Below are 44,698 nucleotides of genomic sequence, written 5' to 3' on the forward strand. Positions count from 1 at the left end.
AGCACGCCGTCGACAGCGTCAAGCGCCTTGATGCCCTGCTCGTCCTGCAGCTCCTCGGCGTCTATGAACTTGAGGTTAACCTTCGTCTTCGTCGGATAGCCTCCGTGCATGAGCGCCTCGTTGAGGCTCTTGTAGGAGTCGGTGAGATTGACGTATTTTCCGACGATCCCGATGGTGACGTCCGATTCGGGGTTCTTGATGGCGTCGAGCAGGGTGTTCCATGCGGTGAGGTCGGGCGCCTTGGTCCAGATGTTCAGCAGCTCCACTATCTTCTCGTCGAGCCCCTCGCGGTGGAACATGAGGGGCACGTCGTAGATGTGGTCCGCGTCGCGAGCCGCGAAGACGCACTCGACGGGGAGGTTGCAGAAGAGCGAGATCTTGGAGCGAAGCTCCTTGGAGAGCGGCTGCTCGGTCCGGCAGAGCAGTATGTCGGGCTGGATGCCGATCTCGCGCAGCTTCTGAACGCTGTGCTGGGTGGGCTTGGTCTTGAGCTCCCCGGAGGCGGAGAGGTACGGTATGAGAGTCAGATGTATGTAGAGGACGTTCTCGCGGCCGGCGTCGAACTTGAACTGCCTGATCGCCTCGAGGAAGGGCAGGCTCTCGATGTCCCCGACCGTGCCGCCGATCTCGACGAGGACGAGGTCCACGCCCGCGGAGACCTTCATGATGGAGGCCTTTATCTCGTCGGTGATGTGCGGGATGACCTGGATGGTGCGGCCGAGGTAGTCGCCCCGGCGCTCCTTCTGGATGACCGAGTCGTAGATCTTGCCGGTCGTGAAGTTGTTGACCTTGGCCATCCTGGCCCTGGTGAACCGCTCATAGTGACCGAGGTCGAGGTCGGTCTCGGCGCCGTCGTCGGTCACGAACACCTCGCCGTGCTGGAACGGGCTCATGGTGCCAGGGTCGACGTTTATGTAGGGATCGAACTTCTGGAGGGTGATCGAGAGCCCCCTGCTCTCGAGTATTGCGCCGATCGACGACGATGCGATGCCCTTGCCAAGGCCTGAGACGACTCCGCCGGTGATGAATATGAATTTGGTCTTGGGAGCCATGTGATCGGTCCGTATCGCGAGGCAGTATATGGAGCGCATAATTGCCTGTCAACCAGAGAGCCGGAAAGTTGGGACGCGGGTGTGGACAACGCGAGGTTTCGACGTCCGGTCATCCACAGAGCTGATCGCCTGTGGATATAATTTGCACAAATAACAGTCGGGTGAAAAGGACCGGTCGGGACAAAAGAAACGGGGTGGCATGTGCCACCCCGTGAAAAGGTGCGAGGTTGAAGATCGTCGATCAGCGCTTCGAGTACTGCGGACGCTTGCGCGCCTTTCTGCGGCCCACCTTGCGGCGCTCCTTCTCGCGGGCGTCGCGAGTGAGAAGCCCCTCGACCTTGAGAGGCTTTCTCAGGTCCTGGTTCATGGCGATGAGGGCCCTGGCGATGCCGTGTCTTGTAGCCCCGGCCTGTCCCGCGATGCCGCCGCCGCACACGTTGACCACCGCATCGAACTTGCCGGCGGTGCCGGTGAGCTCGAAGGGCTTACCTACCGCCAGCTGCAGGGTGGGGCGGGGGAAGTAGTCGTTGACCGCCTTGCCGTTGACCGTGATGGTGCCCACGCCCGGCGCGAGCCTCACGCGGGCGATCGAGGTCTTGCGCTTTCCGGTCGCCTGGAACTCGGTGCGCTTCTTCGATCGGCCCTGCGTCTCCTGCGATGTCTCTTTCATAGAACCTTCTCCGCTCTGGTGTTCGTTACAGTTTGATTTCGGTCGGCGACTGGGCTGCGTGCGGGTGCTCCGAGCCGGGGTAGATCTTGAGCTTCTTGATGATGTGTTTCGAGAGCGTGTTCTTGGGGAGCATGCCCCAGACCGCATCGCGGAGCACCCTGTCGGGGTGCTTTTCGAGCTGTTGCCCGGCCGAGATGGACTTCATGCCGCCGAAATAGCCGGAGTGGCTGTAGTAGTTCTTGTCGTCGAGCTTGTTGCCGGTGAAGCGGAGCTTCGCGGCATTGAGCACCACCACGAAATCACCCGCGTCCACGTGAGGGGTGAAACTCGCGCGGTGTTTGCCGCGGAGTATGTCGGCGATCCGGCTGGCCGCGCGGCCGACCACCTTGTCCGTCACGTCCACGACCACCCAGCCGCGTTCGGCGGTCTGGGGAGTTTCCAATCTGGTCTTCTGGCTTTCCATAGTGGGCTCGCTATATAACTAGTTGAATTTAAAAAAGAAAACATGCCCCTGTCAAGGGGTGCGCAACTTATAGGAAAACCTCGTTCAAAGTCAAGAAAAAACCATTAAATCCGGGGATTAGGCGACCGGACTGAGCTCCCTGAGCCTCTTTATTATACCGGGCATGTGCGTAAGGACCGCGTCCACATCATCCTCTGTGTTGTAGCGGGACAGGGAGAACCGGATGGATCCGTGGGCCCGCTCGAACGGCACCCCCATCGCTATCATCACATGGGAGGGGTCGAGGCTGCCCGAGGCGCAGGCCGAGCCCGAGGAGGCGCAGATGTTGTGCTCGTTGAGGAGCAGGAGTATCGCCTCGCCCTCGACCGACTCGAAGCCGAGGTTGGTCGTGTTGGGAAGCCTGTGGCCCGTGTCGCCGTGTATGTGGACCCTCGGGATGGAATCGATGAGACCCTTCTCCAGCCTGTCGCGCAGGGCCGCCATCTGCCTGCAGTCCTCTTTCCAGTGAGCCATGGCGAGCTCGCAGGCCTTTCCAAGGCCGACGATGGACGCCGCATTCTCCGTGCCCGCCCTGCGGCCGCGCTCCTGATGTCCGCCGATGATCATGGGGGAGAACTTCGTCCCCCGGCGGATGTAGAGCGCGCCGATCCCCTTCGGGGCGTGTATCTTGTGACCGGACATCGAGAGGTATGCTACAGGAGTTTCCCTAAGGTCGCAGGGGAGCTTGCCGATCGTCTGCACGGCGTCTGTGTGCAGCACGACCCCCCGGTCCGAGCATATCGCCGCTATCTCCTCGATGGGGAAGACGACGCCGGTCTCGTTGTTCGCCCACATGACTGAGACCAGGGCGGTCTGGTCGTCTATGGAGTCCCTCAGAGCGTCGAGGTCGAGCCTCCCCTGGCTGTCGACGGGGAGATAGACCACGTCCATGCCGCGCCCCTCCAGGTGGCGGGCCAGGTTGAGCACCGCGGGGTGCTCGACCTTTGTCGTCACGATCCTCTTCTTGTCGGGCGCGGCCGCGAGCGCGGACATGATTGCGGCGTTGTCGCTCTCCGTGCCGCAGCTGGTGAAGACGATCTCGTCCGGCCCGGCCGCCCCCAATGTCAGGGCGACCTGCTCCCGGGCCCTCTCGATGTGGCGCCCCACCTGTCCGCCGAAGGTGTGCATGCTGGAGGGGTTGCCCCACATCTCCCTGAGAAAGGGGAGCATGGCGTCGATGACCTCAGGGGCCACGCGCGTGGTCGCGTTGTTGTCCAGATAGATTGCCTTCAAGCCCGCACCTCCTCGACCCTGATGGAGGGAGAGACCTCCCTCTGTATCTCCTTCTCGATGAACTGCCTCATCGTGTAGTTGGCGGAGGGGCAGTTCTCGCATGCCCCTTTGAGCCTCACGTAGACGACGTTCTGGTCCACGTCCAGCAGATCTATGTCGCCTCCGTCCTGCCTGAGCGCGGGCCTGATGCGCTCGCTGATGAGCTGCTCGATGATGTGTATTTTCTCGATGTTGGTGAGCGCGAGCCCCTTTGCCTTTTTCTCCTGCGCGACCTGCGCCGGGGTGGTCGGGGCGGTCTTACCGTTGCGGATCTCGTCGAGGATCTCCTGTATCCTCTCGTGGCAGAGGCCGCATCCGCCGCCGGCCTTGGTGTAATTTGTGACCTCCTCCACGGTGGTGAGGCGGTTCTCCCTGGCGACCTTCCTGATCTGCTCGTCGGTCACCCCGTAGCACTTGCATACCACCGTCCCCTCGAGGGTCCTGGTCTCCGCCCCCTCGCCGCGGTAGTTGGCGATCGCGGCCTCGAGGGCCTCGCGCCCCATGACGGAGCAGTGCATCTTCTCCTCGGGCAGCCCGCCGAGATACTCGGCTATGTCCCTGTTGGTGATCCTCTCCGCCTCCTCGAGCGTCTTTCCCCTGATGATCTCGGTGAGGGCGGAACTGGAGGCGATCGCCGAGGCGCAGCCGAAGGTCTTGAACCGGGCATCGACTATGCGGCCTTCGTCGTCGAGTTTGAAGCTGAGCCTCAGCATGTCTCCGCATGCGAGCGATCCGACCTCGCCCACGCCGTCGGGGTTTTCTATCTCGCCCACGTTGCGAGGGTGAATGAAATGTTCGATCACCTTCTCAGTGTAGTTCCACATGGGATCCACCTCCCTATATGAGCGGATCAAGCAGGGGGGAGATATCCTCCCCGCGCTCCGCCAGGCACCTGCTGCAGGTCTCCTTCTCCATCGGCTGCCCGCACCTGCTGCATCGGGCCAGCTGCTCGATCACGTCGTCTATCTGCTCCATGCACTGGCGAAGGCCTGCGATCTTTTCCTCGAACTCCCTGCGCCGAAGGAGCAGGGCGCCCCGCAGTTCGTCAAGGGATTCCCTGGAGGCGCTGCCGTTGCGCAGCCCCAGGAGCGCGCGGATTTCCTCCAGCGCCATGCCTATGTCCTTGAACCTGACGATGATCTTCATGAGCTGGAGGTCATGGTCGGAATAGACCCTGAATCCGCCCTCGCTTCTTGAGGGGGAGAGCAGCCCCAGCTCCTCGTAGTACCTGATGGTCCTGGAGGAGATGCCCAGCAACTGCGCAACCTCGCCAATATGATAAGTTGATTCCTTGCTATCCATAAGGCAAGCTTATCCAACCTTAACGTTAACGTCAACATTAAGATCACAAATGAGGATGCGCTTGTTTTAATTAATTATTAGATATTTAAAAGGGAAATATGAATTATTACTTAAACTTTTCGGGCATATTGAGGGAGATTTTGAGCGATCCTTGCGGAAAAAATGTCGATCATGGCCTGCGTATAGCTCAGCACGCTGGGGACATAGGCCTGGGTTTCCTTGAAGGGGGGTATCTTGTTGCCGTATTTCTCTACGTTTCCCTCTCCCGCATTATAGCCGGCAAGTGCGAGTTCCACATTCCCGTCGAAGCGGTCGAGGAGCCAGCGAAGGTACTTGGTACCGCCCTCGATGTTCTCCGCCGGGTCGAAGACGTTCTTCACGCCGAAGCGCCTGGCGGTGGCGGGCATCAGCTGCATGAGGCCCTTTGCGCCCGCATGCGAGACCGCTTTGTGGTTTGCGCCCGATTCCTGCAGGATGACGCCGCAGATGAGCTCGACCGGGACGTTGTTGCGCCTGGCTGCGCCCTCTATGAGAGGGGCGAGCTTCGAGAGGCGCTCGGCATGCTTGATCGTGATCCTGCTGGAGAGGGCCATGCGGGGGGGCGGCTGGTGCCTGCGCGCGCCCGAGAGTTTCTTCTGATGGCGCGGCGATTCGGTGAGGTGTTCCTGTTTGCTGCCCCTGTTCTCATCGCTCGACTGGGCGATCTTGTCCAGGCGCTTCTTGAAGGCTTCCGAGTCGTGGGCCTTCGCCTTGCCCTGTTCGACAAAGCGGCTGTATCGCTCCACAAGACCCTTTTCTTTGACCGGTATGCTCATCTTCCTTCCATGATCATTATAATGAACAGAGGCGCACGAAAATCCTCATGGATATTATCGGGTGCCCGACTACCTGAAGTTGCTTGAAACTGAATTAATCAATGAAAATAAACAGTTAGTCGCCCAGGGATTCATCCTCATCGCGTTCATCATCATCGCTCTCCTGCTCCGGTGCGGCTGGAGGTGTGACAGGCTCGCTCATCGCAGGGCCCGGCATGGCGGAAGGGCCCTCGTCCTGTTCGGCCTGTGCCTTCGGGGCCTCGGGGGCAGGGGGGGGAGTCGGGGGCTGGATGAGGGGCGCCTCCTCAGGGGGGGTGATGTAGAAGAAGCGCTGCTCCTTTATCTCGCGGCGGGCGTGCTTGTCGCGAAGGGTGATCGTCACCGTGTACCTTCCCGGGAGGGAGCGCTCGGGCAGGGCGATGTTGTTCTCGAACCGGATGAGGCCGCGCTTGGTCATCTTCTGCCGGAAGTCGTTGATGTTCTCCAGCTTGAGGCCGACGGTCCCGTCGGGGTATCTGATGTCCACGTCCTCCTGGATCCACACCTCGCCGTTCTTTACGCTCACGCCGCCCACGTCGAACACCATGAACAGGGTCTCGCCCGGCTGGAATATGGAGGGCTTGCGGATGGAGAGCGGATCGCCGGCGGCAAACTGGAAGTCCCGGATCCCCAGGTTGGCCTCGCGCATCTCCTCGACCGTGGAGGCCCTGCCCCTGACGTCGAAGTCCGGGAGGAAGTTCACCTCGAAGTCGCCGCTCAAGAGGTTCTGGCGGTTGTTCGCCCCTGCGTAGAGGAGCACAGCGGCGAGCAGGAGCGCGGCGCAGATCGATATGGCACCCCTCCACTCGCGCGACGCCTTGACGACCAGCGAGCCCGCGGCCGCATCGCCGGGCCTCTGCCTGCGGACGTTCATGAGGCCGGTCAAAAACCCCAGGGGGTTTAGGTCGAACGGCTTCCAGATGTTCCTCACCAGCGCGGTGGCCAGAGAGCTCGCGCTTCCGTCCTCGTGGCAGACCGAAAGCCCCATGATCCACTTGCCGGGCGATGTGTGGAGGAGCCACTCCGGCAGCACGAAATAGGCGAGCAGAAAGAGGGGGGCCATCACGGTGAGGAGCATGCTTCCGACCGGCATGCGCGGGGAGAGGAGCAGCGCGTAGCCCAGCGCCCAGCCGCAGAGGATAGCGAGGTCGATCACGAGCGCCACGGCACGGCGCGATACGCTGGATATGAGGTCGAGCGAGAGGGCGAACCTGCGCGGCGGCCTGTTCAGGGTGCGTATGACGAGCGTGTGCGCGGCCATGTCGCCGAGCCTCTTGTGCCAGTCGGTCCACTCCATGCACGCGACAGGGACGAGGATCGGCGCGAGCAGCATGTCGATCGGCCGCAGGAGGTTTCTTACGAGGGCGGAGCCGAAAGAGACGTGGCCGCCGTCCTGGCCCCTCACGTACAGGTGGCAGAGGAGCTTGCCCGGGCTCGCGCCCAGGGAGAACTCCGACAGGGTGAACCAGAGCAGGGCGATGAGGAGAAATATCCCGTGGAAGATCAGGCCCGGGACCCCCGCGGCGGGCACAGGGCCGGCGGCGGCCCCCATGACGACGGCTCGGTAGGCGACCATGAGGGGCCAGTAGAGGGCGTAGAGCAGCGAGCAGTCGATGAAGAAGGCGGCGAAGCGGTCCTTCAGCTCCGCGATGGTCGGGGCCTGGGAGTCGGCCTCCTCGCCCGATGCGGAGGCGGCGCGCCCGCCGCGGTCCATCGTGAACTCGTCGTCGAAATCGGTCGGGATCTCGCCCACGTCGATCAGATCGGTCTTGCCGAGCTCTCTCTCGTCGCTTGCCATCTTCTCCCCCTCACATCGTCTCAGCGGCTCCGAAGTGACGCTTTGCCGCGGCTATGTCGTCGGTGAATATTCCGTCCACCCCCATACCGGAGCAGAGATCGAACTCATGGGGCTCGTTCGCCGTCCATGCGTTGATCTCGAGGCCGGTCCTGCGCATCTTGGCGGCGAGTGACGGCCACAGCGCGCGGAGCGACGGATGCAGCGCCGTGATCCCCTCGAATTTAGCAAAAAGGCGCGTCGGGAAAAAGGGAAAAGGGGGCAGCGCGATCGTGAGGGCCCTGGGCAGCTTCGGATGCCTGCGCCTCAGCTCGTTCACTATCCGCCAGCACGAGGTGGCGACGAGCACCCTGCCGCGCATCCTGAACTCGCCGAGGAGGCCGCCTACGAGCTGCGCGACCGAAGCGGCGAACCCCGGCTGATACTTCAGGTCGATGACCGTGAGCACCTCGTGCGGGGCGATGAGCTCCAGGACCTCGGGGAGGGTGGGCATGGGGGTGCCGGCGAATTTCGTGCTGAATTGGCTGCCGGCGTCGAGATTCCGCACGGTCTCGAAGGGGGTGGCGTGCAGGTATCCCTCGAAGAGGGTGCGGAGGGACAGGTCGTCGTCGTGGGTGCAGACCGGGACCTTGTCCCGCGTGAGCTGGACGTCGAACTCGATGCCGTCGGCGCCGAGATCCAGGGCCCTCTTTATGGCGGGCAGGGTGTTCTCAGGGGCCTCGGCCCCGGCGCCCCGGTGCGCGATGAGCATGGGCCTCTTCTTCCGGGCCGAAACGTCCTCGAGGGTCATCCTCTCCATGCGGGGGGTATATCACATGACGGGTGGCGTGTCGATCAGCAGGCGTCCATGTTGCCTGATTCGTACTGGCATATCGCTATCGCGACCACCGCCGCGGTTTCGGCCCGAAGTATCTGCTGCCCGAGGCTCGCGATCGCGGCGCCGGAGCTGCGCGCGAGAGAGACCTCGTCATCCGTGAATCCGCCCTCCGGTCCTATGATCACGATGGGGCCATGGCCGGGAGAGGGCCCACCGCCCGAAAGGGCATGGCGCAGCGCGAGCCTCTCCTCGGACTCGTGGAAGAGAATGGCCCTGTCGAACGATCCGAGCGAGGCACACAGCTTCTCGAAGGTGATTGCGCTCTCGACCACGGGGAGGAAGGTCAGTCCCGACTGCTTCGCGGCCTCGGTCGCTATCCTCGAGAGGCGGGCGTGCCTGCGCGGGCCCGATCCTGCAGCTGCCCTCCGGACAGTTCGGGCCGAGTCAAACGGGATGACGCGGCTGCATCCGAGTTCCACCGCCTTCTCGACCGCCCACTCCATGCGCTCGGGCCGGATCGAGGCGATCGCGAGGACCGGTGCGGGGGCCGACTCCGTGCGCTGCAGCTCCTCGACCACCGCGACCGAGACGCACCCGCTGCCCGCGCCCTCGATGCGCGCTCGAAACGACCGGCCCCGGCCGTCGGAGAGGACGAGCTGGTCCCCGGGCCTGAGCCTCAGCGACTGCGTGATGTGCCTGGCGTCGGCACCTCGGATCTGCGTCCTCTCGCCGGCGACGAGTTTTCTGTCCAGGAAGAACTGCGGCATATCAGGCGTCCCTCCGGAAGATGACCGCGCTCCACTCGCCGTCTCGATCGGTCTCGTGGGCCGCGAACGCCCCCGCGTACGATGAGATTATCTCAGCCTCCTGGTCGGCCGTGATGCCTGAGAGTATGAGCACGCCGTTGTCTTCGACCCGGTCGACCATGGGGTCTCTGAGCTCGATGAGCGTCGAGAGAAGTATGTTCGCGACCACCGCGTCGTATCGGCCCTTTGCCATCTCGAGTCTGGGGAGGAGGGCGACGTCGCTGCAGCCGTTCTTGTCGAGATTCTCCCTGGCGACCGCGAGCGCGTCGGGATCGTTCTCCACTGCGCATATCCTTTCGGCGCCCATGAGCCTTCCGGCGATGGCCAGTATCCCGCTGCCGGTGCCCACGTCGAGGAGCGACCGGATCCCGCGCGCACGCGATGCGAGGGAGCGCGCGCACAGCCGGGTGGTCTCGTGCAGCCCGGTGCCGAACGCCATTCCGGGGTCGAGCTCTATCACCGAATCCCCGGCGCGCCGCTCGTATCGCTCCCAGCTGGGCACGACCACTATGCCATGGGCGATCTCGAAGGGGGCGAAGCGCTGCTTGAAGGCATCGCGGAGGTCGCCGATCCTCTCCCTGCGGCAGGTGACTTGGGCGTCGGCGAGGCCGGGAAAGGTTCTGAACGTTTCGCTCACCTCGTCTGCGAGCGGGGCCTCTTTCCTGCCTCGCGCATCGAAGTTGGCGACGAGCGTCACCGACGCGCTACCCGCGGCCGCGAGCTCCAGGATGGATCCGCAGCCGAGCCGGGCGAGTAGGAAAGAGGCCTCCTCGGCCCGGTCCCTCGGGACGGTCGCCTCGATGCGCAATGTGTCGTATTTTTTCATGATGTCGCCGGCCGGTCCTCCTGGGCGCTACCTGAGCGCGCTGAAGCCCTTGAGCCTCAGCTCCTGCAGCAGCTCCTTCGCCTCCGGATCGGCCCCTGCGCCGATGAGGACCTCCTTCAGCCTCTCGGCGTCCTTCCATGAACGGTCGAAGAGCAGGACCTTCGCCGTGGGGACGCTCTCGGAGCGCCACACGGTGATGAGCCGCTTCGCCCAGGGGGAGCCCAGGTTCTCCAGCGTCTTCGCCTCTATGGGCGTGAGCAGGGCGAACGCGTCGATCTCGCCCGAGGCGATCTTCTTGAGGCTCGAGAAGAGCTGAGTCGTGGATGAGACGGAGGCGTCGGCCGAAAGTTTCGGGAAGAGCCTCTCCCTCACGTAGCTCAGGGTGAGCGGCTCGCTCGAGAGGATCCTCGCGCCCGGCGGCAGCTCTCTCTTCGTCCCCACGAGCGCGTATCTCTCGCTGGGCTTGCCTTCGGGGAGCGGCAGCGTTGAGAGCATGACCGGCGGGTCGCCCATCTCGCCTCCGTACTGAGACAGCGCGGCGAAGCTCACGATCCCTATCGCAGGCTTGCCCTGGGCTATGTACTTCAGCCCCCCGTCCACGGTGTTGTAGTAGCGGCCGGTGATCGCCACGTCGCCCATCTTCTTCCCCACGTATGCGAGGAAGTCGTCCAGCACCGGCTGCGCCTCCTCGGTGCTTCCAGCCTCGCCCGGGTACCAGAAGACCATGGATGCGGCGCGCGCATGGGCGCCCGCTGCCGTGGAGCATATCATCGAGCAGAGCAGAAGGCCGATCGCCGCGCTTCTCTTCATCGGAAACCTCCCGGTCGTCTGTGAGGCCGCAGATTCTGTAGCCGCGGGGCGCGGATGTCAACCGGGTGGGCCAAGGGCCGCTCCGATAAATTTTGACGCTTTCCGCGATGTATGTTAACTGCGCAATTTAATTGAGCGTTATGCTCCGGAGAGGGATGGGGCTGCGGGGCGGCCCGCGACACGGAGGAGAAAGGTGATGGCGGAGCGAAGGTACGATCCGGCCGAGATAGAGGCGAAGTGGCAGGCGCGGTGGAGCGCCGACGGGGCGTTCAACGTGGAGCCGGGCGAGGGTTCGCGCAAGTACTACCTGCTCGAGATGCTGCCCTATCCCTCGGGGCGCCTGCACATGGGCCACGTGCGCAACTACGCGATAGGGGACGTGGCCGCCAGGTACAAGATGATGCAGGGCTGCAATGTGCTCCACCCGATAGGATGGGACGCCTTCGGCATGCCGGCCGAGAACGCGGCCATAAAGCACGGCGTCCATCCGGCGAAGTGGACTTACGAGAACATCGATTACATGAGGGGCCAGTTCAAGAGGCTCGGCTGCTCCTACGACTGGGACCGCGAGTTCGCGACCTGCGCTCCGGAGTATTACAGGTGGGAGCAGCTCATCTTCACGAAGATGTTCGAGAGGGGATGGGCCTACAAGAGGACCTCGAAGGTCAACTGGTGCCCCGCCTGCCGGACGGTTCTGGCGAACGAGCAGGCGGAGGGCGGGGTCTGCTGGCGCTGCGACTCCCAGGTGGAGCTGCGGTCCATGACCCAGTGGTATCTGAGGATAACGGACTACGCCGAGGAGCTCCTGCGCGACGTTGACGAAAAGCTCGCGGGCTGGCCCGAGCGCGTGCGGGTGATGCAGCGCGAGTGGATAGGAAAGAGCGAGGGCGCGAACATAGAGTTCGAGATGGAGGGGAGTAAAGGGCGCATCGCGATCTTCACGACCAGGCCCGACACCCTCTTCGGAGCCACATTCATGAGCCTCGCGTGGGAGCATCCCCTGGCCCTGGAGCTCGCCGACGCGTGCGGCAGGGGCGGCCAGGTTCGCAGCTTCATAGAGCGGAGCGCGAGGATCGACCACCAGGCGAGGCTGGCCGGCTCGTACGAGAAGGAGGGGGAGTTCACCGGCGCGCACTGCATCAATCCTCTCACAGGCAGGCGCATGCCGATCTACGTTGCGAACTTCGTGCTCATGGACTACGGCACCGGCGCCGTGATGGCGGTCCCTGCCCACGACCAGAGGGACTTCGAGTTCGCCAGGAAGTACAACCTCCCGATCAAGGTGGTGATACAGCCCGACGGCGCGCCCCTCGATCCGCGGACCATGGAGGGCGCATGGGAGGGCCCGGGCACGCTCGTGGAGTCGGGGCACTTCTCGGGCATGCCGTCCGCGGAGGGGGCGAGGGCGATCACCGCGCACCTTGCCGGGAAGGGCATGGGCGGCCCCACGGTCACATACCGGCTCAAGGACTGGTGCATATCGCGCCAGCGCTACTGGGGAGCGCCGATCCCCATCGTGCACTGCGAGGCCTGCGGCGACGTCGCGGTGCCGGAGGGGGAGCTGCCGGTGGAGCTACCCATGGACGTCGAGCTCACCGGCGAGGGCGGCTCCCCGCTCGCAAAGGTGGAATCGTTCGTGAACACCCTCTGCCCGAAGTGCGGCAAGGCGGCCAGGCGCGAGACCGACACCATGGACACCTTCGTCGAGTCGTCCTGGTACATGTTCCGCTACACCTGCCCCCATCACGCCGGGGCCCCCCTCGACCCGGAGATGGTCCGCTACTGGATGCCGGTGGACCAGTACATAGGGGGGATCGAGCACGCGGTCGGGCACCTCATCTACTGCCGCTACTTCACCAAGGTCATGCGCGACCTGGGGTTGGTCGATCTGGACGAGCCGGTAGCGAACCTCATGACCCAGGGCATGGTCTACAAGGACGGCGCGAAGATGAGCAAGTCGAAGGGCAACGTCGTCGACCCCGACGAGATGATAAAGAGGTACGGCGCCGACGCGGTGAGGCTCTTCATGCTCTTCGCCTCCCCGCCCGAGAAGGACCTGGAGTGGAGCGACCAGGGGATCGAGGGCGCGAGCCGCTTCGTGATGAGGCTCTGGAGGCTCGTCGACGGGTGGATAGAATCGGGGGCGAACGGCGCCCCGGGCGATGATGCGGAGCGCCAGCGCCACAGGACGATCAGGAAGGTCACCGAGGACATCGAGCGCTACCACTTCAACACCGCCATAGCGGCGCTCATGGAGTACGTGAACTTCCTCTACGGACGGAGGATCGAGAGCATCGGCAGGGAGTCGATCGAGACCCTCGTTCTGCTCATATCGCCGCTCATGCCGCACGTGGCCGAGGAGATGTGGTCCATGCTGGGGCATGGGGGCTGCGTGCTCAGGGAGCGCTGGCCGTCACACGACGAATCGAAGATCGCCAGCGACTCGGTCACTGTGATAGTCCAGGTCTCGGGAAGGCTCCGCGACAGGATAGAGGTGCCGGCGTCGGCGGCCGAGGAGGAGCTGAGAAAGGCGGCGCTGGCCAGCGAAAAGGTCAGGGCCGCTATGGGCGGGAAGGATCCGAGGAAGGTGATCGTGGTGCCGGGCAAGCTCGTCAACATCGTGCTCTAGGATATGCCGAGGATCGACGTCACAGAGCTGGACAAAGAGATAAGGCAGGGGAAGCTCAGGCCCGTGTATGTTGTCGTGGGCGAGGAGCCGTACCTGGCCCAGGCGGCGCTCGCCTCGATCAGGGAGGCGGCGGGCTCCGGCGGCGCGGAGGTGCACACCTTCGCTGCGCAGGAGGCCAGGCCGGACGAGGTGATCGGCCTGCTCCGCAACCTCTCCCTGCTCGGGTCGCGCCCGATGGTGGTCATACGCGACGGCGAGGCGCTGACCAAGGAGCGCAAGGCGTCGATGGCGGAGGCGCTGGCCGATTACATCGCGAGCCCCATCGATTCGTCCGTTCTCGTCATCACCGCGGAGAAGATGGACGGCCGCTCCAGACTCATGCAGCTCGCTGCGAAGAGCGGGGCGGTTGTCGAGTGCCGGCGCCTCTACGACGACAGGCTCCCCTCATGGATAGGCATGCAGGTGAAGAGGCGCGAGAGGCAGATATCCATCGAGGCTGCGAAGTTTCTGGCCGAGATGGTCGGAAACGACCTGGGGCAGATATCGGGCGCGATCGACCGGGTCATCCTCTACATAGGCAGCCGCAGGGCGATCGAGCTCGGCGACGTTGAGGAGGCGGTCGCCGAGACCCACCAGAGGGACGTCTTCGACCTCACCGACGCGGTTGGCCGCAGGCAGCTTGCGCGGGCCCTGTCGTTTCTGCACAACCTCATCCAAAACGGCCAGCCCCCGACGCTGATACTGCACATGCTGGCGCGCCACTTCAGGATGCTCGCGAAGGCCAGGGAGATATCGGGCAGGACCTCCGACCGCGCCGAGATGGCGCGCTACATCGGCGTCAACCCGTATTATCTGCAGGGCTACGTCGACCAGGCGAAAAACTTCTCCCGGAGCGAGCTGCGGGCAGCCTTCGCCATCCTCCACAGGTGCGACAGGGGGATAAAGTCGAGCAGGCTGCAGAAGGAGAGGGTGATCGAGAGAGCGGTGGTGGCGCTGACAGAAAAAAAGGGCGCCGCCCGATGAGCGGCGCCCCCTGCCTTCGCGATGTGTCGCGCTAGGCCCCCTGCGCGTTGACGTGCCGCGCGAGTCTCGAGACCAGCCTCGAGGCCTTGCGCCTGTGAATGACGCCCCTCTGCGCGCCCTTCATTATAATGGGTGAGGTCCTCTTGAGATCCTCGGGGGTCGCCCCGGCCCGGGCCGCCTTGAGGGCGGTGCGCATCTTGGAGAGGCGCGTTTTGTTGATCAGCCTTCGCTTCTCGTTCTGGCGCGCGCGCTTGATCGCCGACGCGTGCCTGCCCACTCCCAGCTTCTTCTTCAACTTGTCTATGGCCATCTTCTTCTCCCTTGTTGCAAATGAGGAGTGCCGCAGCTATCATGCCACCCTGTAGTTGTCAACCCCGCGTATTCGGGGCCCTTTTTTTCGGGAGGGGCCGGGAAAAGGCCATGCAGAGCGAACATGCAAACATCAGCCGCCGGGTGGGCACGGTCAGCTTCTTCACCTTCCTCTCGAGGATCCTGGGCCTCGTCCGGGACGCTGTCCTGGCCTGGGCCTTCGGCGCCACCAGGTTCGCAGACGCCTTCTACGTGGCCTTCAGGATACCGAACCTCCTCAGGCGGCTGGTGGCCGAGGGGGCGCTCACGGTCGCCTTCGTGCCCGTATACACGGAGAACCTCAGAATATCGAGGGCGGAGGGGAGGCGCGCGGCCTCGGTCGTGTTCACCTACCTCTCGATCTTCCTCGTCGCGCTCGCGATCTTCGGCGTGATCTTCGCTCCGCTCCTGGTGAAGATGATAGCCTGGGGCTTTGCGGACAATCCGGAGAAATTCGAGATCACGGTTTACCTCACCAGGCTCATGTTCCCCTACATCGTCCTCATCAGCCTCGTTGCCCTGGCGATGGGCATACTCAACTCGCTCAAGCACTTCGCGGCCCCGGCCGCATCGCCGGTCCTTCTCAACATCTTCATCATCATAGGCGCCCTTGTGCTCGAGAGGTACGCGAGGGTGCCGGCCGAGGGGGTGGCGATCGGCGTGCTGCTGGGCGGGGTCGCGCAGCTGGCGCTCCAGATCCCGGTCCTGGTCAGGGAGCGGATGCTCCCCAGGATAGAGTTCAACTGGAGGCACCCCGCCCTCAAGGGGCTGCTGGTGCTCATGATACCGTCGGCGTTCGGCGCCGCCGTCTATCAGTTCAACGTCGTCGTGGTCACGTTCCTGGCTTCCTTTTTGCCCGACGGCAGCGTCTCCTATCTCTGGTACGCCGACAGGGTCTCTGAATTCTCGCTGGGCATATTTTCCATCGCCGTGGCGACCGCCACGCTGCCGACCCTCTCCGAGCACGCGGCGAAGAAGGACATCGGTTCTTTCAAGTCGACTCTCGGCTACAGCCTGAGGCTCGCGTTTCTGATCGACATCCCGGCCGCGGTCGGGCTCTACGTGCTGGCGCTCCCGGTCATCAGCGTGCTCTTCCAGAGGGGGGAGTTCACCCCCGAGGCGGCGGTCGCCTCAGCCGGCGCCCTCTGCTTCTTCGCCATGAAGATACCGTTCGTCTCAGGCGTCCGCAACCTCGTGCCGGCGTTCTTCGCCCTCAAGGACGCCAGGACCCCTGTGGCGGTATCCGTGCTGGCGGTGGCGGTCAACGCGGCATTCGCGCTGCTGCTCATGAAGCATCTAGCGCACAGGGGCCTGGCCGCAGCGCTGGTGATCTCCTCCGCGGCGAACTTCTTCCTTCTGCTGTGGATGTTCAGGAGAAAGGTGGGGCTCATCGGGTGCAGCGCGATCCTCAAGTCGGTGGCGAGGACCGCGCTGGCCAGCGCCGTCATGGGGGCGGCGCTCTATGCGGCGCTCAACTTCATCGGCTTCGACCGCAGCCTTTCGATATGGGCCCGGGCGGGGATGCTGCTCGCCCTCATCTTCGGAGGCGCGGCGCTCTATCTTGCGATCATAAGGGCGATAAGCCCGGAGGAGTTCGCGGCGGTTGCGGCGCTGGTGCGCAGGCGGGCCGCCGGCGCTCTGCCCGCGGACCGGGTTCCCCCTTCCATGCCCTGACGGGCGGATCGACTATCCCTCTTTCTTCGCCAGCTCCCAGAGCCTGTCCCATTCCTCAGGCGAGAGCTCGCCGAGCTTCCTCCCGGTCTGCTCAATCTGCCGTTCGATCGAGTTGAACCGCTTCATGAAGCGCTGTGTCGCCCTGCGCAGGGCCCCCTCGGGGTCGATCTTGAGGAAGCGGCCGAGGTTGGCCAGCGTGAAAAGCAGATCGCCGTACTCGTGATCGATCTCGTCGGTCGCCCCCTGTTTCCGCGCCTCGTGGAGTTCCTGCGCCTCCTCCTCGACCTTTCCGAGTATCCCCTCGGCGTCGGACCAGTCGAAGCCGACCCGCGAGCTCTTCTCGCCGAGGCGGAAGGCCTTCAGCAGCGCGGGCAGGCTGTCGGGGACGCCCCCGAGCACCGATCTTTTCCCCTCCTGCTTCTTGAGCTGCTCCCACTGCGCAAGCACCTCGCCGGTCCCGGAGACCTTGCTGTCGCCGAAGACGTGGGGATGGCGATGGATCAGCTTCTTCGTGATGGAGTCAACGACGTCCTCCACTGAGAATCGGGACTCCTCTTCGGCTATCCGGGAGTAGAAGAGTATCTGGAGCAGAAGGTCGCCCAGCTCCTCCTTGAGCGCGTCGTAGTCCTCGCGGTCGATGGCCTCGAGCACCTCGTGCGTCTCCTCGAGGGTGTGCGCGGCGATGTCCTTGTACGACTGCTCGCGGTCCCAGGGGCAGCCGTCGGGCGCCCTGAGCCTCGCCATTATCCCGACAAGCTCCTCGAACCTCTTTCCCAGGTCTTTCATCCGGCATGGGATAGGTGAGTAAATCCGCCGTGTCAATCGGAGTTGTTTTTAATGATTGCATTTAAAATCCCTCCCAAATAGATTATAGGATTATGATTTTGTTGAGAAATTATTTTGTGAACACGACGAGCGGGATCGACGTGCTCTCCGTGATCCACGAGACCAACAGGGCGATCAGGGAGGCGAATGCCCAGGATGGGCTCGTCACGATAATCGTCCCTGAGCCCGGCGCGGCCCTTGCGATACTCGAGCCGCTGTCCGAGATCTTGGAGCAGTTCAGAAGTTCGCTCGCGATCTTCCCGGGCGAGGGGGTGGAGGCGAAGAACAGGCGCAGGGAGGCGGTGCCGGTCTCTCCCAGGGTCGTCTCCGCCGTGCTGGGAAGGTCGGTCTCGATCCCGCTCGCGGCGGGAAAGCTCGTGCTGGGGCTCAGGGAGGAGCCGATGCTCGTGGACATGGACCCCCGGGGCAGGAGGCGGGAGTTCTTCGTCCAGGTGATGAGCGAGGCGGCCCAGGCCGCCGCAGCGGGCGGTGCCCAGAGGCCCAGGAGATAGGTCCGCATGCTCAGGAAAAAGGTCTCACAGTCCGCAAGGGTGGTTGCGCTCGAGTTCGACGACAACCGCGTCGCACGCGACCTCTTCGGCGCCGAGGACAGGCACCTGCGGAGGCTCGAGGAAGGCCTCGGCATCGAGGTCGACGTCCGCGGCACGGGGCTCAGGCTTGCGGGGGCCGGCGGCGCGGTGAAGTCGGGCGAGAGGATACTCACCAGCCTCTACTCGATGCTCAAGAAGGGCTACCCCATAACCGGCTCGGACATCGAGAGGGCGATCGCCCTGATGAGCCGGGACAGGAACGCAGACGTGGAGCGCCTATTCGCGAGCTCGATCTTTCTTCCCGCAAGGAAGCGCGCCATCGTCCCCCGCTCCCCCGCTCAGAGGGAGTACCTGGAGATGATGGCCTCCCACGACGTGGTGTTCTCCATAGGCCCCGCGGGCACCGGGAAGACATATCTCGCGGTCGCGATGGCGCTCACCTCGCTGCTCAAGAGGCAGTACGACAGGATTGTGCTCACGAGGCCGGCCGTGGAGGCGGGCGAGAAGCTGGGCTTTCTCCCCGGCGACATGGTGGAGAAGGTCAACCCATACCTCAGGCCGCTCTACGACGCGCTGCACGACATGCTCGAGATGGACAGGGTGGAGGAGATGATCGCGGAGGGCGTCATCGAGATCGCACCGATCGCCTTCATGCGCGGCAGGACGCTGCACCGGGCGTTCGTCATACTGGACGAGGCGCAGAACTGCTCCTACCAGCAGATGAAGATGTGCCTCACGAGGCTGGGGGTCGACTCGAGGATGGTCGTCAACGGCGACGTGACGCAGATCGACCTTCCGCCCGGCCAGCGCTCCGGCCTCCTGGAGGCCTGGCGCATACTCGATGGCTGCGAGGGGATAGCGTTCCACCGCTTCACAGAGGTCGACGTGGTCAGGCACAACCTGGTGAGCAGGATAGTCAACGCATACCAGACCGACGAGGGTCGTCATGGCTGAGCGAACATTTGAAGGGGCTCGCAGGGCGTTTGCGGCAGCGGCCGGGGAGATCGGCTCTTTTTTCAGCTCGCTCGCTCGCGCCCGCGCATTCTCCTGGATCTCGATAGTGCTGCTGGCCGCGGCCGTGACCCTGGTCACCACGATCTCCTTTCAGCAGATACCCCCTGCCGTGAGCGTGGGCCAGATAGCGGCCAGGGACATAAAGGCGGACCGCAACTATGAGATAGTGGACGAGGAGGCGGGCAAAAAGCTTCGGGACGAGGCGATGGCCTCGGTGCTGCCGGTGTACGACTACGATGCCGGGCTCGCCGCGGCCCAGGAAGGCCGCGTCCGCGAGGCCTTCGAGGCGGCGCGCAGGCTCGTTGCCGGCTGGGCCCCTCCCGATCGCTCCGCCGCAGCGAGGGCGGGGACGGTCCTGCCGATCTCCGACGAGAGGCGCGCCGAGATGGAGAGGCTCCTCTCGCAGAGGCTCGGGATCGAACTCCCGGAATCCGCAGTGTCGCAGCTCGCGAAGGATGGGTTCAACAGGCGCAGCGAGGGCGCCATTTTGACGCTCGTATCGAGGGCCATGTCCGGCCCCGTGCTCACCGAGGCGCCGCAGCGGGAGGGCGAGGAGCCCGTTCGTGCGATCCTCAGGACCGTGGAGGAGGCGAAGGAGGCCGGCGCCCCGCCCAGAAAAGACGAGGTGGAGGTTGAGGACATCTGCCTCTACCCGGTCGTCTTCAGGGTGAGGGCGCAGATCGAGAAGGAGAACCTCTCGGCTCTCGGTATAGGCGATGCGAGGACAGGCGCGGCGATCGCTTCGCTGGCTTCCGCGATGGTGCAGCCCAACGTGATCTTCAACAGGACCGAGAGCGCCTCCCGCCGCGACGCGGCCGCTGCGGCGATCAAGGACGCCACCATCAAGCTCAAGGCCGGCGAGATGATAATCAGGGAGGGCGCCCGGTTCGACAACTGGCACCTGAAGGTGCTCTCCGGGATGAGGGCGGAGCGCAAGAGCGCCTCGTATTATCTGGAGTTCATGGGCACGTTCCTGCTGGTGATCTGCTTTCTTCTTCTGCCTTTCATGTCTGTCGAGAAGTTCTTCCGCAGGGGCAGGGTGAGCCGCGAGGACCACCTCCTCATGGCACTGGTCGGCCTCTCGGTACTGCTCATCATGAGGTTCTCGCTGACCCTGGCGCCTGCGGTCCGCGACGCGATGCTGCTCTCCCTCAACTCCTCGGGCCTCCACTACGCGGTGCCGGTGGCGGGCGGGGCCATGCTCATCAGGATGTTCCTCAGGGCCGACGTCTCCTTCGTCTTCGCGATCGTCCTTTCGATATTCGCAGGCCTGTTCGTGGAGACCGACGCGACGTTCGTCGCCTACTGCCTGATCACGAGCCTCACCGCTATCATGGCGATCGCGAACGCCGATCGCCGGAGCCACATCATCAGGGCGGGCGCCCTTACCGGCGCAGCGGGAGTTGCGGCCGTGCTGGGCATCAGGCTGATACTCAGCGCGAACGCGCCGGTGGCCGCCTCCCTCTCCGAGACCCTCTGGTGCATGCTCTTCGCCATGGTCTCCGGCGTCGGCTGCGCCATATACGCGATGATCGCGGCGCCGGTGGTGGAGTCGGTCTCGGGCTACACCTCGGACATCAAGCTGCTGGAGCTCGCCAACCTCAACCATCCGGTCCTGCGCGAGCTGGTCGTCAGGGCGCCGGGCACCTACCACCACTCGCACCTGGTGGGGCTCCTGGGCGAGGCGGCCGCGACGGAGATCGGGGCGAACGCGCTGCTGGTGAGGGTGGGGGCCTACTATCACGACATAGGCAAGCTCAAAAAGCCGCTCTATTTCGTTGAGAACACCAAGCCGGGCGAGAACAGGCATGAGAAGCTCTCCCCCAGCATGTCCGCGCTCATTGTCTCCGCGCACGTCAAGGACGGCATCGAGCTCGCGCAGTCGTCCAAGATACCCAGGGCGATATACGACATGATACCGCAGCACCACGGCACGAGGCTCATAAGCTTCTTCTATGAGAAGGCGAAGGTGTCCGAGGACCCGTCGCTGCAGAGGGTCGACCCCAAGGACTTCAGGTACCCCGGCCCCAAGCCCCAGACCAGGGAGGCCGCGATACTGATGCTCGCCGACGTGACCGAGGCCTCGGTGAGGGCGCTCAAGGAGAAGAGCCCGGCCCGCATCGAGCAGACCGTGCAGAAGACGATCCACGACATCTTCAACGAGACCCAGCTCGACGAGTGCGATCTGACGCTTCGGGACCTCAACATGATAGCCACGGCGTTCACCAGGACGCTGCTCGGCATATACCACGCGCGGATAGAGTACGCGAAGGAAGTGGAGAATGAGAAGGACAAGCAGACCCACCGGGAGGCTGCGGGGGATCACGGCGAGCATCCGCAACGGGCACCCGAGGGCGAAGGCGGACCTGGGGGCGATTAGCCGGGCGCTGAGGCGAGCGACCGCAGGGGGTGGGCAAAGCGCCCGTCGCGCGGAGATAATACTCACCGACGACGCTACGATCTCGAGCCTCGCCCTGCGCTACCGGGGATGCGGGGGGCCGACCGACGTGCTCGCGTTCGAGTACACCGGCGACCCATCGCTCGCCGGGGAGGTGGCGGTCTCGCTCGATGCGGCCAAGAGGCAGGCGCGCGAGCGGTCGGCGCCGCTCTCGGACGAGCTCCTGCTCCTGTGCGTCCACGGCCTTTTGCACGTCTCGGGGCAGGGCGACGAGAGCCCGGCCGACTGGCGAAGGATGCGGACAGCCGAGTTCGAGACCCTGGCCAGGATACTGTGAGGAACGCCATGAATCGCGACAACATGAGGAGAAACGCATACCAGGCAGTCTGCGCCGCCCTCTCCGGAGCGCTCGTGGCGCTCTGCTTTCCGACCGTGTTCTTCGGCAGGCATTTGCCGGAGATGGGCTGGCTCGCCTGGATCGCCCTGGTGCCGCTTGTCATCGTGGTGCTCGATGCGAGCCCACGAAGGGCCTTCGCACTCGCCTTCATCTCGGGGCTGGTCGCGTACGGCGGCTCTCTCTACTGGATATACCGGGCGCTGCACCACTACGGCAAGCTTCCGCCGCTGGCCAGCTCGCTCGTGCTCGCGCTCATGATACTCATACTCGCGGCCTACATCGCCCTGGCGCCGGCGATTGCGCGCTTCATACAGACGAGGTGGCGCGGCGAGATGATCGCCCTTTTGCCCGCGTGCTGGGCATCGGTCGAGTTGGCGCGCAATTACGGGCCCGCCGGTGGTTTCCCTTGGGCGAACATCGCCATGTCGCAGTGGCGCGCGCTTTCGATGATCCAGATCGCGGACCTCGTCGGCATATACGGACTCATCTTCCTGATCGTCTGGGTCAACGTCTGCCTCGCCGAGATAGTCTCCGCGCTGGCAGGCAGGAGGCCCGCGCAGCTCGCTCTCAAGACAGGGGTCACGATTGCGCTGCTGGTCGCGACATTTGCTTACGGCCGCGTGCGCCTGGGCGAGATCAGCACGAACCTCGCGCCTGCCGGCACGATGACCGTGGGCATCGTCCAGGGCAACATCGCGCAGGAGGACAAGTGGCGCGAGGACAGGGCGATTGAAAACCTCAAGATCCTCAGGCGGGGCACCAGGGCCCTCAGGGACGCCTCGGTCGATCTCGTGCTCTGGCCCGAGGCCAGCTTCCCATGGCCGATCGACACCCGGACCGCCGAGATAGAGCCGATTGCTCTGGGATTCGATGCAGAGGAACTCGGCCCTGTGCCCAGGCTCGGCATGGGCGCCATATCGGAGAAGCCGGACGGGGGTTATTACAACAGCTTCGTCCTCTTCGACGCAAAGGGGAACCTGACCGGCCGCTATCACAAGGTGCACCTGGTGCCGTTCGGGGAGTACGTGCCCTACGGCAGGCTGCTCTTCTTCGCCAGAAAGCTGACCGAGCCGGCCGGAAACTTCTCCCCCGGCGAGGGTTACGAGCCGATACTGATAGGCGACACGATGGCCGGTCCGCTGGTGTGCTACGAGGACATCTTCCCCGAGATATCGCGCTCGCTGGTCAGAAACGGTGCGGAGTACCTCGTGAACGTGACAAACGACGCCTGGTACGGGGTCTCCTCCGCGCCGTTCCAGCACCTGGCCCTGGCGGTCTTCCGCTCGGTGGAGAACCGCAGGTACATGGTCAGGGCGACAAACACCGGGGTCTCGGCGGTGATATCGCCCTCGGGCAGGGTAGAGACCGAATCGGGAATCTTCCACGACGCTCTGATCGTCGCCCCGATAGGGCTGCGAAGGGGGCTTGCGCCCTATTCGAGGATGGGGGACTGGTTCGCATATGCGTGCGCCGCCTATGCCGCGATTGGATTGATAATTGCAGTGGCGATCGGGATCAGGAAACGCAGAGGGCGGAGCACGGCAAACTGACAACAGACCACTGACCACAGATCACAGGAGAAATAGATGAGCAAGGAACTGAGGGAGAAACTGGACGCGCTGAACAAGAGGCTGATCGAGATCAGGGGGCATCTTTGACCTGCCTGCGAAGAGGAAGAGGGTCGAGGAGATAGACTCCCTTTCTCACCAGCCCGGGTTCTGGGACGACGCCAAGGGGGCCGGGGTCCTCACCAAGGAGAGGGACGCCCTGGCCTCGACGCTCTCGACCTTTGACGGGCTCGCCCGGTCCATCGCGGACGCGGAGGCGGTCGTCGATCTCGCGAGGGGGGGCGGGGCGGGGGAGCTCGTGGGGGAGGCTCACTCGGAGCTGGCCCGGGTGGAGAAGGTGCTCGACGACCTGGAGTTCAGGCGCATGCTCTCCGGCGCCAGCGACCGCAACAACGCCATCATGTTCATCAACGCGGGGGCGGGCGGCACGGAGGCGTGCGACTGGGCGGAGATGCTCCTGCGCATGTACCGCCGCTGGTGCGACGCGCACGGGTACGCCAACGAGGTGGTGGACTTCACCGCAGGGGACGGGGCCGGGTTTCGGAGCGTCACCATGACGGTCCAGGGCGACTACGCGTACGGGTATCTCAAGGCCGAGAACGGGGTCCACAGGCTGGTGAGGATCTCGCCGTTCGACGCGAACAAGCGGCGCCACACCTCATTCACCTCGGTCTTCGTACTGCCCGAGGTGGCGGACGACATCGAGGTGGAGATACGCGACGAGGACCTTCGCATAGACACCTTCCGCTCGGGGGGGGCCGGGGGCCAGCACGTCAACAAGACCGACTCCGCGGTCCGCATAACTCACGAGCCCAGCGGCATCGTCGTCGCCTGCCAGAGCGAGCGGAGCCAGCACCAGAATAAGGCCAACGCGCTCAAGGTGCTCAGGGCCAAGCTCTACGAGATCGAGGTCGAGAAGCGCCAGGCGGAGGAGGACAAGCTCACCAGGGACAAGAAGAAGATAGAATGGGGAAGCCAGATCCGCTCCTACGTCATGCAGCCCTACCGGATGGTGAAGGACCACCGCACCGACGTCGAGACCGGAAACGTCGACGCGGTGATGGACGGGGAGCTGGACGGGTTCATAAGGTCGTATTTGCTCCGGAGCGCCAATGCATAGGGGGCGGTCCTTGAACCGAGATCGGAGGAGATCGATGAGAATTTTCGCGATGGCGTCCACGGCGCTTGTGCTGCTCTCCTCGACATGCATGGCTCAGAGTTACGAGCAGCGCATGCGAGACCACAGGCTGCCGGACAGGGAGCCGAGTTCGGCCTCCCTTCAGATGTTCCGCTTCGGCGGGAAGACCGTGGGCGAGCCGGTCTATGTGACCGAGGCGCCGAAATTCGAGGAGTACACGGTCAGCGCGGCCCCGTTCATCGAGATGGAGGACGGCGGCAACGTGAAGGTCACGCTCAAGCGCGGGGCGAGGGCTCCGGTGTTCCTCGACTCGGTGGAGCTCGTGTCGGGGAAGAGGAGGTACAAGCCCGTCAAGGCGACCGCCGACGGCAAGGACGTGACGAAGAAGCTCTCCATGAAGGACGAGGACTGCGCCTGCTTCGACGAACTCGTCCTTGAATTCCCCCCCATCGGCGGGGAGGATGTGCGCAACGTGACGCTCGCCTTCACCGCGTCGGCGGGCAGGGTGCAGAAGACCATACCGCTGCCTACCCAGAAGGAGGAGGCGACGATCGTCCAGAGCTCGAACTACTTCAACTACCTGCCCGGATCGGAGAATGGCGCAATAGAGCTCGACGGAGAGCACACCCCGAGGGATGAGCTCGGAAAGCCGAATTACAGGGAGAAGGCGGTCCCGGCGATCGGCGAGAAGACGCAGCCCATCCTCATGTGGGTGCGCGACGACGGCGCAAATCTCTCGGTCGCGCTCGACGTGGCTGCCGACAACACCCCCGACGGGGCGGACGACAAGGCGGTGCTCTACGTCCGGGGAAACGACGGGCTCAAGAGCTTCACAGCCGGGGCCGGCGGCGGGAAGTTCGGCCGCATGGGTTCGCAGTACACCGACGCATCCTCCGCGGAGCACCGCGTCTACGAGTTCGTGGTCCCGTTATCCGAGCTCCCTCAGCTCGACGAAAAGGGCAAGTGGGGAATCGCCTTCGCGGTTACCATGTAGTGGGCGACGCTTATCCCTTGACTTCCTTGGTCGAGCTTATATAACTCCCCGAAATTTCATACATTTCGCCATAATCTGAACTTCCGGTGGGGGGGAGATGTCCGAGGACACAAATCAATATATAGAGCTGAGGCGAGGGAAGGCGGCAAAACTCCGCGAGATGGGGGTGAGCCCGTATCCCAACGGCATCGAGCCCTCGCACACCGCGGTCCAGATCCACGCGAAGTTCGACGATCAGGACGCCGCTGCCCTCGAGAAGATCGATGAAACATTCTCGCTCGCCGGCCGGATAATGGCGATCCGGGCCTTTGGAAAGGCCGCCTTTCTCAAACTCAGGGACCGCACGGGCGACCTGCAGATATTCGTTCAAAAACAAGCTATTAACGATCAACTCTTCGAGCTTTACAAGATGTTCGACGTGGGCGATTTCGCCTGGTTCCACGGCAGGCTCTTCCGCACCAAGACAGGCGAGCTCACCCTGGCTGCCGGCGATCTCAAGTTTGTCACGAAGTCCATACAGCCGCTGCCCGAGAAATGGCACGGGCTGACCGACATCGAGGCGCGCTACCGGCAGCGCTACATCGACCTCATCGTGAACGAAGGCGTCAAGCGGGCGTTCGTGGTCCGCTCGCAGGTGGTGCAGGCGATCCGGGAGTTCATGGTCTCCAGGGGGTTCCTCGAGGTCGAGACGCCGATGATGCATCCGATCCCCGGGGGCGCGGCGGCCAGGCCCTTCGTCACGCACCACAACAAGCTCGACCAGGACCTCTTCCTCCGCATCGCGCCGGAGCTCTATCTCAAGAGGCTCGTCGTCGGCGGCATGGAGCGGGTCTTCGAGATAAACAGAAACTTCAGAAACGAGGGGATATCGATCCAGCACAACCCCGAGTTCACCATGCTGGAGTTCTACCAGAGCTACGCCACCTACGAGGACCTCATGAGGCTGACCGAGGAGATGCTCTCCGAGGTCTGCGGCAAGGTGCTCGGGGCCGACGAGGCGATCTACCAGGGTGAGAGGATAAGCTTCAAGGCGCCGTTCGCCCGCCACACCCTCAAGGAGTCCCTCGTCGAGATCGGCGGGGTGGACCCCGCCATACTCACCTCGCGCGAGAAGGCGCTCAAGTACGCGCGCTCCCTCGGCGACGAGCTCAAGTCGAAGGACGAGGGTCTCGGCGCGATCCTCACCGAGATCTTCGAGCTCACCGTGGAGAAGAGGCTCGTCCGGCCGACCTTCATCACCCAGTACCCGACCGAGGTCTCGCCGCTCTCTCGCCGGAACGACGCGGACCCGGAGGTGGCGGACCGATTCGAGCTCTTCGTGTACGGCCGCGAGATCGCGAACGCCTTCTCCGAGCTCAACGACCCCGCCGACCAGGCGGGCCGTTTCAGGGCGCAGGTCGAGGCGCTCGGCCGCGGCGACGAGGAGGCCATGCACTTCGACGAGGACTACATCACCGCTCTCGAGTACGGCATGCCGCCCACGGCGGGCGAGGGCATAGGCATCGACAGGCTGGTGATGCTGCTCACCGATTCACCATCGATCCGAGACGTCATACTGTTTCCGCTCCTCAGGAGAAAGAAGGAGGGCGAAGAGAAGGTTTAGTTCAGGTTGAGGCTGAGGCTGAGGCTGAGAAATGCCTTGGCCTCAACCTCAACCTCAACCTTAACCTTAACCTCAGTCTTCCGGTCTCTATGAACTTCCCTCTCAATTCATGGATCGCCGCGCGCTACCTGCGTTCCCGGAGCGCGGGCCGCTTTGCGCCCATGCTCACCGCCACCGCTGTCGCGGGGATAGCGGCCGGCACCATGGCGCTGGTCGTCGTCATGTCGGTGATGCTGGGGTTCAGGGACGAGCTGGCCCAAAGGCTCGCCGGGTTCAGCGCCCACATCACGCTCATCAGGGCTGCCGGTTCAGAGGAGCTGCGCGAGAGGGACCTGGATGCGATCCTCGAGGGCGTGCGGGTCGTCGACGCCGTGCCGTACGTGCAGGGCGAGGTCATCGCGACCGCCGAGGGGGGCGGCGAGCCGGCGGTGCTCGGCGCCCGCGTGCGCGGCGTGGACATGGAGCGCATGGGCGCCATGTCGGGAATCGATATCTACCGCGCGGGCGACGGTCCCGGGCTCCCCGACACGTCGTGGAGGGACGAAGACTCCCTGCCCGAGGCGACGGTGGGCAGCGAGGCGGCTGCCCAGCTCATGGTGCATCCCGATTTTGCCGACTCGCTGAGGCTCACCGCCCCCCTTGCGGAGGTGGGGCCCGCGGGCGACCTCGTCCCGAACTCGAGGAGCTACAGGGTGGCGGGCATCTTCCGCTCCGGCATCTACGAGTACGACGGCAAGTATGTCCTCGTGGGGCTCGAGGAGGCGCAGAGGCTCCTCGGGCAGCAGGCGGAGGAGGGCTGGCAGATAAGGCTCGCCGACCCGACCGACACGCCGGAGGCGCTGGCCGCCGCCAGGGCGAGGCTCCCGGAGGGATGGCGGGCGGAGGGGTTCGACGAGCACAACCGCAAGCTGTTCGCCGCCCTGAAGCTCGAGCGGGCGGCCATGGGGGCGATACTGGCCATGGTGCTCGTGATCGCCTCGTGCTCGATCGCCGGGGTGGCGCTTCTCATCACCGCGGCCAAGCGCCGCGACATAGGGATAATGCAGGCCATCGGGCTTTCGCAGGGGCGGATCAGGCGGATATTCATCACGCACGCCTCGCTCATAGGCGCGGCGGGGTCGGGGATCGGATTCGTCCTCGGCACCCTCGCGGCGACGGCGGCGCAGATGTGGCCGATCCGGCTCCCGGACTCGTATTACCTCGACTACCTTCCGGTGGAGCTGAACCTGCCGCTCTCCGCGGCCTTCGCGCTGGTCGGTGTCGCGGTGGCGGCCGCGGCGTCGTTCTATCCGGTCGCGACGGCGTCCAGGGTGAGCCCGATCGAGGTCTTGAGATACGAATGAGGTGTCGATGCCGCACGTCGCTTTCATAGCGAACCGACTGAACAGCCCGGGCCGGATGCCGCGATCGATAAGGATCATGCGCGCGGTCGCCGGCGTCGGGATCGCCGTGGCGGTCGCAGCGCTCGTGATATCGGCCGCGGTGGGCTCAGGGTTCGAGCGCAGCTACAGGGAGTCGCTGCTCGACTTCAACGCGCACGTCATCGTGATGGGAGGGGGCGAGATAGCCGACGAGGGCGCGGCGATTGAGAGGCTGGATGGGCTTGCGAGGGCGGGCGGCATCCCCGCGGAGATCGAGCACCTCGCGCCTTTTCTGTACCGGGAGGCGATGCTCATAGGCCCGGGGATGATCAGGGGCGTGGTGGTCAAGGGCGTGGACCTCGCCCGGCCGGGGGCGCTCGGCGGGATGCGGGTCTTACCCCTCGGCGAGGGGGCGCAGGTCGAGGGGACGGAGAGCGGCCCCGCCGGCGACTTTCCGGTACTGCTCGGCGCAGCCATGGCCCGCCGCCTGGCGCAGGGAGGGGAGGACAGGCTCAAGCTCCTCATCCCCTCGCCCGACGGCCAGCGCTTTGTCGGGATCTCGCCGGCCGGGACCTTCGAGTCGGGCATGCACGATTACGACGCGGAGTTCATCCTCATGGACATAGGTCTCGCGCGCGGCCTCTTCGGCGCGGGCGGGCGCGCGGCGAGCGGGATAGAGCTGAGGATCGCGGCCCCGGAGGCCGCACAAGAGGTCGCGCGGGCGGTGGAGCGGGGCATGGGCCCGCCGTTTTCCGCCACGAGCTGGGACGAGCTCAACCGCGACCTGCTCTCCGCGGTGAGGCTCGAGAGGCTCGTCTCGGCGCTCATCATGGGGATCATGCTCGTAGTCGCTGCTCTCAACATCATAGCCGTGCTCGTGCTCACCACCATCCGCAGGCTGCCGGAGATCTCGATGCTCAAGGCGCTCGGCCTGACGGACCGCGAGGTCTCACGCATATTCGTTCGCAACGGTTTGTCGGTTGGGATGAAGGGGGTCGCAGCGGGGCTGGCGACCGGGATCGCGGTTTCATTTCTCGTTCAAAAACTTAGGCTTATACCGCTCGAGGCGGAGATCTACATGGTCGATTCCCTGCCGATTGACATTTCGTGGACTATATGCGGCATTGTTGCGCTCTTTTGTCTTGCGGTGATGTGGCTCGCCTCCAAATTTGCGGCGATGAGGCTTGCCGGGATCGAGACGGCCGAGGGGCTGGCCGCGGCCAGGTGAGGGGAGATGGCATTTCTCGAAGCCAGGGGGATCTGGAAGACATACACGGACATGGCCGAGCCTGTGGAGGTGCTCAGGGGGCTCGACCTCTCCGTCGAGGCGGGCGAGGCGGTGGGGATATTCGGCGCCTCGGGCAGCGGCAAGTCCACCCTCCTGCACGTCATAGGCGGGCTCGACTCTCCCACCGAGGGATCGGTGAGCGTCGCCGGTTTTCTGCTCGGCTCGCTCTCCGACGAGGAGATCGCGAGGTTCAGGAACCGCGAGGTCGGCTTCGTGTTTCAGTTCTACCACCTCCTCCCGGAGTTCTCCGCGCTCGAGAACGTCATGCTGCCCGCCCTCATCGCCGGTCACCCGAAGGGCGAGGCGAGGGGCATGGCCTCCGACGCGCTCGACGCGATGGGGCTCGCCAACAGGCAGGACCACATGCCGGCCATGCTCTCCGGCGGCGAGCAGCAGCGGGTCGCCATAGCCAGGGCCGCGGTGCTGAGGCCCAGGGTGATACTCGCGGACGAGCCGACAGGAAACCTGGACCGGCAGACCGGCGACATGGTCTGGAAATACCTCGTCGACCTCAACAGGGAGAAGGGCATCGCGATCGTCGCGGTGACGCACAACAGGGGACTCATCGACCGGTCGATGTCCGCTTACGAGCTGAGCGACGGCAGGCTCGTGAGGACCGCCGGCCAGGAGGGGCCGATCCCCTGAGAAAAAAGAATATGCGAATGCGGGGGAAATTCACGTATCGATCGGCGGCGGCGCTCATCGCGGCGTTGCTCGCGGCGGCGGCGCTGTCGGGCTCGGCCCATGCCGCGGGCCCGGTCGTGCGCGAGATAGTGTTCACCGGGGCGGTCCGCACCCCGGAGCAGACGCTGAGGTCCACGGTCAGGACCCAGGTCGGCGCTCCGCTCAGCGAGGAGCAGCTCGACAGGGACGTGCGCGACCTCTACAGGCTGGGGCAGTTCCGCCATATCAAGGTGGAGAGCTTGCCTGCGCAGGGCGGGGTGAGGCTCAACTTCGTCCTCGACGAGAGGCCGCTCATCGCGGAGATCGGATTCGCCGGCAACAAGAAGATAAAGAGCGACGACCTGAGGCCCGAGGTCACGCAGCGCACCTTCAGCCCGCTCGACGAGAAGGCGGTCGCGGAGTCGATGCAGCGCATCCGCGAGGCCTACGCGAAGAAGGGATACTACCTCGCTGAGGTCAACTACTACATCGACACCACGCCGGGCGGGGACTCGAAGCTCGTCTTCGACGTGCACGAGCACAAGGGCGTCATGGTCCGCAGGGTGCTCTTCGTCGGCAACAAGGTCTTCAAGGACAAGGAGCTGAGGAAGGTCATAAAGACGAGGCAGAAGGGCGCGTTCTCGTTCCTCACCGGCTCCGGCAAGTACGAGGAGGAGATCCTCAAGAACGACATGCTCTTCCTCACCTATTACTACCTCAACCACGGCTATCTCAGGGCGAAGATTTCCCCGCCCAGGACGACCATCTCGAAGGACAGGCGCTACATATTCGTCACCTATCAGGTGCACGAGGGCGAGCAGTACAGGATCGGCAGGATAGGCCTCTCGGGCGACATCCTCACCACCCCCCAGGAGCTGGAAGGGGCGCTCAGGACGAAGGCGGGCGAGATATACTCCCAGCGGACCCTCGACACCGACCTCATGGGGCTCACCGAGAGATACGGCGACGAGGGGTACGCGTACGCGAACATCGTGCCCCAGACCATACCCGACGACGAGAGCCTCACCGCCGACATAGACGTGAGGATCCACAAGGGCGACCGCATAACGATCGAGCGCATAAACATCGCCGGCAACAACGTGACCCGCGACAAGGTCATCCGCAGGGAACTGGCCGTGATGGAGGACGACCGGTTCAGCGAGAGGGGGCTGCGCAAGAGCAAAGAGAACCTCATGCGGCTCGGCTACTTCGAGGACGTCACCTTCGCGACGCCCAGGGGGACGCGGGACGACACGATGGTGCTCAACATCGACGTCAGGGAGCGGCCGACCGGCACGTTCAACATAGGCGCCGGCTTCTCCTCCGTCGAGAAGTTTATGATCAACGCCTCCATACAGAAGCAGAACTTCCTGGGCTACGGGATCAGCGGCCAGATATCGGCCGAGCTCTCCAAGAGGCGCCAGCTCTTCATGCTCTCGGTGAGCGACCCCTATTTCCTGGACACGAAGATGATGGCGGGGATCTCCGGCTATCGGAACGCATACAACTACAACGACTTCAGGCGCGCCGCGACCGGCGGCGACGTCTCCCTGGGCAGGCGCTTCTTCGACTACTACTCCTGGCAGCTGGGCTACACCCTCGAGCAGGTCTCGGTCGGCAACTTCAGCTACGCGGTGCCGCAGTTCTTCAGGCAGAACACGAGCGGGCTCACCTCGCAGCTGTCCCTGACGCTGGCCCGCGACACGCGCGACAACCGGATCACCCCCAACAAGGGGATGTACAACCTGCTTACCAACGAGGTCTCGGGCAACAAGCTCGGCGGCGACAACGACTACTACAGGGTCAACTTCAGGACCATGTTCTACTACCCGATCATCAAGGACAGGCTCATCTTCAAGGAGTTCTTCAGGATCGGCTACATCAGGAGCCTGAACGACCAGCCGGTGCCCCTGTTCGAGCGCTTCTTCACCGGCGGCGTCTTCTCGCTCAGGGGCTACCAGCCCGACTCGGTCGGCCCCAGCATCCGGATACCGGGCAGCGTCTCCGGCAGCGACCAGCGCTTCGTCTACGGCGGCGACAAGATACTCCTGTTCATCACCGAGTTCGAGATACCGATCTACGACAAGGCCGGCATCAGGGGGGTCGTCTTCTTCGACGCGGGCAACGCCTTCGGCGAGACGGAGAACTACGACATCAGGAACCTGCGGCTCGATTACGGCTTCGGGATCCGCTGGAATTCGCCCATGGGACCGCTCCGCTTCGAGTGGGGATTCCCCATCGCCCGCAAGGCGGGCGAGGACCCGGTCGTCTTCAACTTCACCATAGGCAACTTCTTCTAGCGGTGCCCCCTCTCGGCCGTTCGGGGCCCGATGCGCCCCCGCGGTTATTCCTCTTGCAATCGCAGGCGTTTTCGTATTATAAGCTCTCAATTTTAAAGGTTTAACAGGACAAACAGGAGGTACGACATGAAGAAGGTTGCGGTGTTGCTGGTGGCTGCCATGGTGATGAGCCTTTCGCTGGCAGCAAAGGCCCGCGCGGCCACTGACGCGTCGAGCGGCTCGATCAAGATCGGCTACGTCGACATGAACAGGGCGCTCAACGAGGTCAACGAGGGCAAGAAGGCCAAGTCCCAGCTCGAGGCGGACGGAAGGGCGAAGAAGCAGAAGCTCGAGATCATGCAGAACGAGATCAAGTCCATGAAGGAGGAGCTGGACAAGCAGCGCCTCATCCTCTCCAAGGAGGCGCTCCAGGAGAAGGAGGCCAAGTTCCAGCAGAAGTTCTTCGAGCTCCAGAAGATGAGCGTGGATTTCGAGCGCGAATTCGCGGAGAAGGAGGTCAACTTCATTAGGCCCATCTCCGAGAAGCTCGCCAAGGTCATCCAGCAGATCGGCCAGCAGGACAGCTACACGGTCATCATGCCCAGCGCCATGGCGCTCTATTCGATCCCGGGCTCCGACCTGACCGACAAGGTGATAGCGCAGTACAACAAGGGCAAGTGAAGGGCGGCGTGAGAAGAGGCAAGACATCGATCGCAGCGCTGACAATGGCCGTGCTGGCCGCAGTGGCCGGTACGGCCTTTTGCGCTCCTGCGCGCGCCTCGTCCGGTGAAAACATCGGGGCGAGGATCGGCTATGTGGACATCGGCCGCGCCCTGAACCATGTCTCCGACGGCCGGGCCGCCAAGCAGCAGCTCAAGCTCGAGTTCAGGGAGAAGCAGCAGAGGCTGGACATGCTCCAGAAGGAGCTCGCTGAGATGAAGGACGGCCTCGACCGCGACAGGATGTCGCTCTCGTCGAAGGAGCTCGAGTCCAGGGATGGCGCCTACCGCGGCAAGCTCATGGACGTGCAGCGCCGCTTCGCGGAGTTCCAGCAGAACATGGCGGAGCGAGAGGCCAGGCTCACGGGCGAGATCCTCAAGAGGATAAGGACGATCGTCGCCGACATCGGCGACAGGGAGGGATATGCCCTCATCCTGGAGAAGTCGCAGGAGCTGGTCCTCTATTCTCCTGGCGCGAGCGACATCACCGACCGGGTGATCGACGAGTACAACAGGGGGGCCAAGGGCAAGAGGGGGAGGTAGCATGGCGCTCGACCGGCGTCTGCTCGAAATGCTCGTATGCCCGCAGTGCAAGGGCGGCCTCGAGGAGGTCGACGGCGGCTCGGGCCTCTCATGCGGCCGCTGCAAGCTCAGATACCCCATTCGCAACGGGATCCCGATCATGATATCGCAGGAGGCAGGCGACCTGAGGGCCGACGCCGGCCAGGGTGTGCGTTTGGCGCGCGCGAGCTTCCGCATATCCGAGGGGAGGGACGCGGGGCTGACCTTCCAGGTCGAGGCGGGGACCTGCAGGGCGATCGGCAGGGCCCAGGTCGACCCGAACCGCACCGCGGTCTTCAACATGGACATGGCGTTCGCCCTCGACGAGGGCACCAAGGGTCTCATCCTCAAATACGTAGCGAGGCAGTTCCAGCAGATGAGGGCGCAGGAGGGGGCAGGCGAGAGGCTCGGCCTCTTCAGGCGCTCGCCCGACGTGGTGCTCACCGACGCAAGCCTCTCACGGCTGCACGCGATGATCTTCTCCGACGGGGAAAACGTGGCAATACTCGACCTGGTGAGCAAGAACGGGACCTTCGTCAACGGCCAGGAGATCGAGTCGAGGATGCTGAGCCCGGGCGACGTCGTGGAGCTCGGCGACACCACCATGGTGATGGAGAAATGAGGGGACGATGGAATCGATGACCGGATACGGGACCGCGGAGGGCAGGGTCGGCAAGGGCCGTCTCTTCGTGGAGATAAAGAGCATCAACCACCGCTTCAACGAGATCAACGTCAAGATCCCGGCCCGGATGGGGGTGCTGGAGGCGCATATCCGCAGCAGGCTCACCGCAGTTTTTCCGAGGGGGAAGGTGGACGTCTTCTTCAAGGAGAAGGAGCCCCTGTTCGGCGGCGTGGCGGTCACCATCGACGTCGACATCGCGAGGCAATACCAGCGCCTGCTCAGGAGGATGAAGCAGGAGCTCGGCATAGACAGCGACAGCAAGGGGCAGTTCCTCCAGATCGTAGGGCTCGACCGCGTGCTGAGGGTCGAGGAGGCTGAGGGCTCCTACGAGAAGCTCTGGTCACAGATTGGAAAGCTGATCGACAAGGCGGTCTCCCAGGTCAGGCAGATGCGCCGCCGAGAAGGGGCCCACATAGGCCGCGACCAGCGCAAGAGGCTGGCGAGGCTGAAGGCCCTGATAGTCGCCATAAGGAGGGAGTCGGAGCGCTCCCTCGACAGCCACCTCCACAGGCTTCGAAAGAAGGTGGCGACCGCCGCCGGGACCCAGGTGGACGAGCAGAGGCTGGCCGCCGAGGTCTCCTATCTGGGCGGCAGGCAGGACATAGCGGAGGAGCTCCTCAGGCTGGAGAGCCACATCAAGCAGTACGGCGGCGTGATGGGTGAGAGCGACCAGATCGGCCGCAAGCTCGATTTCCTGCTGCAGGAGATGCACAGGGAGATAAACACCATCGGATCCAAGGCCTCGGACGCGAAGATCTCCCAGCTCGTCGTTGACTGCAAGTCAGAGCTGGAGCGCCTGAGGGAGCAGATCCAGAACGTGCAGTGACAGATGAGAAAGGGCCACCTCTTCGTCATATCCGCCCCGTCGGGCGCCGGCAAGTCCACGGTGCTCGACTGCGTCCGCAGGCGCATCGGAAACCTTGAGTTCTCCGTCTCGTGCACCACCCGGCCGATCAGGGCCGGCGAGTCGGAAGGGGTCCACTACCGCTTCGTGGACGAGTCGGTTTTCAGGGCGATGATAGACAGGGGCGAGTTCCTCGAGTGGGCGGAGGTGCACGGCGAGCTCTACGGCACTCCGAGGCTCCCGATCGAGGGGGCGATCGCGGCGGGCAGAGACGTGCTCCTCGACATAGACGTCCAGGGGGGCATGGCGATAAAGCGGTCGTTCCCCGAGGCGGTCACGGTCTTTCTCCTCCCGCCGAGCATGGGGGAGCTGAAGAGCAGGCTGGGGGGCAGGGCCACAGACAGCCCGGAGCAGATAAGGGTGAGGCTCGCCAACGCCGAGCGCGAGATGGGCTTTGCGGAGCGCTACGACCGCAGGGTGGTCAACGACGAGGTCGAGCGGGCGTGCGGCGAGCTCTGCGCGCTGATCGAGGCATCGAGGAAGGCGAAGAGGGGATGATAAGGCTCCACGACATACTCGACATGGTCTCCGCCTACATCCCGGATGCGGATCTGGACGTGATACGCAAGGCCTACGTCTTCTCCGCCAAGGCCCACCAGGGGCAGACCAGGCGCTCGGGCGAGCCCTACCTCGTCCACCCGATGGAGGTGGCGGGCATCCTCGCCGAGATGAAGCTCGACGTCCCCTCCATCGCCACGGCGCTGCTCCACGACACGGTCGAGGACACGGTCGCCACGATCGACGAGGTCGAGGGGCTCTTCGGCGAGGAGATCAAGAACCTCGTCGACGGGGTGACCAAGCTCTCCAAGATCCAGTTCACCACCACGGAGGAGAGGCAGGCCGAGAACTTCCGCAAGATGATCATGGCGATGGCCAAGGACATCCGCGTGATCATCGTGAAGCTCGCCGACCGCGTGCACAACATGCGGACGCTGGAGCACCTCCCTGAGAACAGGCGCGAGGCGATCGCGAGGGAGACGATCGACATCTATGCGCCGATCGCCAACCGCCTCGGCATCCAGCAGATAAAGACCGAGCTCGAGGACCTGGCCCTCAAGCACCTCAAGCCCGACATCTACGGGATGATCGACGAGCAGGTGCGAAACCGCGCCCAGCAGAGGGACAAGTTCATCACCGAGGTGCGCAGGATCGTCGTCGGCAAGACGCGCGAGCACAACATCGAGTGCGAGATATACGGGAGGCTGAAGCACTACCACAGCATATGGCGCAAGATGGAGGACCAGCACATCCCGTTCGACCAGGTCCACGACGTGGTCGCGTTCCGCATCATAGTGGACACGCTCCAGCAGTGCTACGAGGCGCTGGGCGTCATACACTCCCTATGGAGGCCGGTCCCCGGCAGGTTCAAGGACTACATCGCCATGCCGAAGGGAAACGGCTACCAGTCGCTGCACACGACGGTCATCGGCCCCCACGGCGACCGCGTCGAGTTCCAGATCAGGACCAGGGAGATGCACGAGTCGGCCGAGCACGGCATCGCCGCCCACTGGAAGTACAAGGAGGGCAGGCTCATCACCGACAAGGACGAGATGAAGTTCAAGTGGATCCGAAAGCTCCTGGAGTGGCAGTCGGAGCTCTCCGACCCCAGCGAGTTCCTTGACACGGTGAGGCTCGACCTCTTCGCCGACGACGTCTACGTGTTCAGCCCGGCGGGGATGCTGCTGGAGTTCCCCAGGGGCTCGACGCCCATCGACTTCGCCTACGCGATTCACTCCGACGTGGGCAACTGCTGCATCGGCGCGAAGGTGAACGGCAAGATCGTCCCGCTGCGCTACGAGATGCACAGCGGCGACACGGTGGAGATACTCACGGGAAAGCAGAAGCAGCCGCACAAGGACTGGCTCGCCTTCGTCAAGACCTCCAGGGCCAAGGCCAAGATCCGACAGTTCATCCGCTCGGAGGACAAGGGCCGCAGCTCGCAGCTCGGCCGGGAGCTCCTCGAGAAGGAGTGCCGCAAGTACGGGCTGGGCGTCGCCCATGTGCTCAAGAGCAAGGAGCTGGACGAGTTCGCATCAAAGTCCTCCTACGACAGGGGCGAGGGGATCCTCTCCGCGATCGGCTACGGAAGGATATCCCCGGCGCAGATCATCGCGCTCTTCGTGCCGCACGACCAGCTCCACCCCGAGGACCGGCCCAGGCCGAAGGACGAGTCGGTGATCGGCAAGATCGTAAAGAAGCTCAAGCGCTCCAAGGGGATGGTGAAGGTGGGGGGCATGAGCGACATGATGGTCTCGTTCGGCAAGTGCTGCAACCCCGTGCCCGGCGACCCGATCGTGGGATACGTCACGCGGGGCCGCGGGGTCGTCGTGCACGTGAAGGACTGCGAGAGGATACTGGGCCAGGACGACGAGCGCTACATAAACGTGGAGTGGGACATGTCGAGCGCCCAGGCCAGGGCCGCCAGGGTCAAGGCGGTCTGCGCCGACAGGCCCGGGATACTCGCGAAGATGACCGAGGCGATATCGGACCAGGGGGCGAACATCGTGGGCGCGTCGATAAAGGTCGGCGACGACAAGACCGCGACGAACCTGTTCGAGATAGAGATAAAGGACGTCTCTCAGCTCAAGGCTGTGATCAAGGCGCTCGAGCGGGTGAAGGGGATGATTTCCGTGGAGCGGGTGAGGGAATAGCGGCTCAGGCCTTCAGCACGCTGCCGGAGCGTATGCAGCGGGTGCAGACCTTGGCCTTGTAGGTGCGGCCGTTGCGTTTGATCCGGATGCGCTGCAGGTTGGGCCTCGATATCTTGCGCGTCTTTATGTTCGAGTGGGACACGTTGTGGCCGAACACGGTCTTTTTCCCACAGATCTCACAGGTGGCTGGCATGTCTTACCTCCGAAGGATGCTCAAAAAGTCTCGCCCACCTAGCACGGACGGTGCTGATCTGCAAGACAAAACTATTAAAAACAACCACCTAGGCGGCGCAGGGGAGGAGATGGCCGCGGAGAAGCTCATGGAGATGGGCTTTGAGATCATAGGCAGGAACATACGGTACAAGTTCGGCGAGATAGACATCGTGGCAAAGAGGGGTAGAGAGCTCCACTTCGTCGAGGTCAAGACCCGCACGGGCAGGATGTTCGGCGACCCCGTGGAGTTTGTGACCGAGACGAAGAAAAAGAGGATCAAAAGGGCTGCCGAGATGTTCATCCTCAAAACTGGAAATAACTTTAATGATAATAATATACCTCCTTGTTTTTTCGATGTTATAGGAGTTGATCTGAGCGGCGATCACCCTTCGGTAGAGTGCATAATCGACGCCTTTGAATGAGGAAGCGACAACGATGACACCGGAAAAGCACGGCACGGCGATAGGGGCGTTCCTCGAGAGGGCCCGGGCTGCGGGGGATCGGCCATTCGCCCTTTTCAAGGCAGGGGGCAGATACAGGGAGATCTCGTGCGCCCGGATGCGGGAGCGGGTGCTTCGATGCGCCGCGGGGCTCTCCTCGAGGGGTGTGGGCAGGGCCGATCGCGTGGCAATAATGCTCACCACGCGCCTCGAATGGACCGTCGCCGACCTCGCCGTCATGGCCGCGGGCGCGATCTCGGTGCCCGTGTACTGCGCCCTGACGCCGGAGCGGATCGCCCATATACTCCGCGACTCCGCGCCGAAGGCGGCCTTTGTCGAGGATGCCCGGGTGGCCCGGCTCTTCGAGGAGGCGAGAAAGATCGGCGGCATCGGCGAGGGGATGCAGATCTTCGGCCTTGAGAGGGGCGCGGGGTCCGCATCGCTCGATGAGCTCGAGTCGATGCAAGACAGTGCCGCCTGCGAGTGCATCGAAGCGCTGGTCGAGGGGTTGAGCGGCGGCGATCCGGCGACCTACGTCTACACCAGCGGCACCACCGGCGCCCTCAAGGGCGTGGTCGTGACCCACGGCATGATCATGTCGGAGGTTCTGGCCGCGGGGCTCGCGTTCAGGTTCACCCACAGGCACGTGGGGCTCATCGCGCTGCCGCTCGCGCACGTGCTCGGCCGCATGATCCAGTTCTACCACGCGGTCCACGGCCCTGTGCTCGCATACGCCGAGAGCCTGGAGCGGCTCGCGGAGAACTATCTCGAGGTGAGGCCCCATTTCGTCTGCGGCGTGCCCAGGATGCTCGAGAAGATCCACGAGCGCGTCTGGGAACACTTGCGCAGGGCCGGCCCCCGGTCGAGGAGGATGGCGCAGTGGGCGCTCGCGGTCGGCCGCGAGCGGAGCCAGGCGGCGATGCGTTTCAGGGAGATCCCGCTCGCGCTCAGGCTCAGGCACGCGATCGCGGACCTCGTCGTCTTCCGGAGGCTCCGCTCAAGGCTGGGGGGGAGGCTCAGCGATTTCGTCTGCGGCGGGGCGCGCCTCTCCGAGGAGGTGTCGCGCTTCTTCCACGCGGCCGGGATCAGGGTGCTGGAGGGCTACGGCCTCACCGAGACCTTTGCCGCGGTCACCGCGAACACGCCCGGCGACTTCAGGCTCGGGACCGTGGGCAAGCCCCTCTCAGGGGTGGCGATCAAGCTCGCACCCGACGGCGAGATACTCCTCAAGGGGCCCATGGTCTTTCGCGAGTACCTGAACATGCCCAGGGAGACCGCCGAGGCTTTCGATGCGGAGGGATGGTTCAGGACCGGGGACTTGGGCGAATATTCCAGGGACGGGTTTTTGAGGATCACCGGCCGCAAGAAGGAGATGATCGTGACCGCGGGGGGCAAGAACATCTCGCCGCAGCTTATAGAGTCGGAGCTGGAAGGCTCGCCGCTCGTCCACAACGCCATGGCCTACGGCGACGGCCGCAGGTACGTGACCGCGCTCGTGGCCGTGAACCTCGAGGAGGCGGCTAAGGCGGCCGGGATCGAGGGGCGGGACGCTGGGATGCTCAAGGACCCCAGGGTCATCGGGCTGATCGAGGGGCACGTGCGCCGCTGCAACGAGAGGCTGGCGAAATACGAGACGGTCAAGCGCTTCGCGCTGGTGGAGGGCCCGTTCACCGTGGCCGGCGGGGAGCTCACGCCCACGTTCAAGATCCGCAGGGAGTTCGTGGCCGAGAAATATCACGACCTGCTCAACTCCCTTTACTAGGGATCAGTTCGGTGTTGCAGAGGGTCCGGCTTTAGGGCATAACTGGCAGGAACTTTTCAGGAAAAGGGGGGACACTATGATCGCAGCAGGACAGATGCCACAGACTCCGCCGCCGGGCGGACAGACGCCGCAGCAGGGCACGGGCCTCGCCCCGAACATCGCGAGCCTCCTGTGCTACATCTGCACGCCGATCACGGGCATAATCTTCCTTCTCATCGAGAAGGAGAACAGGGACGTCAAGTTCCACGCCTGGCAGTCGCTGGTCTTCGGCCTCGCGTACATCGCCCTTGTCATCGTCCTCGAGATACTAGCCGCCATCCTGGGCATGATTGCCAGCGTGCTGGGGATCATAGTCGGCTTCTTCATTCCGATAGTGATGCTCGCCGCCTTCATCATCTGGATCATCTGCCTCGTGAAGTCGTATCAGGGCGAGCGCTGGAGGATACCGGTGATAGGCGATTTCGCCGCAAAGAAGGCGGGAGAATAGCAGGGGCAAGTCGTGCGATCTGCATCGCGCTCAAAATCGGGCTGGGGCGTCCTCGCGGGCGTCCCGGCCCTTTTTGCCCTGGCCTTTGCCTGGCCGTCGCTCGGCTGGGTCTCGCGGGCGAGGCTCTGCGCCTTCAGGTCGTTTGCGGGCTTCGACTGCCCCGGGTGCGGGCTGATAAGGTCTTTCACAGCCCTCGTGCACGGCAGGGTGAGGGAGGCGATCGATTTCCATCCGATGGGGCCCGTGATCGCGCTCTGGCTCGCATACCTGTTCGCGAGGTCGCTGGCCGAGCGCGCCGGCGGAAGGACTCTGCCTCCCCTCACGGGACAGTCCTCCAGGGACATACTGCTGTGGGCGTTCGTCGCAGGGATGATGCTGCAGTGGGTCGTGAAGCTTGCGGTATAGCGACGGGGTGATCCGATGAAGATAGCGATCGCGCAGATAAACACCACCGTTGGCGACTTCGAGGGCAACGCGGCGAAGATCGCCGACGGGATGAGAAGGGCCGAGCGCGAAGGGGCGGAGCTCGTCCTCTTCCCTGAGTTGGCGATCACCGGATATCCGCCCAGGGACCTTCTCGAGAAGCCCTCGTTCATCGAGGCGAACCTCAAGGCCCTCGAAGCCCTTGCCAAGGGGAGCGCAAAGACCGCGGCGGTGGTCGGCTTCGTCTCGCCGAACGAGTCGAGCCGGGGCAGGGCGCTGTACAACAGCGCCGCCCTCCTCCACGGCGGGAGGGTAGCGTTCGTGCAGCACAAGACCCTGCTGCCGCAGTACGACGTCTTCGACGAGGGCCGCCACTTCGAGCCCGCCAGCGAGCACAGGGTGTTCGAGCTCAACGGCAGGCGGCTCGGGCTCTCGCTGTGCGAGGACCTCTGGAGCAACCACACCTTCCGCGGCCGCAGGCTCTACGCGGTCAACCCCGCGAAGATGCTCAGGGACGCGGGCGCGGAGATCGTCCTCAACATATCGGCCTCGCCGTACACCGTGGGCAAGCAGGCGCTGCGCCTCGATCTCTTCTCGGCCGAGGCGCGCTCGGTGGGGCTTCCGGTCTTCTACTGCAACCTCGTGGGCGGCAACGACGAGCTTGTGTTCGACGGCCGCAGCTTCGCGCTCGACGCCGGCGGCAGGCCAGTGAGGGAGGGACGCCCTTTCGAGGAGGATTTCTTCGTCGTGGACAGCGGCTCCATGGGAGCTCCGGTGTCGCCCGCGGCGATGCCCGAGGAGGATGAGATCTGGCGCGCCCTGGTCCTGGGGCTTGCCGACTACATGCGCAAGTGCGGGTTCGAAAGGGCGGTGATCGGGCTCTCCGGCGGCATAGACTCGGCGGTGGTCGCGGCTATCGCGTGCGACGCGATCGGCAGAGACAGGGTGCTCGGCGTCATGATGCCCTCGCCCTACACCGGGGAGCGGAGCATGCGCGACGGGGAGGCGCTCGCGCGCAACCTCGGGATATCCACCTGGCAGGTCCCCATCGGGGAGGTCTACGAGGCCTATCGCCGGGCGCTGGGCTACGCCCTCGATCCCGGGGCGCCGGTCTCGCTCGCCGAGGAGAACATCCAGGCCAGGATCAGGGGCAACATCCTCATGGCGGTCTCGAACCGCGACGGATCGCTGGTGATCTCCACGGGCAACAAGTCGGAGCTCTCCGTCGGCTACTGCACCCTCTACGGCGACATGGCCGGCGGGTTCGCGCTGATATCGGACATACCCAAGACGCTGGTCTATGCGCTCGCGCGCCGCGCCAACCGGGGCGGGGAGAGGATCCCGAAGGGGATAATCGATCGGCCGCCGTCGGCGGAGCTCAAGCCCGACCAGGCGGACACCGACACCCTGCCGGCGTACGACGTGCTGGATCCGATCATGCGGCACTACATCGAGGACCGCATGAGCATGGAGGAGATCGTGGGCAGGGGCTTCGACACAGGGACCGTGGAGCGGATCGTGAGGATGATAGACGCCAACGAGTACAAGCGCAGGCAGGCGCCGCCCGGGATCAAGATCACGATGAAGGCGTTCGGCATGGGGCGTCGCTTCCCGATCGCCAGGAAGACATGAGATGCCGGGCACCCTCTACATAGTCGCGACCCCGATCGGCAACCTCGAGGACATCACGGGCAGGGCGATCCGCACGCTCCGCGAGGTCGACCTCATCGCCTGCGAGGACACGCGCCACACCAAAAAGCTCGCCGCGAGGTTCGACATCCGCACCCCGCTCACCAGCTTCTTCAAGGGGAACGAGTCGGCCAAGGCCTCGACCATCATCGCCCGGCTCAAGGAGGGGAGAAACGTGGCGCTGGTCTCGGACGCCGGCACCCCCTGCATCTCAGACCCGGGGTTCCCTTTGCTCGCCCGGGCGGTGGAAGAGGGGATCGCGATCGTCCCGATCCCGGGCCCGTGCGCGCTCGCGGCCGCGCTCTCCGCCTCCGGGCTGCCGACCGACCGCTTCACCTTCGTGGGCTTTCTCCCGGACAAACCCGGGAAGAGGAGGAGGGCGCTCGAGGGGCTTCGCCCGCTGGGTCACACCCTGGCGCTCTACGTCTCCCCCTGGAAGGCCGCGGCCACCGTGGCTGACTGCCTCGAGGTCTTCGGGGACAGGCGGGCGTGCCTGTGCCGGGAGCTCACCAAGGTCCACGAGGAGTTCGTGAGGGGATCTCTTTCAGAGATCGCGGGCCGCATCGAAGGCAAGCCGCCCAAGGGGGAGATGACTTTGATAATTGATATGAAGGCTGAGGCTTAACCTTTTACTCAAGGTAGACCACCTCTGTAGCGAGCTCGATCCCGTGCACCCTGCCGACCTTTTCGCTCATGATCTTCGCCAGTTCCATGACCTCCGAGGCGCTCGAGGGGCCCTCGGTCACGATGATGTTCGCGTGGGTGTGCCAGGGGCGGGCGCCGCCGACCCTGAGATCCTTGCAGCCGGCCTGTTCCAGGAGCCTGCCCGCGGCCACCCGGGTGCCGTCGCCGAGCGTGGGGTTCTTGAAAAAGCTGCCGGCCGTGGCCACGGTGGCCGGGTCAGGGTGTTTCGCGCGGCGGTCGGACAGCCTCTTCTGCATGAGGGCCCTGATCTCGGCTGCATCGCCCCTGCGGAGCGCTATCGTCGCGTCGAGCACGACCTCGCCGCGCTCCCTTATGGAGCTTGAGCGATATGTGAAGGAGAGCGAGGGGCCCTCCGCCTTTCTCATGTTGCCGTTCCGGTCTAGCAGGAGGATCGAGCCTACCATCTCCCCCATGGAGCTGCCGTAGGCCCCGGCGTTGCCCGCTATCGCGCCGCCCACGGTCCCCGGGATGCCGGAGAAGTTCTCGAGCCCCGCAAGCCCCTTGCAGGCGCAGAACTCGATGAGCTCCCGCAGCGAGTACCCGCCCGAGACGGTGACTGTGCCGTCCCGGTTCAAAGCGGGCGAGGTGGAGTCCTTGAAAGATATCACTGTGCCGTTGTAGCCGTCGTCGGAGGCGAGGATGTTGGAGCCGTGGCCTATGACGTACCAGCCCATGCCCATGGATTCCGCCTTCCAGACCCCCTCCACGACCTCCCTGGCCGTGCGGGCCTCGCAGAACGCCCTCGCAGCGCCGCCGAGCCTGAAGGTGGTGTGGTCAGCGAGCCTTATGCCGCTCTGGAAGCAGGGCTGAGACATAGGCGGCTTAATAAGTTGTTTTGCCCCCCTGTTTCAATAAAAATATCAGAAATTTGAAATATCTCCTTCATATCTCCTCAGGGGATGCTTTCATCGACCCTGATAAAGTCCTTTAAGAGGTTTTGCTTTTTTGAATTCTTTTTAATATCAATGAATAAGGGGAATAACACGGAGGTCTGGATGAGATC

43 protein-coding genes are annotated in these 44,698 nt (G+C 64.2%); 27 read left to right on the plus strand and 16 right to left on the minus strand.

Features of this window, described 5'->3' with window-relative positions; genetic code table 11:
• From JXA24_04970 to JXA24_05025, 12 genes are all read right to left on the minus strand, one after another.
• A partial coding sequence (locus JXA24_04970; GenBank protein MBN1283109.1) for a CTP synthase occupies positions 1 to 1,052 on the minus strand: 1,052 nt, incomplete at its 3' end.
• 241 nt (positions 1,053 to 1,293) lie between these two features.
• Positions 1,294 to 1,722, minus strand: coding sequence for a 30S ribosomal protein S9 (rpsI, locus tag JXA24_04975; protein MBN1283110.1), 429 nt, complete (start codon positions 1,720 to 1,722; stop codon positions 1,294 to 1,296).
• A gap of 25 nt (positions 1,723 to 1,747) precedes the next feature.
• Positions 1,748 to 2,185 (minus strand): 50S ribosomal protein L13, encoded by a 438-nt coding sequence (rplM, locus tag JXA24_04980; GenBank protein MBN1283111.1) that lies wholly within the window; start codon positions 2,183 to 2,185, stop codon positions 1,748 to 1,750.
• 117 nt (positions 2,186 to 2,302) lie between these two features.
• The gene (nifS, locus tag JXA24_04985) at positions 2,303 to 3,457 is read right to left on the minus strand and encodes a cysteine desulfurase NifS (GenBank protein ID MBN1283112.1); all 1,155 of its coding nucleotides are present in this window, start codon (positions 3,455 to 3,457) and stop codon (positions 2,303 to 2,305) included.
• A complete protein-coding gene (nifU, locus tag JXA24_04990) occupies positions 3,454 to 4,320 on the minus strand; it encodes a Fe-S cluster assembly protein NifU (protein MBN1283113.1) in 867 nt (288 codons plus the stop codon). The genes nifS and nifU overlap by 4 nt, the downstream gene beginning before the upstream one ends.
• A 13-nt stretch (positions 4,321 to 4,333) precedes the next feature.
• Complete coding sequence (locus tag JXA24_04995; protein MBN1283114.1) at positions 4,334 to 4,798, minus strand: MerR family transcriptional regulator; 465 nt, start codon at positions 4,796 to 4,798, stop codon at positions 4,334 to 4,336.
• A 110-nt stretch (positions 4,799 to 4,908) separates the two neighbouring features.
• The gene (locus tag JXA24_05000) at positions 4,909 to 5,613 is read right to left on the minus strand and encodes a lytic transglycosylase domain-containing protein (protein ID MBN1283115.1); all 705 of its coding nucleotides are present in this window, start codon (positions 5,611 to 5,613) and stop codon (positions 4,909 to 4,911) included.
• A gap of 115 nt (positions 5,614 to 5,728) precedes the next feature.
• Entirely contained in the window at positions 5,729 to 7,450 is a 1,722-nt protein-coding gene (locus JXA24_05005) for an RDD family protein (protein MBN1283116.1), read from the minus strand.
• Between the two features lie 10 nt (positions 7,451 to 7,460).
• Positions 7,461 to 8,246: a hypothetical protein gene (locus JXA24_05010; protein ID MBN1283117.1), complete on the minus strand. Its 786-nt coding sequence runs from the start codon at positions 8,244 to 8,246 to the stop codon at positions 7,461 to 7,463.
• 35 nt (positions 8,247 to 8,281) lie between these two features.
• Complete coding sequence (locus tag JXA24_05015) at positions 8,282 to 9,031, minus strand: 16S rRNA (uracil(1498)-N(3))-methyltransferase (protein MBN1283118.1); 750 nt, start codon at positions 9,029 to 9,031, stop codon at positions 8,282 to 8,284.
• Between the two features lies 1 nt (position 9,032).
• A complete protein-coding gene (locus JXA24_05020; GenBank protein ID MBN1283119.1) occupies positions 9,033 to 9,896 on the minus strand; it encodes a 50S ribosomal protein L11 methyltransferase in 864 nt (287 codons plus the stop codon).
• A 27-nt stretch (positions 9,897 to 9,923) separates the two neighbouring features.
• Positions 9,924 to 10,706 (minus strand): hypothetical protein, encoded by a 783-nt coding sequence (locus tag JXA24_05025; GenBank protein ID MBN1283120.1) that lies wholly within the window; start codon positions 10,704 to 10,706, stop codon positions 9,924 to 9,926.
• Positions 10,707 to 10,902: 196 nt separating this feature from the next.
• Here JXA24_05025 and JXA24_05030 point away from each other — a divergent pair, with 196 nt between their 5' ends.
• Positions 10,903 to 13,335 (plus strand): leucine--tRNA ligase, encoded by a 2,433-nt coding sequence (locus tag JXA24_05030; protein MBN1283121.1) that lies wholly within the window; start codon positions 10,903 to 10,905, stop codon positions 13,333 to 13,335.
• A 3-nt stretch (positions 13,336 to 13,338) separates the two neighbouring features.
• Positions 13,339 to 14,358: a DNA polymerase III subunit delta gene (gene holA, locus JXA24_05035; protein MBN1283122.1), complete on the plus strand. Its 1,020-nt coding sequence runs from the start codon at positions 13,339 to 13,341 to the stop codon at positions 14,356 to 14,358.
• A gap of 31 nt (positions 14,359 to 14,389) precedes the next feature.
• On the opposite strand, the gene JXA24_05040 is transcribed toward holA, so the two are convergent.
• Positions 14,390 to 14,635: a 30S ribosomal protein S20 gene (locus tag JXA24_05040; protein MBN1283123.1), complete on the minus strand. Its 246-nt coding sequence runs from the start codon at positions 14,633 to 14,635 to the stop codon at positions 14,390 to 14,392.
• A 143-nt stretch (positions 14,636 to 14,778) separates the two neighbouring features.
• Between JXA24_05040 and murJ the strand changes: the two genes are divergently transcribed.
• Positions 14,779 to 16,380, plus strand: coding sequence for a murein biosynthesis integral membrane protein MurJ (gene murJ, locus JXA24_05045; protein ID MBN1283124.1), 1,602 nt, complete (start codon positions 14,779 to 14,781; stop codon positions 16,378 to 16,380).
• Between the two features lie 12 nt (positions 16,381 to 16,392).
• On the opposite strand, the gene mazG is transcribed toward murJ, so the two are convergent.
• Positions 16,393 to 17,166: a nucleoside triphosphate pyrophosphohydrolase gene (gene mazG, locus JXA24_05050; protein ID MBN1283125.1), complete on the minus strand. Its 774-nt coding sequence runs from the start codon at positions 17,164 to 17,166 to the stop codon at positions 16,393 to 16,395.
• A gap of 116 nt (positions 17,167 to 17,282) precedes the next feature.
• Between mazG and JXA24_05055 the strand changes: the two genes are divergently transcribed.
• From JXA24_05055 to JXA24_05140, 18 genes are all read left to right on the plus strand, one after another.
• Positions 17,283 to 17,717 (plus strand): YjbQ family protein, encoded by a 435-nt coding sequence (locus JXA24_05055; protein ID MBN1283126.1) that lies wholly within the window; start codon positions 17,283 to 17,285, stop codon positions 17,715 to 17,717.
• Positions 17,718 to 17,723: 6 nt separating this feature from the next.
• Entirely contained in the window at positions 17,724 to 18,710 is a 987-nt protein-coding gene (locus tag JXA24_05060) for a PhoH family protein (protein MBN1283127.1), read from the plus strand.
• A complete protein-coding gene (locus JXA24_05065; protein MBN1283128.1) occupies positions 18,703 to 21,150 on the plus strand; it encodes an HDIG domain-containing protein in 2,448 nt (815 codons plus the stop codon). Before JXA24_05060 ends, JXA24_05065 begins: the two co-directional genes overlap by 8 nt.
• Complete coding sequence (ybeY, locus tag JXA24_05070; GenBank protein MBN1283129.1) at positions 21,053 to 21,505, plus strand: rRNA maturation RNase YbeY; 453 nt, start codon at positions 21,053 to 21,055, stop codon at positions 21,503 to 21,505. The genes JXA24_05065 and ybeY overlap by 98 nt, the downstream gene beginning before the upstream one ends.
• Positions 21,506 to 21,513: 8 nt before the next feature.
• On the plus strand, positions 21,514 to 23,115 hold the full coding sequence (lnt, locus tag JXA24_05075; GenBank protein ID MBN1283130.1) for an apolipoprotein N-acyltransferase: 1,602 nt from the start codon (positions 21,514 to 21,516) through the stop codon (positions 23,113 to 23,115).
• 100 nt (positions 23,116 to 23,215) lie between these two features.
• Positions 23,216 to 24,253, plus strand: coding sequence for a peptide chain release factor 2 (gene prfB, locus JXA24_05080; GenBank protein MBN1283131.1), 1,038 nt, complete (start codon positions 23,216 to 23,218; stop codon positions 24,251 to 24,253).
• A gap of 34 nt (positions 24,254 to 24,287) precedes the next feature.
• A complete protein-coding gene (locus JXA24_05085; protein ID MBN1283132.1) occupies positions 24,288 to 25,265 on the plus strand; it encodes a hypothetical protein in 978 nt (325 codons plus the stop codon).
• 97 nt (positions 25,266 to 25,362) lie between these two features.
• Entirely contained in the window at positions 25,363 to 26,868 is a 1,506-nt protein-coding gene (gene lysS / locus JXA24_05090; protein ID MBN1283133.1) for a lysine--tRNA ligase, read from the plus strand.
• Between the two features lie 89 nt (positions 26,869 to 26,957).
• Positions 26,958 to 28,211 carry an ABC transporter permease gene (locus tag JXA24_05095; GenBank protein MBN1283134.1) on the plus strand — a complete coding sequence of 418 codons (1,254 nt, stop codon included), beginning with the start codon at positions 26,958 to 26,960 and terminating at the stop codon, positions 28,209 to 28,211.
• A 7-nt stretch (positions 28,212 to 28,218) separates the two neighbouring features.
• A complete protein-coding gene (locus JXA24_05100; GenBank protein MBN1283135.1) occupies positions 28,219 to 29,457 on the plus strand; it encodes an ABC transporter permease in 1,239 nt (412 codons plus the stop codon).
• Positions 29,458 to 29,463: 6 nt separating this feature from the next.
• Positions 29,464 to 30,162 (plus strand): ABC transporter ATP-binding protein, encoded by a 699-nt coding sequence (locus tag JXA24_05105; GenBank protein MBN1283136.1) that lies wholly within the window; start codon positions 29,464 to 29,466, stop codon positions 30,160 to 30,162.
• Between the two features lie 17 nt (positions 30,163 to 30,179).
• Complete coding sequence (gene bamA / locus JXA24_05110) at positions 30,180 to 32,480, plus strand: outer membrane protein assembly factor BamA (GenBank protein ID MBN1283137.1); 2,301 nt, start codon at positions 30,180 to 30,182, stop codon at positions 32,478 to 32,480.
• Between the two features lie 126 nt (positions 32,481 to 32,606).
• Positions 32,607 to 33,140 (plus strand): OmpH family outer membrane protein, encoded by a 534-nt coding sequence (locus JXA24_05115; protein MBN1283138.1) that lies wholly within the window; start codon positions 32,607 to 32,609, stop codon positions 33,138 to 33,140.
• An 8-nt stretch (positions 33,141 to 33,148) separates the two neighbouring features.
• Entirely contained in the window at positions 33,149 to 33,721 is a 573-nt protein-coding gene (locus JXA24_05120; GenBank protein MBN1283139.1) for an OmpH family outer membrane protein, read from the plus strand.
• Between the two features lies 1 nt (position 33,722).
• Positions 33,723 to 34,361 (plus strand): FHA domain-containing protein, encoded by a 639-nt coding sequence (locus tag JXA24_05125; GenBank protein MBN1283140.1) that lies wholly within the window; start codon positions 33,723 to 33,725, stop codon positions 34,359 to 34,361.
• A 7-nt stretch (positions 34,362 to 34,368) separates the two neighbouring features.
• Complete coding sequence (locus tag JXA24_05130; protein MBN1283141.1) at positions 34,369 to 35,247, plus strand: YicC family protein; 879 nt, start codon at positions 34,369 to 34,371, stop codon at positions 35,245 to 35,247.
• 3 nt (positions 35,248 to 35,250) lie between these two features.
• Positions 35,251 to 35,823 (plus strand): guanylate kinase, encoded by a 573-nt coding sequence (gmk, locus tag JXA24_05135; GenBank protein ID MBN1283142.1) that lies wholly within the window; start codon positions 35,251 to 35,253, stop codon positions 35,821 to 35,823.
• Entirely contained in the window at positions 35,820 to 37,976 is a 2,157-nt protein-coding gene (locus JXA24_05140; GenBank protein MBN1283143.1) for a bifunctional (p)ppGpp synthetase/guanosine-3',5'-bis(diphosphate) 3'-pyrophosphohydrolase, read from the plus strand. The genes gmk and JXA24_05140 overlap by 4 nt, the downstream gene beginning before the upstream one ends.
• Positions 37,977 to 37,980: 4 nt before the next feature.
• On the opposite strand, the gene JXA24_05145 is transcribed toward JXA24_05140, so the two are convergent.
• Positions 37,981 to 38,169, minus strand: a complete 189-nt coding sequence (locus JXA24_05145) for a 50S ribosomal protein L28 (protein MBN1283144.1) — start codon at positions 38,167 to 38,169, stop codon at positions 37,981 to 37,983.
• 109 nt (positions 38,170 to 38,278) lie between these two features.
• Here JXA24_05145 and JXA24_05150 point away from each other — a divergent pair, with 109 nt between their 5' ends.
• The 6 genes from JXA24_05150 to rsmI all read left to right on the plus strand — a co-directional run bounded on the left by JXA24_05150 (position 38,279) and on the right by rsmI (position 43,615).
• Positions 38,279 to 38,611, plus strand: coding sequence for a YraN family protein (locus tag JXA24_05150; protein ID MBN1283145.1), 333 nt, complete (start codon positions 38,279 to 38,281; stop codon positions 38,609 to 38,611).
• 13 nt (positions 38,612 to 38,624) lie between these two features.
• Positions 38,625 to 40,391, plus strand: a complete 1,767-nt coding sequence (locus tag JXA24_05155) for a long-chain fatty acid--CoA ligase (protein MBN1283146.1) — start codon at positions 38,625 to 38,627, stop codon at positions 40,389 to 40,391.
• Positions 40,392 to 40,485: 94 nt separating this feature from the next.
• Positions 40,486 to 40,878, plus strand: a complete 393-nt coding sequence (locus JXA24_05160) for a DUF4870 domain-containing protein (protein ID MBN1283147.1) — start codon at positions 40,486 to 40,488, stop codon at positions 40,876 to 40,878.
• 12 nt (positions 40,879 to 40,890) lie between these two features.
• On the plus strand, positions 40,891 to 41,283 hold the full coding sequence (locus JXA24_05165) for a DUF2752 domain-containing protein (GenBank protein MBN1283148.1): 393 nt from the start codon (positions 40,891 to 40,893) through the stop codon (positions 41,281 to 41,283).
• A 15-nt stretch (positions 41,284 to 41,298) separates the two neighbouring features.
• Positions 41,299 to 42,933, plus strand: a complete 1,635-nt coding sequence (locus JXA24_05170; GenBank protein MBN1283149.1) for an NAD+ synthase — start codon at positions 41,299 to 41,301, stop codon at positions 42,931 to 42,933.
• A gap of 1 nt (position 42,934) precedes the next feature.
• Entirely contained in the window at positions 42,935 to 43,615 is a 681-nt protein-coding gene (gene rsmI, locus JXA24_05175; protein ID MBN1283150.1) for a 16S rRNA (cytidine(1402)-2'-O)-methyltransferase, read from the plus strand.
• A 4-nt stretch (positions 43,616 to 43,619) separates the two neighbouring features.
• Here rsmI and murB read toward each other — a convergent pair whose 3' ends face one another.
• Complete coding sequence (gene murB, locus JXA24_05180) at positions 43,620 to 44,510, minus strand: UDP-N-acetylmuramate dehydrogenase (protein ID MBN1283151.1); 891 nt, start codon at positions 44,508 to 44,510, stop codon at positions 43,620 to 43,622.
• Between the last annotated feature and the right edge of the window lie 188 nt (positions 44,511 to 44,698).

The organism is Pseudomonadota bacterium, from assembly GCA_016927275.1.
Classification (GTDB): Bacteria; UBA10199; UBA10199; order 2-02-FULL-44-16; family JAAZCA01; genus JAFGMW01.

What these genes read in the sequence shown, in the direction of transcription:
- ybeY (MBN1283129.1), top strand. Translation starts at nt 21,053, where the DNA reads ATGAGAAGGACAAGCAGACCCACCGGGAGGCTGCGGGGGATCACGGCG.
- JXA24_05145 (MBN1283144.1), bottom strand. Translation starts at nt 38,169, where the DNA reads ATGCCAGCCACCTGTGAGATCTGTGGGAAAAAGACCGTGTTCGGCCAC.
- JXA24_05065 (MBN1283128.1), top strand. Translation starts at nt 18,703, where the DNA reads ATGGCTGAGCGAACATTTGAAGGGGCTCGCAGGGCGTTTGCGGCAGCG.
- JXA24_05000 (MBN1283115.1), bottom strand. Translation starts at nt 5,613, where the DNA reads ATGAGCATACCGGTCAAAGAAAAGGGTCTTGTGGAGCGATACAGCCGC.
- gmk (MBN1283142.1), top strand. Translation starts at nt 35,251, where the DNA reads ATGAGAAAGGGCCACCTCTTCGTCATATCCGCCCCGTCGGGCGCCGGC.
- JXA24_05125 (MBN1283140.1), top strand. Translation starts at nt 33,723, where the DNA reads ATGGCGCTCGACCGGCGTCTGCTCGAAATGCTCGTATGCCCGCAGTGC.
- JXA24_05020 (MBN1283119.1), bottom strand. Translation starts at nt 9,896, where the DNA reads ATGAAAAAATACGACACATTGCGCATCGAGGCGACCGTCCCGAGGGAC.
- JXA24_05095 (MBN1283134.1), top strand. Translation starts at nt 26,958, where the DNA reads ATGAACTTCCCTCTCAATTCATGGATCGCCGCGCGCTACCTGCGTTCC.
- JXA24_05025 (MBN1283120.1), bottom strand. Translation starts at nt 10,706, where the DNA reads ATGAAGAGAAGCGCGGCGATCGGCCTTCTGCTCTGCTCGATGATATGC.
- JXA24_05170 (MBN1283149.1), top strand. Translation starts at nt 41,299, where the DNA reads ATGAAGATAGCGATCGCGCAGATAAACACCACCGTTGGCGACTTCGAG.
- JXA24_05130 (MBN1283141.1), top strand. Translation starts at nt 34,369, where the DNA reads ATGGAATCGATGACCGGATACGGGACCGCGGAGGGCAGGGTCGGCAAG.
- JXA24_05060 (MBN1283127.1), top strand. Translation starts at nt 17,724, where the DNA reads ATGCTCAGGAAAAAGGTCTCACAGTCCGCAAGGGTGGTTGCGCTCGAG.
- JXA24_05085 (MBN1283132.1), top strand. Translation starts at nt 24,288, where the DNA reads ATGAGAATTTTCGCGATGGCGTCCACGGCGCTTGTGCTGCTCTCCTCG.
- rsmI (MBN1283150.1), top strand. Translation starts at nt 42,935, where the DNA reads ATGCCGGGCACCCTCTACATAGTCGCGACCCCGATCGGCAACCTCGAG.
- JXA24_05160 (MBN1283147.1), top strand. Translation starts at nt 40,486, where the DNA reads ATGCCACAGACTCCGCCGCCGGGCGGACAGACGCCGCAGCAGGGCACG.
- JXA24_05155 (MBN1283146.1), top strand. Translation starts at nt 38,625, where the DNA reads ATGACACCGGAAAAGCACGGCACGGCGATAGGGGCGTTCCTCGAGAGG.
- JXA24_05010 (MBN1283117.1), bottom strand. Translation starts at nt 8,246, where the DNA reads ATGGAGAGGATGACCCTCGAGGACGTTTCGGCCCGGAAGAAGAGGCCC.
- JXA24_05150 (MBN1283145.1), top strand. Translation starts at nt 38,279, where the DNA reads ATGGCCGCGGAGAAGCTCATGGAGATGGGCTTTGAGATCATAGGCAGG.
- JXA24_05005 (MBN1283116.1), bottom strand. Translation starts at nt 7,450, where the DNA reads ATGGCAAGCGACGAGAGAGAGCTCGGCAAGACCGATCTGATCGACGTG.
- nifU (MBN1283113.1), bottom strand. Translation starts at nt 4,320, where the DNA reads ATGTGGAACTACACTGAGAAGGTGATCGAACATTTCATTCACCCTCGC.
- JXA24_05015 (MBN1283118.1), bottom strand. Translation starts at nt 9,031, where the DNA reads ATGCCGCAGTTCTTCCTGGACAGAAAACTCGTCGCCGGCGAGAGGACG.
- murJ (MBN1283124.1), top strand. Translation starts at nt 14,779, where the DNA reads ATGCAGAGCGAACATGCAAACATCAGCCGCCGGGTGGGCACGGTCAGC.
- lysS (MBN1283133.1), top strand. Translation starts at nt 25,363, where the DNA reads ATGTCCGAGGACACAAATCAATATATAGAGCTGAGGCGAGGGAAGGCG.
- JXA24_05140 (MBN1283143.1), top strand. Translation starts at nt 35,820, where the DNA reads ATGATAAGGCTCCACGACATACTCGACATGGTCTCCGCCTACATCCCG.
- holA (MBN1283122.1), top strand. Translation starts at nt 13,339, where the DNA reads ATGCCGAGGATCGACGTCACAGAGCTGGACAAAGAGATAAGGCAGGGG.
- JXA24_05105 (MBN1283136.1), top strand. Translation starts at nt 29,464, where the DNA reads ATGGCATTTCTCGAAGCCAGGGGGATCTGGAAGACATACACGGACATG.
- murB (MBN1283151.1), bottom strand. Translation starts at nt 44,510, where the DNA reads ATGTCTCAGCCCTGCTTCCAGAGCGGCATAAGGCTCGCTGACCACACC.
- rplM (MBN1283111.1), bottom strand. Translation starts at nt 2,185, where the DNA reads ATGGAAAGCCAGAAGACCAGATTGGAAACTCCCCAGACCGCCGAACGC.
- JXA24_05030 (MBN1283121.1), top strand. Translation starts at nt 10,903, where the DNA reads ATGGCGGAGCGAAGGTACGATCCGGCCGAGATAGAGGCGAAGTGGCAG.
- lnt (MBN1283130.1), top strand. Translation starts at nt 21,514, where the DNA reads ATGAATCGCGACAACATGAGGAGAAACGCATACCAGGCAGTCTGCGCC.
- bamA (MBN1283137.1), top strand. Translation starts at nt 30,180, where the DNA reads ATGCGGGGGAAATTCACGTATCGATCGGCGGCGGCGCTCATCGCGGCG.
- JXA24_05100 (MBN1283135.1), top strand. Translation starts at nt 28,219, where the DNA reads ATGCCGCACGTCGCTTTCATAGCGAACCGACTGAACAGCCCGGGCCGG.
- JXA24_04995 (MBN1283114.1), bottom strand. Translation starts at nt 4,798, where the DNA reads ATGGATAGCAAGGAATCAACTTATCATATTGGCGAGGTTGCGCAGTTG.
- rpsI (MBN1283110.1), bottom strand. Translation starts at nt 1,722, where the DNA reads ATGAAAGAGACATCGCAGGAGACGCAGGGCCGATCGAAGAAGCGCACC.
- mazG (MBN1283125.1), bottom strand. Translation starts at nt 17,166, where the DNA reads ATGAAAGACCTGGGAAAGAGGTTCGAGGAGCTTGTCGGGATAATGGCG.
- JXA24_05115 (MBN1283138.1), top strand. Translation starts at nt 32,607, where the DNA reads ATGAAGAAGGTTGCGGTGTTGCTGGTGGCTGCCATGGTGATGAGCCTT.